This is a genomic window from Streptomyces sp. NPDC058231 (assembly GCF_042882275.1).
In the GTDB taxonomy this organism is placed as follows: Bacteria; Actinomycetota; Actinomycetes; order Streptomycetales; family Streptomycetaceae; genus Streptomyces.
The window spans coordinates 45,591-101,124 of record NZ_JBHVWN010000015.1 but is presented as its reverse complement, the minus strand read 5'-3'; the positions used below and the strand labels follow the sequence as shown (position 1 = coordinate 101,124).

Sequence of the window (55,534 nt, the reverse complement as noted above, 5' to 3'; positions counted from 1 at the left end):
GCCGCATGGCCTTCGTGCGGGTGGCGAACCGCTCCACGAAGTCGTCGGCGACCGACTCGTGGACGTAGAGCCGCTCGATGGAGATGCAGAGCTGTCCGGCGGAGGAGAAGCAGGCGCGGACGGCGCCGGCGGCGGCCTTCTCCACGTCGGCGTCCTCGAGGACCAGCATGGCGTTCTTGCCGCCGAGCTCCAGCGAGACGCCGACCAGGCGGGCGGCGGCGCCCTGGGCGACCTCGCGGCCGGTGCGGGTGGAGCCGGTGAACGAGACGTAGTCGGCGTGCTTGACGACCTCGGGCCCGACGACCGGTCCGTCACCGAGGACGATCTGGAACACCTCGGCGGGCAGCCCGGCCTCGATCAGCAGGTCACGGGCCCAGAGCGCGGTGAGCGCGGTCTCCGTGTCGGGCTTCATCACGAGGGCGTTCCCGGAGACGAACGCGGGCAGCGCATCGCCGACGGAGAGCTCGAACGGGTAGTTCCACGGCGCGATCTGGCCGATGACACCGCGCGGCTGCCGCAGCTCGGTGACCTTGGTCAGCGTCGGTACGACACCGGTGTGCCGCTTCGGCTTCAGGTACGACGTCGCCCTGCGTCCGTAGTGCCGGGCGGAGACGGCGACCGCCTGCACCTCCTCGTGGGCGTGCAGCCGGGCCTTGCCGGTCTCCAGCTGGATGAGGTCGAGGACCTCGGACTGGCGCTCCAGCACGAGGTCGTGGAAGCGGAGGAGGACGGCGGCCCTGGTCCGGACCGGGGTGGCGGCCCAGGCGGGCTGGGCGGCACGGGCCCGCTCGAAGGCGGTCGCGACGTCCTCGGGTGTGGACTCGGGCAGGTCGGCCAGCTTCTCCCCGGTGAACGGGGTGTGGTTCGCGGTACGGCCGGAGCCGACGACACCTCGGGTCAGCTGGGCGATCACCTCGGGTGTCACCACATCGGCAGCCGTGCGCACACCCGCGGGGGCGGTGGCCACGGGGTTGGTACCGAGGGGGGCGGCAGAGGCCTGCGAATCCGTCGAGTCCGTCATGAGGGCGAGGGTATGTCCAGCCAACCGCTTTGGGTACCCGTCGGTAATAGGTTTTCACACTCCCCACAAACGAGCCAGTGATCACTGGCAACAAAGCCCCTGATCAGGGAGCTACTGCGGTTCGTGGCCGGTGGAATCCCGGCAGTCTCAGTCGGTGCCGGCCGGTGCGCGCCAACTGCGCAGCATCGTGTCGAACCGGTCCCGGGTGGTGTCCCAGTCGTCGGCCGGACCCGTCATGTACAGCGCGTACTCCGGGCCGCCCTCCTCCTCGTAGTACATCTGGTCGATCGCGTGGCGCGGGCCCGGGTGGTCCTTCGACTCGGTCCAGGTGAACTCCCAGAGGGAACCCGGCCGATCGCGGTAGTAGTTGGAGTGCAGGGTCTTGCGCTCGTACCCGGGCAGCCGCTGGATGAGGCGCGTCTCCATGTTCAGCATGTGCATGTACGAGTTCTCGAAGTCGGGCTCCGGGTCGACGCTGATCCGGATGTAGTGGTTGCCGTCGTCCGGGGTGTAGTCGACGTTCTGGCCGTCCGCCCGGCGCTTCCATCCGTCGGGGACGACCAGGCTGAACCCCTCGGGGTCGTCCTCCCGGTGCCAGCCGTCGGGTACCGCATCGGCGGGCGGCCGGGGCTTCGCCTCCTTCGACGGACTGCGCGGCGTGGTGCCGGTCACGTGGGTCCCGCCCCTCGGCGTGCCGTCGGCCGCGGAGCTCCCGCCGTACTTCATCGCGGCCAGTCCGGCGCCACCGCCGACCAGTGCGGCGAGGGCGACGACCAGGATCGCCGTACGCCATCGGCCGCGACTGCGCCGGGTCACCGCCGTCGTCCCGGGGCCGAACTGCGGTTCCGGCGCCACTGTTTCCGATCCGGTGCCGGCCGGTCCGTCCGGCCCCATGGAGCGCAGGACTTCCTCGGGCACCCGCTGCGTCGGTACGAACGCCTGCGCCGCCAGGGGCTCGCGTCCCTCCATCGCGTCCAGCAGCATGCGTTCCGTCTCGGCCGCCGACGGCCGGTCCGCCGGGTCCTTGCGGAGCAGCGCGGTGATCACCGGGGCGAGCGCCCCGGCCCGGGCAGGCGGCTCCGGTTCCTCGGTGACCACGGCCTGCATGGTGGAGATCGGGGACGTACGGCGGAAGGGCGAGCGCCCCTCGACCGCGGCGTAGAGCGTGGCGCCGAGGGACCAGAGGTCGGATGCGGGGCCGGGGTCGCCGCCGCGTACCCGCTCGGGCGCCAGATAGTCGATGGACCCGACCAGTTCACCGGTCCTGGTGATGGTCGAGTCGCCCTCTATCGCGGCGATCCCGAAGTCGGTGAGCAGCACCTGACCGTCACGGGCGAGGAGTACGTTGCCGGGCTTCACGTCCCGGTGCAGTACACCGGCGCTGTGCGCGGCGCGCAGGGCGCTCAGGACATGGAGGCCGATCCTGGCCGCCTCGCGCGGCGCGACGTCGCCGCTCTCCTTGGCGGCGTCGGCGAGTGAGGGCCCGTCGACGTACTGCATGACGATCCAGGGCCGGTTGTCGTACTCGACCACGTCGTGGACGGTGACCACGCCGGGATGGGTGATGCGGGCCGCCGCCCGGGCCTCCTTCTGGGTACGGGCATGGAGAACCACCCGATCGGCCTCCGCGACGTACAGCCCGGCGGTCAACTCCTTGACGGCGACCGTGCGATGCAGCACCTCGTCGTGGGCCCGCCACACCTTGCCCATGCCGCCGCGCCCGAGGACCTCACCGAGCCGGTACCTTCCGGCCAGCACCAGCCCCGCGGCCGTTCCCTGTGATCGCTCCACGTGTCCCCCGCCCCGTTTCCTTCGACTGCCAGGTTACGGAGGCGAGGTGCGGCGACGGAACCTCGCATCGCCCACGAGACCGCACTGTCACCTTTCGGGATGCGGCGCGAACCCGGCGTGAACGCAGGGGCATCCTCGCAAGAACGCGGTGCGGCCCGACGGGCGGGCTGCCGTTTCCCGTCGGTGGCTCAGGAGTTCACCCGGTAGGAGGCGATGGCCTGTTCGTAGACGGCGGTCACCTTGTCCCGCTCGTTCTCCGGGCCGATCACCTGGATGACGTGGTAGCGACCCTCGACGATCATCGCGAGGTTGCGGACGTACACCTCCCGTCCGGTGCCGTCCTGCCAGGTGAACTGGCCCTCCGCCATGGCCTGACGGCCGACGTCGATCCGACGCAGCCCGGTCGCCGAGGACCAGCTGGAGTCGCGGAAGGGCTGCAACTCGCGTTCCTTGTCGCTCTGATAGGCGAGCGGGTCACCGCCGTCGGCCTTCACCGTGTCGCGGCCCGGCACGATCAGCAGGCTGAAGCCGTCGCTGCCGTAACGTATCTGACGGTCGGTGCCGGAGGCGCTGCGCTGCCAGCCCTTGAGCACGCCGACCTCGAAGCCCTCGTCGTCCTTGCGCAGGGTGTAGCCGGGGGCGAGCGCGACGGCCGAGCGGCTGGTCTGCGGCTGCTCCGCGCCGGACGACCCCGACGGCGTGGCCCGGGAGGGCGACGGCGACTTCCCATCGGAGCGGCCGGGTGCGCCGCTGTCCGCGCCGGCCGGGGCCGAACTCACCGCGCCGGAGGGGGATCCGGATCCTGCGTCGCTGCCGGTCTTCGGCATGAACATCACGGCGTACCCGACGGCGGCGGCCAGGGCCAGCAGGATCAGCACGAGCAGCAGCCGTCCGAGCCGCCGGGGGGCGCGCCCCTCACCCTGTCGGGGCGGGGTGCGCAGCGCCTTGGGGCCCTTGGGTTCGCGGGGCGGCCGCGGCCGCTCGTACCGCTCCTGCCGGTCTCTCGTCTGGCGGTGGCGGCCGTGCGCCGGGGAGCCGCCCGCCCTGCCCCGGCGCTTGCGGACCAGCTCGCCCCGGCGGCGGACGACGGGGAGCCGGGTGGCGTCGACGGCCGGCAGCGTCACGACGTCGACTCCGGCCTCCGGCTCGGGCGCCGACCGCACCAGGGAACGCAGCCAGCCGCGCAGCTCCTCGAAGTCGGGCCGCTCGGTGGGGTCCTGGCGCAGCAACGACTCGACGACGGGACGCAGCGGGCCGCACTCCTCGGCGAAGGCGGGCGGCTCGCCGCACACCATCTGGACGAGCTCGGCCGCGTTCTCCTCGGGGTACGGGGCGTGGCCCTGGACGGCGCGGTAGAGCAGGGCGCCGAGCGCCCAGAGGTCGGTGGACGGGCCGATGGGCGGCGCCAGCTGCCAGTTCTCGTGCACCGGGCCGGCCTGCTCTGGCGCCCAGCGCTCGGTGACGGCGCCTACGACGGCGATCCGGGCCTGCCGGGCGCGCTCGGCGGCGAGGGGGGTGGCGGGCCCCCGGTAGGCGGGGGCCTCCCGACCGCCGGCGACGACCTCGTCCCAGCGGCTGGAGGAGGGTCGCTGGTGTTCCTGCTGCTGGGGCGCGTGGTCGCCCTGTCGCCGGGCGTCGGCGCGCAGGGCGTCCTCGCCCGAGCCCCCGGCCGGGACGGGGCGCCCGAAGTCGGCGCCGTCGCCCCAGGAACCGATCAGATGCATCCGTCGGTCCGGCGGCCCCTGGCCGTGGTGACCGCCGTGGCCGTGACCGCCGTCGCTGTCGTACGGGGCGTCGTAGTCGTCGTCCTCGTCGCCCTCGTCGTCGTACGGGTCCGTCGCGGTGGGGCCCCAGCCGCCCGTCAGCTGCGGCCGGGCCGTGTCGGGCGGTCCCGGGCGCTGGACGGGGAGGTTGCCGGTACCGTCCGCTTCCTCCGGCTCGCCCTGTCCGGCCTGTCGCTGGTCCTCGTTGACGCGCGCGGCGGCGCGGGCACCGGCCCGGTAGGCGGCGATGGCTCCGGCGCGAGCGGCCCGCAGCTGTGCGGCGCTGCCGGCCGCGGGGGCGGGCAGGTCCGGGCGCAGCGGCGGGGGCACGGCCTCCAGTTCTCCGGCCGGCCCGCGCGAGGCCGGCAGCCCGGTGGAGCCGGGGGGTCCGGAGGGCTGCGCGGGTTCGAGGGGCTGCGCGGCCGGCGGCGACGCCGCGGGCGGAACGTACGGTCCGGTCGGGCCGGACTCGACCGCGGGCCGCCCGTACCCGGTCCCGTCGTCGGGCTGCGGCACCGGTACGTACCCGCAGAGCGCTTCCTCCGCCGCCCCGGTCGCCAGGCCGGTCAGCATGACGCGCCCGTCGTCGCAGATCAGCACCGTACGGACGGTGATGTTCCGGTGGGTCCAGCCGTGCGCGTGCAGCACGCGCAGGGCCGTCAGCACATCGGAGCCGATCTCGGCCGCCCGGTACGGATTCAGCGGCCGCTCGGCGAGCAGCGCGGCCAGCGGGCGGGCCGCGACCAGCTCGCTCACGATCCAGAGCGACCCGGCCTCGGCGAACACGTCGAAGACCTGGTCGAGCCGCGGATGGTCGGGCACCTGGGCGGCCGCCTGGGCCGCCTCGATCGCCCGCCGGACCGCCGGGTCCGTGGACCGGCGCACCGTACGGCCGGTGACCCGCCGCGCAGCCGGGGACGGGCCGTCCCCGTCGAGCACCTCGGCGTCCACGACCTCCGGCAGCGGCACCTGCCGCACCAGGACTTCCTGCCCGCTGTACGTGTCGAAGGCCCGGGTCTCGACCAGCTCGTACGCGTCGGACGGAGGCAGCGGCAGGCGGTAGCGGTCGGCAAGCACCCGACCCGCGTAGTCGTCCACGACGCCTCCCCAGAGCGCGCTGTCCCCCGGCCACAGAGACCGCATCAACCGTCAATTGCGGTCACATATTGTGCAATTCACCAACGGCTGTGGCTGCGTACGGTTCTCAAGCTCTCACAATACGTGGCAAGTGTTGGCCGCGCGGCAGGGTCGGCGCAACCCGCCGCTCAGTCCTTGGGCCTGAAGGTGGCGAACGCCGTCTCGCGCAGCGTCCGGCACTCCTTGCCGTTCCACTCGCTGACCTTGCAGCTGATCATGATCGAGTAACCGTGCGTGGCGTCGACCTTGAACCCACGGTTCAGCACCCGGCTCCGCTGACCGTTCTCGTTGCGCTCGAACTGCCAGTCGGCGACGGTCGGATAGCCGTTGTACTCGACCGCCTTGATGCCGAGGTGCTTGTAGCCGTTGCTGGAGGCCGCGACGTAGCCCTTGGCCGCGTTCCAGGCCGCGGCGGCGTCGTCCTTGGGGGAACCGTTGTAGTCGACCTGGACGCGCGGGTAGCCGTTGTCGACGTTGTAGATGCCGCCCGAGTTGGTGCCCGCGATGTGGTTCCGCCGGAAGTCGGCGGGCATCGCCATCATGAAGTGGAACCGCTTGTCGGTGACCATCTTGTAGCCGGCGGGCAAGGTGTCCTTGCCGCCCGATCCCTCGGCCCCGGACCCGTCCGACCCCTTGTCCGAGTCGTCGCCCTTGCCCTTGTCCTGGTCCTGACCGCCGCTCTGCTCCGCTCCCTGGCCCTGGTCCTGACCCTGGCTCCGGCCCTGGTCCTTGCCGGAGCCGTCGGCCTTGCCGGAGCCGCCGCCCGTGGCGGCGCCGGCCGAGGCGGACGACGCACCCTTCCCGGACGCGCTGCCCTTGTCGCTCTCGTCACCACCGCCGAGCGAGATCGCCAGGATGGTGCCGAGCAGGGCGAGCACGACGACCGCCGCGATGATCACCAGCGTGCGGCGCGGCACCACGTCCGTGAGGGACGCACGGGCCGGCGTCCTCGACGGGCCGCCTGCACCACGCTGCGGCGGTACGCCCCCTGCGGCGGAACCCACCGTGGCCGCGGGCCGGTCCGGGGCCGTGGCCGTGGCAGCGGCGGCCTCGCCCGCAGCGGGCGTCGCCTTCGCGTTCCGTACGGAGCGCAGCGCTCCGCGCAGGCGGTCCCGCGTTCCCTCCCCAGGTTCCCCGGACTTGGCCGCGCCCCTGGCACGGGGGGCGGCGACGGTGGGCAGCGCCATGACCTGGGTGGAGTCCGCGGGCGGAGGCACCGCGGGGGCGGGCTTGTCGGCGGCGTGGATCACGTCGTTGAGCAGGGCGCGGGCGCCCGCGTCGTCGAGCCGCTGCTCGGGGTCCCTGGCCAGCAGGCCGTAGATGACCTCCTCCAGCGGCCCCGCGTTCTTCGGCGGGTCGAGCGGCTCCGTCATGACCGCGGTCAGGGTGGCGATCGCCGACCCCTTGTCGTACGGCGGGGTGCCCTCGACGCTCGCGTAGAGCAGTCCGCCGAGCGACCAGAGGTCGGCGGGCGGCCCCGGCTTGTGCCCGCGGGCGCGCTCCGGCGAGATGTACGAGGGCGCGCCGACGAGCATGCCCGTCGAGGTGACGGACGGGTCGCCCTCCACCTGGGCGATACCGAAGTCGGTCAGCACGACCCGGCCGTCCTCGGAGATCAGTACGTTGGACGGCTTCACGTCGCGGTGCAGAATGCCCTCGCGGTGCGCCGATCGCAGCACGTCGAGGACGGCCAGCCCGACCTCGGCCGCGCGCTTCGGCGTCAGCACGCCGTCCTCACGCACCGCCTCGGCGAGCGACTTGCCCTCGATGAGTTCCATCACGATCCACGGCCGGTCGTCCTCGTCGACGACGTCGTAGACCGTCACCGCACCGTTGTTGCGGATCCTGGCGATCGCCTTCGCCTCGCGCAGGGTGCGCGTGATGAGCCGGCGCTTCTCGTCCTCGTCGATGGCCGACGGGAACCGCAGCTCCTTGACCGCGACCGTGCGGCCCAGCGTCTCGTCGACGGCACGCCAGACCGTGCCCATACCGCCCCGGCCCAGCACCTCCCCGAGCCGGTACCTACCCGCAAGGAGACGTCCGTCCTCGTCCCGTTGGGGCTCCCGTGCCTGCTCCGCCTCCGACATGCGTCCCCTCTGCGATCAACCCGCCCTGGCAGAGCGTTCATTGTCCCTCACCCCGGGACCGGTCATGGTGCCGGGTCCGGGGTCCGTCATGATGTGGCCGGAGGAAGGATTCCCTGCCATGCCGATTCTCAGGGCGCTGCTCGCCACCCCGTTGGTGATTATGCTGCTCGGCCTCGGAACAGCGAGCCTGCCCAGCGAACCACACCTCACGCCCGCAGCCGCCTACCTCCCCCGGCTCGTCGCCGAGGGCGGTGCACCCGACGCGGCCCTGCTGGCCCAGGGATCCCCCTCCGTCCGCCACCCCACGTACCGTTCGACGGGCGCGGGCATCGGACTCGCGGACCGGTTCCGGGCGGGCAGCATCACCAAGACGTTCGTCGCCACGGTCGTCCTCCAACTCGCCCAGGAGCACCGGCTGCAGCTGTCGGACACCGTGGAGCACCATCTGGGCGGGCTGATCCGCGGTCAGGGCAACGACGGCCGCCGCATCACCCTGCGCGCGCTGCTCACCCACACCAGCGGCCTCTACGACTACACCGCGGCCACCGGCGCGCGCCCCGCCTCCGCCGCCGCCGCGATCCGTACGGCGGTGGCGCACCGCCCCACGAACACCCCTGGCAGCTACTCCTATTCCAACACCAATTACGTCCTGCTCGGTCTGATCGTTCAACGCGTCACCGGACACAGCTACGCCACCGAGATCAGGCGTCGCATCATCGAACCGCTGCGCCTGACCGGCACCTCGCTCCCCGGCGCCCGCACCACGCTGCCCGCCCCGCACGGGCGCGGCTACACGCGCGCTCCGGCCGGCGGCGGCCTCCGCGACGTCACCGCCCTCGACCCGCGCACCGCGGGCGCCGCGGGCGAGCTGATCTCCACGCTGGCCGATCTCAACCGGTTCTACGCGGCCCTGCTGGGCGGACGCCTGCTGCCCCCCGCCCAGCTGCGCACGCTGCTGAGCACGGGTACCGCACACGGGGTCTACGGCATGGGCATCTATCCGCAGAAACTCTCCTGCGGTACGACCGTCTGGGGCCACAACGGTCATATCGAGGGGAGTTACGTCCGTACCGCCGCCACCCGCGACGGCGTCCACGTCCTGACGTTCCGTGTCGACACGGACAGCCTGACCGACCCGGCACTCGAACCGGCGCTGCTCGATGCCGAGTTCTGCCCTCGCGGACACACCGCCGCCGCACCTGGCGGGCGGTCCGGGCACCGATCGGGCCGCACCTGACCGGATCCGGCCGGACTCGGCCCGCCGCGGGTGCCGATCCGGGGCCGGCCCGTTTCCGGCCCGCCAGGATCAGATCGGCACGATGTCCGGCGCCCCGAGCCGTGCCGCGTCCGCCGTCAGGTCGTCCGGCTGACGCTGCGACTCCCGTTCCGCCTGCACCCGCTTCTCGTAGTGCTCCACCTCCCGTTCGATCTGGTCCTCGTCCCACCCGAGCACCGGCGCCATCAGCTCCGCGCAGATCCGCGCGGAGCGTGTGCCCCGGTCGAAGGTCTCTATGGAGATCCGGGTCCGCCGGGTCAGTACGTCATCGAGGTGACGGGCCCCCTCGTGGGAGGCGGCGTAGACGATCTCGGCCTTCAGATAGTCGTCCGCCGACGGCAGCGGCGCACCCAGCGAGGGGTCGTCGACGATCAGCTCCAGGAGCTCCTCGGCCATGGATCCGAAGCGGTTCAGCAGATGCTCCACCCGGGCGACGTGCAGGCCGGTACGGGCCGCCGTCCTCGCCCGCGCGTTCCACAGGGCGAGGTAGCCCTCCGCGCCCAGCAGCGGGACCTCCTCCGTGACGCAGTCCGCCACCCGCTGGTCGAGCCCGTGCACCGCCTCGTCGACGGCGTCCTTCGCCATCACCCGGTACGTCGTGTACTTGCCGCCCGCCACGACCACCAGCCCCGGCACCGGGTGCGCCACCGTGTGCTCGCGCGAGAGCTTGCTGGTCGCGTCCGACTCGCCGGCCAGCAACGGCCGCAGTCCGGCATAGACACCCTCGACGTCGTCCCTGCTCAGAGGCGTGGCCAGGACCGAGTTGACGTGTTCCAGGAGATAGTCGATATCGGCGCTGGAGGCCGCCGGGTGCGCCTTGTCCAGGTCCCAGTCGGTGTCGGTCGTCCCGATGATCCAGTGCCTGCCCCAGGGGATCACGAACAGCACGGACTTCTCGGTCCGCAGGATGAGCCCGGTCGAGGAGTGGATGCGGTCCTTCGGCACGACCAGATGGATGCCCTTGGACGCCCGGACGTGGAACTGCCCGCGCTCACCTATCAGCGACTGGGTGTCGTCCGTCCACACCCCGGTCGCGTTGACCACCTGTTTGGCCCTGACCTCGTACTCCCCGCCCGCCTCGACGTCCTCCACCCGGGCGCCGACCACCCGCTCGCCCTCCCGCAGGAAGCCGATCACCCGCGCCCGGTTCGCCACCTGCGCGCCGTATCCGGCGGCCGTGCGCACCAGCGTCGCCACGAAACGGGCGTCGTCCATCTGGGCGTCGTAGTACTGCAACGCCCCGACCAGCGCGTCCTTCTTCAGCGCGGGCGCGACCTGCAGAGCCTTGCGGCGGGAGAGATGCCGGTGGACGGGCAGCCCTCGGCCGTGCCCCGACGACACCGACATCGCGTCGTACAGTGCGACGCCCGAACCGGCATAGAGCCGCTCCCACCCCTTGTGCTGCAACGGATAGAGGAACGGCACCGGCTTCACCAGATGCGGGGCCAGCCGCTCCAGCAGCAGTCCGCGCTCCTTCAGCGCCTCCCGCACGAGTGCGAAGTCGAGCATCTCCAGATAGCGCAGCCCGCCGTGGATCAGCTTGCTCGACCTGCTCGACGTGCCGGACGCCCAGTCGCGCGCCTCGACCAGTCCGGTCGAGAGCCCTCTTGTCGCCGCATCCAGCGCCGTCCCGGCGCCGACCACGCCCGCCCCCACGACCAGCACGTCCAGTTCGCGCTCGGCCATCGCGGCGAGCGCCTCGACGCGCTCCGCGGGTCCCAGTGTCGCTGTCCTCACTGCTGCCTCCCGGTAGATCGGGGTGGGTCCGGCACGGGGATGCGGCCCGGCCGAGAGGCCGGGCGCCCGCGCCCACCTCTCGATTCTGTCCGCGGTCCGCGACTTCAGCCACCGCCTGTGGACAACACCCGGGCGACCGAAGTCGCACAATGCGACATATAGGTCATATTTACGCCTAGTCTGACATTGCACTGCCGCCAGCGGTTGCGCTTTCTGTCGTCATGGTCTTAGGGAAGGACGGCCCATCCACATGCCCGCAGACCTCGCCGTCATCGGACTCGGTCACCTCGGCCTGCCCCTCGCCCAGGCCGCCGTGGCCGCGGGCATCAACACCGTCGGCTACGACACCGACCCCCGCCCGTTCGCCGAGCTCTCCGCCGGCCGCACCCCCGTCGAAGGCACGCTCACCGCCTCGGAGATCCGCCGGATGCTCGCGGGGGGCTTCCGGCCCACCATCGACCCGGCCGAGCTCGGCCGGGTCCGTACCGCGGTGATCTGCGCGCCCACACCCCTCGGCGCCGACCGGGCCCTGGACCTCACCGCGGTGGGGGAAGCGGCCCGCGCCCTCGCCGCCCGGCTGCGCCCGCACACCACGGTCCTGCTGGAGTCGGCCGTGCCGCCCGGCACGACGGAGGGCTTCGTCCGCCCCCTCCTGGAGGAGGGTTCGGGGCTGCGCGCCGGACGCGACTTCCACCTCGCCTGCTCGCCCAGCCGGCTCGACCCCGGTAACCGCGCCCACGTCTACGCCAACATCCCCAAGGTCATCGGCGGCCTCACCTCCGCCTGCACCGAATCGGCCGCCGCGTTCTACGGACGGCTCACCGACAAGGTCGTACGCGCCCGCGGACCGCGCGAGGCCGAGATGACGAAGGTACTGGAGACCAACTTCCGGCACGTCAACATCGCCCTGGTCAACGAGATGGCGGTGCTCTGCCACGAACTCGGCGTCGACCTGTGGGACGTCATCAGGTGCGCCGAGACAAAGCCGTTCGGCTTCGAGCCGTTCCGCCCGGGCCCCGGCGTCGGCGGCCACGGCGCCCCGGTGGACCCCGGCTTCCTGCCGTACAACAGCCGTACCCCGGTCCACCCCCTGCGGATGGTCTCGCTGGCCCAGGACATCAACGACCGGATGCCGAGTTACGTGATCCAGCGCTGCGCCACTCTCCTGAACGAACACGGCAAGTCCGTCCGCGGCGCGCGGGTCCTGCTCCTCGGCGTCACCTACAAACCGGATCTCGCCGACCAGGAGGCGTCCCCGGCCCGGGAGATCGCGATGCGGCTGATGGACATGGGCGCCCAGATCGGTTACCACGACCCGCACGTCCTGGACTGGCGCGTACGCGAACTCCCCGTCCCGCGCGCGGACTCCCTGTACGAAGCGGCGTCGAGCGCGGACCTCACGCTGCTGCTGCAGCACCACCGTACGTACGACCTCCAGGGTCTCGCGGTGAAGGCCCAGCTCCTCCTGGACACCCGCGGCGCCACCCCGGCCGGAGCCGCGCACCGGCTGTGAGGCCTGTCCCCCCGGAGGCCAGTCCCCCCAAAAGGATTCCGGTGGGAGTTGTCGCAGGCGACTGCTAGCCTGCGGCGTCACTTCTCGCACAGTCGTGCGTATGCATCCCAGGGGGGATCCCACCATGAGCCAGCCCGTGCCGCCGTCGAACCAGCCACCGCAGCCGTACGACGCCCAGCCCGGCGGCAACCCGTTCGCGGACCAGCAGCCCGGGCAGCCGACGGCGCAGCCCGGGCAGCCCGGCGTGCCGACCGGAAACCCGTTCGCCGGTCAGCAGCCCGGCCAGTTCGGCCAGCCCGGTCAGCCCGGTCAGCCGGGGCAGTTCGGCGGCTCGCCGTTCGCGCCGGCCGCTCCCGCCCGCAACAACGTCGTTCTGGGTGCGGTCAGCGCCGTGGTCACGGCAATCGTCGCGGCGGTCCTCTACGGGGTCATCACCGGCGCGATCGAGCGCGAGTTCGGCTACATCGCCATCGGTGTCGGCTTCCTGATCGGCTTCGCCGCGGGCAAGGTCGGCGGCAGCAACCCGGTCCTGCCGGTCGTCAGCGCGGTCCTGTCGCTCGGTGCGGTCTACCTCGGCCAGATCATCGGCATGGCCGTGATCGTGGCCGACCAGTCCGGCGCCTCGTTCACGGACATCTTCTTCGACAAGTTCGGTCTGCTGACCGACGCCTGGAGCGAGGCCGCGGACTTCAAGACGTACCTGTTCCTCGCCATCGGCGCCTTCGCCGCCTTCGGCGGTACCAAGAAGGCGAGCGACTGACCGCACACATACGGGAGGGCCCGGGCCGCATGCGCATCGCAAGCGGCCCGGGCCCTCCCTCATGTCCGGGGACGATCAGCGGCGGTGCTGCGAGTCCGCCACCGTCACCTCGACGCGCTGGAACTCCTTGAGGTCGCTGTACCCCGTGGTCGCCATCGCCCGGCGGAGCGCGCCGAAGATGTTCATCGAACCGTCGGGGGTGTGCGAGGGGCCGGTGAGGACCTCCTCCGTCGTCCCGACGGAGCCCAGGTCGACCAGCTTGCCGCGCGGCACGTCCTCGTGGACGGCCTCCATGCCCCAGTGGCGGCCGCGGCCGGGCGCGTCCGTCGCGCGGGCCAGCGGGGAGCCCATCATCACGGCGTCCGCACCGCAGGCGATGGCCTTCGGGAGGTCACCGGACCAGCCGACGCCGCCGTCCGCGATCACGTGCACGTACCGGCCGCCGGACTCGTCCATGTAGTCGCGGCGCGCCCCGGCCACATCGGCGACCGCGGTCGCCATCGGGACCTGGATGCCGAAGACGTTGCGCGTGGTGTGCGCGGCGCCGCCGCCGAAGCCGACCAGGACACCGGCCGCGCCGGTCCGCATCAGGTGCAGGGCCGCGGTGTACGTGGCGCAGCCGCCGACGATGACCGGGACGTCCAGCTCGTAGATGAACTGCTTCAGGTTGAGCGGCTCGGCCGCGCCCGAGACGTGCTCGGCGGAGACCGTGGTGCCGCGGATGACGAAGATGTCCACACCCGCGTCGACGACGGCCTTCGAGAACTGGGCGGTGCGCTGCGGCGAGAGTGCGGCGGCGGTGACGACACCGGAATCGCGCACCTCCTTGATGCGCTGCCCGATCAGCTCCTCCTGGATCGGGGCCGCGTAGATCTCCTGGAGGCGGCGGGTCGCCGACTCGACCGGCATCTCGGCGATCTCGTCGAGCAGCGGCTGCGGGTCGGCGTGCCGGGTCCACAGGCCCTCGAGGTTCAGGACGCCGAGGCCGCCCAGCTCACCGATCCGGATCGCGGTCTGCGGGGAGACCACGGAGTCCATGGGGGCGGCCAGGAACGGCAGCTCGAACCGGTAGGCGTCGATCTGCCAGGCGATCGAGACCTCCTTCGGGTCGCGGGTGCGACGGCTCGGAACGACGGCGATGTCGTCGAATGCGTACGCCCGGCGGCCGCGCTTGCCGCGCCCGATCTCGATCTCAGTCACGATGGTGTGGCCTTTCCCTCTACGTCTGCGTTTCCCAGTATCCCCGACACACGGGTGAGGGGCGGTCCCGGTGTGCCCGGACCGCCCCTCACCTGTGCTGATGCGTTACTTCCTGCTGTAGTTCGGCGCTTCGACCGTCATCTGGATGTCGTGCGGGTGGCTCTCCTTGAGGCCCGCCGAGGTGATCCGGACGAACCGGCCGTTGGCCTGGAGCTCCGGAACGGTGCGGCCGCCGACGTAGAACATCGACTGGCGCAGACCGCCGGTGAGCTGGTGGACCACCGCGGAGAGCGGGCCGCGGTACGGGACCTGGCCCTCGATGCCCTCGGGGACCAGCTTCTCGTCGGAGGCGACGCCCTCCTGGAAGTAACGGTCCTTCGAGAACGACTTGCGGTCGCCACGGGTCTGCATCGCGGCGAGCGAACCCATGCCGCGGTACGACTTGAACTGCTTGCCGTTGATGAAGAGCAGCTCGCCCGGGGACTCCTCGCAGCCCGCGAGCAGCGAGCCGAGCATCACGGTGTCCGCACCGGCGACGAGTGCCTTGGCGATGTCGCCGGAGTACTGCAGACCGCCGTCCCCGATGACCGGGACGCCGGCCGCCTTGGCGGCGAGCGAGGCCTCGTAGATCGCCGTGACCTGCGGGACGCCGATACCGGCGACCACGCGGGTGGTGCAGATGGAACCCGGGCCGACACCGACCTTGATGCCGTCGACACCGGCGTCGATGAGCGCCTGGGCACCGTCACGGGTGGCGATGTTGCCGCCGATGACGTCGACGCCGGACGCGTTCGACTTGATCTTGGCGACCATGTCGGAGACGAGGCGGGAGTGGCCGTGCGCGGTGTCGACGACGATGAAGTCGACGCCCGCCTCCACGAGGGCCTGGGCCCGCTCGAAGGCATCGCCCGCGACGCCGACGGCGGCGCCGACCAGCAGCCGGCCTTCCTTGTCCTTCGCCGCGTTCGGGTACTTCTCCGCCTTGACGAAGTCCTTGACCGTGATCAGGCCCTTGAGGACCCCGGCGTCGTCGACCAGCGGAAGCTTCTCGATCTTGTGTCGGCGCAGCAGCTCCATGGCGTCGACGCCGGAGATGCCGACCTTGCCGGTGACGAGCGGCATCGGCGTCATGACCTCGCGCACCTGGCGCGTGCGGTCCGACTCGAAAGCCATGTCGCGGTTGGTGACGATGCCGAGCAGCTTGCCCGCGGCGTCGGTGACCGGCACGCCGCTGATCCGGAACTTGGCGCACAGCTCGTCGGCGTCGCGGAGCGTCGCGTCCGGGTGCACCGTGATCGGGTCGGTCACCATGCCGGACTCGGAGCGCTTCACCAGGTCGACCTGGTTGGCCTGGTCGGCGATGGAGAGATTGCGGTGCAGCACACCGGCGCCGCCCTGCCGGGCCATGGCGATCGCCATCCGGGCCTCGGTGACCTTGTCCATCGCGGCCGAGAGCAGCGGGATGTTCACCCGCACATTCTTGGAGATGTACGAAGAGGTATCGATCTGGTCGGGCGCCATGTCGGACGCGCCGGGCAGCAGCAGCACGTCGTCGTATGTCAGCCCGAGCGTCGCGAATTTCTCGGGCACTCCGTCGACGTTTGCAGTCATGACACCTTCCCCAAATGGCCTTGATCGGTGCGGATGTCCATGCTAACGGGCTCCAGGGGTGTCTCATTCCACGAGCAAGATCACCCAGAGGTTCTGTAGCTTCGTACGGAACTCCGCAGCGGGGCGCAGCCGGTGCTGTGACTACTGCTCGGCGAGGGCCCGCAGCCTGCTCAGCGCACGGTGCTGGGCGACCCGGACCGCACCCGGCGACATGCCGAGCATCTGTCCGGTCTCCTCGGCGGTCAGGCCGACCGCGACCCGCAGAACCAGCAGCTCGCGCTGGTTCTCCGGCAGATTGGCGAGGAGCTTCTTGGCCCAGGCGGCATCGCTGCTGAGCAGCGCGCGCTCCTCCGGCCCGAGCGAGTCGTCCGGCCGCTCCGGCATCTCGTCGGAGGGTACGGCCGTCGATCCCGGGTGCCGCATCGCGGCCCGCTGGAGATCGGCGACCTTGTGGCCGGCGATGGCGAAGACGAAGGCTTCGAAGGGTCTGCCGGTGTCCTTGTAGCGCGGCAACGCCATCAGCACCGCGACACAGACCTCCTGCGCCAGGTCCTCCACGAAGTGGCGGGCATCACCGGGCAGCCGGTTCAACCGGGACCTGCAGTAGCGCAGCGCGAGGGGGTGGACATGGGCCAGCAGATCATGAGTGGCCTGCGCGTCGCCGTCGACGGCACGGTGCACCAGGGCAGCGATCACCGTCGTCTCGTCGTCGCGCATCGAACCATGGTGCCTCGGTGCCGCTTCATCTGCGGCACCTCGTCCGTAGTTGTGCACCGAAGCGTTATGAGCGGGTGCGCCGGAAGTCATGTCCTGCGCCCTCCCCTTCCGCTCGACCGAATCGTTCCCGAGGAACTCCACATCTCAAGGATGCGTCATCGGCCGGGAAGCGTCACATACCGAGGCTGCCGGACGCCCGATCGGCGGTCTTCCGCACCCCTCGCCCCGTCCGCCGGAGTGCGGACGGGGAAGCGGCCGGCTACCGGTCATGGCCGGTCATCAGCGGACCAGACCCCAGCGGAAGCCGAGCGCCACGGCGTGCGCCCGGTCCGAGGCGCCGAGCTTCTTGAACAGCCGCCGGGCGTGGGTCTTCACCGTGTCCTCGGAGAGGAAGAGCTCGCGCCCGATCTCCGCGTTGGAGCGGCCGTGGCTCATCCCTTCCAGCACCTGGATCTCACGCGCGGTGAGCGTCGGCGCCGCACCCATCTCGGCGGACCGCAGCCGACGCGGGGCGAGCCGCCACGTCGGATCGGCCAGCGCCTGGGTGACGGTCGCCCGCAGCTCCGCGCGGGAAGCGTCCTTGTGCAGATATCCGCGGGCCCCGGCGGCGACCGCGAGCGCGACACCGTCCAGGTCCTCGGCGACGGTCAGCATGATGATCCGGGCCCCGGGGTCGGCGGAGAGCAGTCGCCGGACCGTCTCCACACCCCCCAGACCGGGCATGCGTACGTCCATCAGAATCAGATCCGAACGGTCGGCCCCCCAGCGGCGGAGGACTTCCTCGCCGTTGGCCGCCGTCGTCACACGCTCGACGCCGGGCACGGTCGCGACCGCGCGGCGGAGCGCCTCTCGGGCAAGCGGGGAGTCGTCGCAGACGAGGACGGATGTCATGACCGTCCTCCGCAGCTGATGCGCGTCACCTTGAGCCTCCAGGCTGAATACAAGTCGTCACCTGTGCGGTTGACGCTCTCGGACATCTGCCCGATCGCTTTTTCTGCCAACCGCCTCCGCACTCTCAACGATGGTCACTCGAAAGAGTTACGGGTCCGACGGCCGGGTTCGGCACTCTACGTGAGGGGTCGCACACGGAGGAGAGCGGCGCGGATCGTCAAGACCTCAACCGAATTTTCACTTGAACGCACGCCCGATTTTGTGGGTTTTCTTCCCTTTTGCTGGTGTCTGTGGCTAGATTCGCAATCAGTCATATTTACATCTACTAGCACCGTAGATGTACGGTCATGGGCACGGTCACACGACGGACGACAACGACGTTTCCGACTCAGCACGGTTTCGAGGGGACAAGCAATGGCAGATTTCTCCCGCCTTCCCGGACCCAACGCCGATCTGTGGGACTGGCAGCTGCTGGCGGCCTGCCGTGGGGTCGACAGCTCGCTGTTCTTCCATCCGGAGGGTGAGCGCGGAGCCGCGCGAAGCGCCCGCGAGAACTCGGCGAAGGAGGTCTGTATGCGATGCCCGGTACGCGCCGAGTGCGCAGCGCACGCCCTGGCGGTACGTGAGCCCTACGGGGTGTGGGGCGGACTGACCGAGGACGAACGCGAGGAGCTCATGGGCCGGGCCCGCAACCGCCTGATCGCGGCGGTGAGCCCTTCGGGGATGCCCGCCTCGTCCGGGCACGGTTGATCCAACGGACCGCACACGACAACCGAAGAAACGTTCCTGCGCCCCATGCCCCGGAGAACCGGGCCGTCGGCGTGCGACGGCACCGCGCCCTAGCGGGTGGCCGCCAGGGACAGCTGGTCCAGAGTGGCCGCCACTGCGGGGACCTGGGCCAGGTCGGGCAGGGTCAGCGCAACGATCTCGCGCTCGATCGCCGGCTCCACCGCGACGGTGCCGGCCCCCTTGGGGCGCACCGACTCGATCGCCAGCTCCGGCAGCACGGCGACTCCCAGACCGGCGCCGACCAGACCGATCACCGCGGGATAGTCGTCGGTGGCGAAGTCGATCCGGGGCGTGAAGCCGGACTCCTCGCAGACCTCCACCAGCTGCCGTCGGCAGCGCGGGCAGCCCGCGATCCAGGACTCGTCGGCCAGTTCGGCGATCCCCACCGCATCCGCACCGGCCAGCCGGTGCCCGTCGGGGACCAGGCCGATCAGCCGGTCGGTGAGCAGCGGGCGTACGACCAGGTCCTCCCACTCGGCGCCCGATGAGCCGTAGCGGAACGCCAGCGCGATGTCGCAGTCACCCTCCCGGAGCATCTCGACCGAGCGCGGCGGCTCGGCCTCGACCAGGGAGACCCGGGTGCCCGGATGGGCGGCCCGCAGGGCGGCGAGGGCGCCGGGGACCAGCGTGGAGCTGCCGCTGGGGAACGAGACGAGCCGGACCCGGCCGGCCCGCAGCCCGGCGATCGCCGCGACCTCCTCCTCGGCGGCGGTCAGCCCGGCGAGGATGCCGGAGGCGTGGCGCACCAGCGCCTCACCCGCCTGGGTGAGGCGCATCTCGCGGCCCGTGCGGATGAGCAGGGTGGTGCCCACCGATGACTCCAGCGCCTTCATCTGCTGGCTGACCGCGGGCTGGGTGCAGCCCAGTTCGCGCGCGGCCGCCGAGAACGAGCCGGTGGCGGCCACGGCGCGCAGGACACGGAGATGACGGGCTTCGATCACCCCTCAACCATAAGAGGCGCTTGGATCGAATGCGAATTATTCGCGTGTGACTTTGGGGGCCGACTCGCTAGCGTTCTCCCAGCGATGCCGAGGGAGCCGATGGAGCCGTGGAGCCGATGACACCGAAGACACCGAAGACGATCCTGACCGTGAATGTCGGGCGGGCCAGGGCCGTCGACTACACCGACGCCCCCGGTGGCGCGACCGGGATCGACAAGCGGCCGGCCGACGGCCCGGTGCGGGTCACGGACCCCGGCCCCAAGGGCACCGGCGGCAGCGGGCTGGCCGGGGACGCGGTGTGCGACCTGCGTCATCACGGCGGTTCGGACCAGGCGGTGTACGCGGTCGCCCGCGAGGACCTCGACGTCTGGGAGCGCTCGCTCGGCCGCTCGCTGGCCAACGGCGCGTTCGGCGAGAATCTGACGACCGCCGGACTGGACGTGAGCGACGCGAGGATCGGCGAGCGCTGGCGAATCGGCTCCGACCTGGTGCTGGAGGTGACGTCGGGGCGCATCCCGTGCCGTACGTTCGCCGGTCACCTCGGCGAGCGGCGCTGGGTGAGGCGGTTCACGGAGGAGGCCGCTCCGGGTGCCTACCTGCGGGTGATCGAGCCGGGTGAGATCCGCGCCGGGGACCCGGTCGAGATCGTGCGCCGACCGGACCACGGCGTCACCGTGCGGATGCAGTTCCTGGCGGTGACGGTGCGACGGGAGCTGCTGCCGGAGTTGCTCGCGGCCCGGGACGACCTCCACCCCGAGACGCTGCGCTCGGCCCTGAAGTACGTGGGTTCACAGGCACCGGGCGAGTGATCCGTCCGGCGCGCGGGGCACTAACGTGCCGCGTATGACGACTGCACTGATCACAGGCGCAACCGCGGGGATCGGGGCCGCCTTCGCGCGGCGTCTCGCGGCCGACGGGCACAACCTGGTGCTGGTGGCACGGAACACCGAGCGACTCCGGGAGCAGGCCACCGAACTCCACGACCGGCACGGCATCGAGGCCGAGGTACTGACCGCCGACCTCTCCGAGGACGACGGAATCGCCTCGGTCGAGGCACGGCTGACGGACCGTCCGCACCCCGTCGACCTGCTGATCAACAACGCCGGGTTCGGCAACAAGGGCCGGTATCTGGACGTGTCGATGGCCGATGAGCTGAAGATGCTGAAGGTGCACTGCGAGGCGGTGCTGCGGCTGACCTCGGCGGCCGCGGCCGGCATGAAGGAGCGCGGCCGGGGCGGAGTCGTCAACGTCGCCTCGGTGGCGGCGTTCGTCCCGCGCGGCACCTACGGCGCGTCCAAGGCGTGGGTCGTGCAGTTCACCCAGGGCGCGGCGAAGGACCTGGCCGGATCGGGGGTGCGGCTGATGGCGCTGTGCCCCGGCTTCGTACGGACCGAGTTCCACGAGCGTGCCGGGATGGGGACCGGCAACATTCCGGGCTGGATGTGGCTCGACGCGGACAGACTGGTCGCCGCGGCGCTGGCGGATCTGGCGCACGGGAAGTCGGTGTCGATCCCGGACGCGCGGTACAAGGCGCTGATGGGGCTGGTGAAGGTGGCGCCCCGCGGCCTGCTCGGAGGGGTCACCTCCAAGACAGGCCGCAAGTACGGGCCTCAGTAGTAGGGGACCGCTCCGGTACGGACCGGGCGGTGCGGAACGCGGCGGGCGGGCCTGACGGCCCGCCGGTCATCGGACGCCGTGGCCCGCGTAAGCGCCGATGTTGGGGGCACCGGGCCTCAGCCTGTTGCCGAACCAGTCCCTGCCGCCGTTGTTCTCGACGACGGCTCCGGCGGCGAGGGCCGGCGAGCCCGCGCCGAGCCTGAAGTCGTCCCGCAGCTGCGGGTCCTCGGTGACGCCGCCGGGGTTCGGACGGGTCATGTCGATGCCGTAGAAGGCGTTGTGGTCGAACGAGAGCCCGGCGGTCGGGTTCTTGAAGGCGTAGCCGCCGGTGCCCTCGCTCACGAAGACGTTGTTCCGCACGGACAGTTCGTGCCGGGTGGTGGCGGGGCTTCCGGCGTCGTCCTGCCCTGGGCCTGTACGCGTGGAACACCAACACCCACGGTGAACCGGGCTTCTACCCGCTCGTCGTCACCGGCTCGCTCCTCGCCGTGATCCCCCTGGTCGTCGCCTTCGTCTCCCTGCAGCGGCACTGGAAGGCGGGTCTGACCGCCGGAAGCGTCAAGTGACCGCCGTGTGCCCCCTGAGCCGACCGCCCTCCGAGGAGTCCGAGTCCCGCCATGTCCCACGCCACTGACAACCGGCCGGAAGCCCTGCTGGCCATGGATCCCGGCATCGCCGACCAGCTCCTCGCCGACCGTCACCGCGCCCGGCTCGCCGCCCTCACCCGTACCGATCCGCACTTCGTCGCGCACGACCTGGCCGACCCGTCGCCGGCGGCGGCCGTCGCGCTCGCCGGGGCCGAGGTGCTGTTCACCGGATGGGGCGCGACCCCGCTGACCGCCGAGGTGCACGCGGCCGGTTCCGTGAAGCACCACATCACGGAGGCCTGCTGGGAACGCGGGATCGCCGTCACCTCGGCGGCCGGGGCCAACGCGCTGCCGGTCGCCGAATTCACCCTGGCCGCGATCCTCTTCGCCAACAAGCGTGTCCTGTACGCCGCCCACCTCTACCGCGGGCTGCGTACCCGGCACGACTGGCTCCGGGAGCTCGCCGGCTCCGGCAACCACCGCCGTACGGTCGGCATCGTCGGCGCGTCCCGCATCGGCCGGCGCGTGATCGAGCTGCTGCGCCCCTTCGACCTGGACGTCCTGCTGTACGACCCGTACGTCGACGCCGTGGAGGCGGCCCTGCTGGGCGTACGGCCGGTGGAGCTGGACGAGCTGTGCGCCGGGAGCTCCGTCGTCTCCGTCCACGCGCCGCAGCTGCCGGAGACGCACCATCTGATCGGCGCGGCCCAGCTGTCGGCCATGGCGACGGGCACCACCCTGATCAACACCGCGCGCGGGTCCCTGATCGACGAGGACGCGCTGCTCCCCGAGCTGAGGAGCGGGCGGCTGCACGCGGTCCTGGATGTGACAGAGCCCGAACTCCCGCCCCCGCTCTCGCCGTTGTACGACCTGCCGAATGTGCTGCTGACCCCGCACGTCGCGGGCTCGCTCGGCAATGAGCTGCACCGGATGGCCGACCACGCGCTCGACGAGCTGGAGCGCTTCGCGGCGGGTCTGCCCTTCGCGGACCCGGTGCACGCCGGATCCCTGCGGCGCCAGGCCTGAACCCGGGACGCGGAAGGCCCCCGTTCCCACCGCTGAGCAGCGGTGGGAACGGGGGCCTTCGGCGGTGGTGCGGCCTGCGTCAGTGCGAGTGGCCGTGGCCGCCGTGGCCGGCCTCGGCCTCGTCCTCGGCCGGCTTCTCGACGACCAGGGTCTCGGTCGTCAGCAGCAGCGACGCGATGGACGCGGCGTTCTCCAGCGCGGAGCGGGTGACCTTGACCGGGTCGATGACGCCGGCCTTCACCAGGTCGCCGTACTCGCCGGTCGCGGCGTTGAAGCCCTGGCCCTTGTCGAGCTCGGCGACCTTCGAGGTGATGACGTAACCCTCGAGACCGGCGTTCTCGGCGATCCAGCGCAGCGGCTCGACGGCGGCGCGGCGCACGACCGCGACACCGGTGGCCTCGTCGCCGGTCTTGTCGAGGTTGCCCTCGAGGACCTTGACGGCGTGGACCAGAGCGGAGCCACCACCGGAGACGATGCCCTCCTCGACCGCGGCGCGGGTCGCGGAGATGGCGTCCTCCAGACGGTGCTTCTTCTCCTTGAGCTCCACCTCGGTGGCGGCGCCGACGCGGATCACGCACACGCCGCCGGCCAGCTTCGCCAGGCGCTCCTGGAGCTTCTCGCGGTCCCAGTCGGAGTCCGTGGAGTCGATCTCGGCCTTGATCTGGTTGACCCGGCCCTTGACGTCGCCGGGCTCGCCGCCGCCGTCCACGATCGTCGTGTCGTCCTTGGAGACGGTGACGCGACGGGCGGAGCCCAGCACGTCCAGACCGGCCTGGTCGAGCTTGAGGCCGACCTCCTCGGCGATGACGGTCGCACCGGTGAGGGTGGCGATGTCGCCGAGCATGGCCTTGCGGCGGTCACCGAAGCCCGGGGCCTTCACCGCGACGGCGTTGAAGGTGCCACGGATCTTGTTGACGACCAGGGTCGACAGGGCCTCGCCCTCGACGTCCTCGGCGATGATCAGCAGCGGCTTGGAGCCACCGGCCTGGATGACCTTCTCCAGGAGCGGGAGCAGCTCCTGGATCGAGCCGATCTTGCCCTGGTGGATCAGGATGTACGGGTCGTCGAGGACGGCCTCCATACGCTCCTGGTCGGTCACCATGTACGGGGACAGGTAACCCTTGTCGAAGGCCATGCCCTCGGTGAACTCGAGGTCCAGACCGAAGGTGTTGGACTCCTCGACGGTGATGACACCGTCCTTGCCGACCTTGTCCATCGCGTCCGCGATGAGCTCGCCGACCTGCGAGTCCTGCGCGGAGAGCGCGGCCACGGCGGCGATGTCGGACTTGTCGTCGATCGGCCGGGCGGTCGCGAGGAGCTCCTCGGACACGGCCTTGACCGCGGCGTCGATGCCCTTCTTCAGGGCGGCCGGGGAAGCACCCGCGGCGACGTTGCGCAGGCCCTCGCGGACGAGTGCCTGGGCGAGCACGGTGGCGGTGGTGGTGCCGTCACCCGCCACGTCGTTGGTCTTGGTCGCCACCTCCTTCACCAGCTGGGCACCGAGGTTCTCGTACGGGTCGTCGAGCTCGACCTCACGCGCGATGGTGACACCGTCGTTGGTGATGGTGGGGGCGCCGAACTTCTTGTCGATGACGACGTTGCGGCCCTTGGGGCCGATCGTCACCTTCACCGTGTCGGCAAGCTTGTTGACGCCGCGCTCAAGGGCACGACGGGCGTCTTCGTCGAACTTCAGAATCTTCGCCATGGGAGCTGAACTGTCCTCTCGAACGAACTGCGCCCCCGACCACCCGGCTTGTTATCTCGCTGGGGGCCAGGGGCGCAGAACGGAAGCAAACGTGGGTGAATTACTTCTCGATGATCGCGAGCACGTCGCGAGCCGAGAGGACGAGGTACTCCTCGCCGTTGTACTTCACCTCGGTGCCGCCGTACTTGCTGTACAGCACGATGTCGCCGGTGTTGACGTCGAGCGGCAGGCGCTCGCCGTTCTCGAAGCGGCCCGGGCCCACGGCCAGGACGACGCCCTCCTGGGGCTTCTCCTTGGCGGTGTCCGGAATGACCAGGCCAGAGGCCGTGGTCTGCTCGGCGTCGAGCGGCTGGACCACAATGCGGTCCTCAAGCGGCTTGATGGCAACCTTGGAGCTGGTGGTCGTCACGATCCGGCCTCCCCCTTCGGAGATCTCGGGGTTAACTGCGGGGTTAACTGTCTGGGGTGGCGATCAGGTGGGTCCGTCGTCGCGGGTGCCGGACCTGGCGATCGCACAGTACTGCTGGCACTCTCCATCGGGGAGTGCCAGAGCTGACACTATGACCGCGATTAGCACTCGGTCAAGCGGAGTGCCAATTCAGTCCGGTCGTGGCGCCGGGCCGCCGGGCGGCCTCGATCGGGACGACGTGAGGGGAACACGCGGACCGGAGGCGCCGCCGCGCACGACGCCGGGAAGACACGGTCCGGGAACGCCGAGTCACCTCCGCCCGCACCCCGGCCCGGTGCCCGTCCCGTCGGACGGTTCCGGCCGGTACGGCCGCAGACGACTCGGCGGCGACGACACCGGGGAGCGCCCGGACCGCGGCGGACGGCGGTGCGGGCCGCAGCGGACGGCCGTCGGGTCGACCCGCCCCCGGTCCTCCCGCACCCCCGCCGACGGCTCCGGTTCCGCGCCCGCCGCCGGTTCCGGTGCCCGGTGCGGCCGGTGCACCTTCTGCGCGGCCTTCCGCCCCAGCCGTTCGATCGGGTCGACCGACTGCGCACACCCCGCGACGGGGGCCAGCAGCACCCCTGCCGCCAGCAGGCCGGCCAGCAGCCGGCGCGCCCTGTTCATACGCGGTCCTCCGGCCGGGCCGCGGCGCATCCGCCGCCCGCGATCACCTTCACGGCGGCGCGGACCAGGCCGGCCCTGGAGCCGTCCCGGCCCCGGACCACGCGGCCGGGGCCGTGTCGCAGGGCGCCCGGCCCGCGCACCTTCACACCCGTACTCCCTTTTGTCGTACAAGCTGCATGGTTGCGCATACTGCCAGCGCCCGTTCGAACGCTCCGTCCGACACCTCCGCCGGGTCCGCCCGGTCCCCCGACTGGCTCACAATGGGCCGGTGAACGCCTTCGACCCGAGTGACCCCACCGACCCGCTCGCCGCCCTCCTGGCCCTGCGCACCCCCGAGGGCGCGGCGCTCCTCGCGGAACTGCGCTCGTACGACCCCGCCCAGGAGCTCGCCACCGCGACCCGGCTGCGCCGCGGCCACCCGGCCCCGCTGGTGTCGGCGGCGCTCGGACAGGCGCGGCTGCGGCAGCGGGCGGTGGCGAAGTTCGGCGCGGACGACGCGTACCGGATGTTCTTCACCCCGAACGGGGTCGAGCAGGCGACCCGTACCTCGGTCGCCACGCAGCGCGCCCGGCGGTTCGCCGAAGCGGGCGTGCGCTCGGTCGCCGACCTCTGCTGCGGGATCGGCGGTGACGCCCTCGCCCTCGCCCGCGCGGGGATCTCGGTCCTCGCCGTGGACCGTGATCCGCTGACCGCCGAGGTGGCCCGGGCCAACGCCGCCGCGCTCGGCCTCGACGATCTGATCGAGGTGCGCTGCGCCGATGTCACCGAGATCGACACGTCCGGGTACGACGCCGTCTTCGTCGACCCGGCCCGGCGCGGCGGACGCGGCCGGATCTTCGACCCCGAGGCGTACTCCCCGCCGCTGTCCTGGGCGACCGGCGCCGCGCTGGCGGCCCCCCACGCCGCGCTGAAGATCGCCCCCGGCATCCCGCACGAGGCGATCCCCGCGCAGGCGGAGGCCGAGTGGATCTCGGACGGCGGCGACGTGAAGGAGGCGGTGCTCTGGTTCGGGGAGGGGTTCACGGCGGGCTCGTACCGTGCCACGCTGCTCCCGGCCGGCGCGACCCTGTCGGCGCCGGGCGTGCTGCCCGCCCCGCCCGTCGGACCGGTGGGCCGCTATCTGTACGAGCCGGACGGGGCCGTGATCCGCGCCCATCTGGTCGCCGACATCGTGGACCGGTGCGCGGGCCGGCTGGTCGACGAGACGATCGCCTACGTCACCAGCGACGAACCGTACGACTCCCCGTACACCTCCGCGTACGAGATCACCGACGTGCTGCCCTTCCACATGAAGCGGCTGAAGGCGCTGCTGCGGGAGCGGAAGGTCGGTGTGCTGACCGTCAAGAAGCGGGGCTCCGCCGTCGAACCGGAGGAGCTGCGACGGAAGATGAAGCTGCAGGGCCCGAACGCGGCGACGGTGTTCCTGACCCGGGTCGCGGGAGCGCCGACCATGCTGGTCGGCCACCCCGTGCGGCCCGGGACGCCTTAGGCCGACCGGCAATTGCCGGTCGGTCTCAGGACCTCCGGGGGGAGGCCGTCAGGCCAGGTCGGTCAAATCGTCGGCGTACACCTGCGAGAGCGGCTGCGGCCCCACGTACTGCTGGCAGTTGCACTGCCCGGCTTCGAAACGGACCGGCTTCTTGCTCTCGTCCCAGGCCGTCGGCACCTCGACGCGCTCATGGCACTTGCCCCGCTTGTCATGTTTGGCGAGGTGGTGCGTGCAGCCGCAGACCGGCTCCGGCGGCCGGTGCGCCGCCTCGACGGCCAGCCGTTCCTGCCTGCCCGCTTCCAGGAGTTCCAGCTTGCGTGCGTGCCGGTTGCGCAGCGCCGTACGGACGTTGTCGACCGCCCATCCGAAGCCGCCGGTCCAGAAGATGATCAGTAGCCACCAGTACCACTCCATGTGACACCCTCCCCCTGTGCGGTCACCGCTACGCGGCCAGGATAGGCGCGGGGTCAGCGGTGTGCGCCACCTCCGGCGGAGAACGGCGGCCGACCGGGGGCGGGCGCCCCGGCCAGCACCCGCAGCGCCCAACGGCGGTGGGCGAAAGCCTTGGTGACACCGATCAGGCCGAGCAGCCACGCGATCAGGCCGAGTCCCATACCGAGGGCGATCGTGCCGTAGGTGTCCTCGCCCGCCTCGGCGCCCGCCGGTACGGCCACGCAGAGGTACAGCCCGGCCGCGCACAGCGCGATCGACGACAGCATCCAGACGAGGCCGATGCCGGGCGCCCGCAGACGCGCGTCGCCGGCCGGATCACGGTCCAACGTGCCCCAGGCGTCCAGCAGTCGGCGGATCCGCCGGTCGCGGCGCAGACCGACGACGACGAAGGCCACCGGCGGCACGGCGCAGCAGACGCCCAGTGCGGCGAGCACGACACCGACGGCGGCGCCGAAGATGTCGTACGACTCCTCGAACGTGATGAGCGCCGTCCCCACCAGTGACCAGCCGAGCGCGCACAGGGCGCCCCACAGCCACAGCAGGCCCAGCCGCCCCGGCGCCACGTGCATCTTCACCAACTCGCCCAGGACGAAGGCCCGGTCGGCGAGCAGGGCGCCGCGGTCCGGCCAGGAACGCAGCTCCACGGGCGGCGGGGGTGGTGGCAGTGCGCGGTGAGCCATGGGCCAGACCCTACCGACCGGACACCGGCACGGTTCGGCGTGCCTTGCGTTCGTGCGTGCTCCAGCTCGTAACGTCCAGATGCACGCATCGGACCGAGGGAGAACCTTGTGCAGTACACACTTTTCGGCCGGACCGGCCTGCGGGTGAGCGAGCTCAGCCTCGGCGCCATGACCATCGGCGACGACTGGGGCTGGGGGGCGACGAAGGGGACGAGTGCCCGGATCGTCGACGCCTACGCGGACGCGGGCGGCAACTTCATCGACACCGCCAACAACTACACCAACGGCAGTTCGGAGACGATCCTCGGCGAGCTGCTGGAGGGGCGCCGGGACGGTTTCGTACTCGCCACGAAGTACAGCTGCGCCACCCGGTCCGGCGATGTGAACGCGGCGGGCAACCACCGGAAGAACCTGGTCCAGTCGGTCGAGGCGAGTCTCGCCCGGCTGCGCACCGACCGCATCGACGTCCTGTGGGTGCACGCGCGCGACAACTTCACCCCGGTGGAGGAGGTCATGCGCGCCCTCGACGATCTGGTGCGCGCCGGAAAGGTGCTCTATCTCGGCGTGTCGGACTGGCCGGCCTGGGAGATCGCGCAGGCGAACACCCTGGCCGAGCTGCGGGGCTGGACCTCGTTCGCCGGTTCGCAGCTGCGGTACAGCCTGCTGGAGCGCACCCCGGAGCGCGAACTGCTCCCGCAGGCACGCGCCTTCGACCAGGCGGTGCTCGCGTGGAGCCCGCTCGCCGGCGGCAAGCTCACCGGGAAGTACCTGCGCGGCGAGGCGGGACGGCTGGACTCGCCCGCCTTCGACAGCCGGCTCGGCCACCACGAGGAGGCGACCGTGCGGGCGGTGCTGGACGTCGCCGAGCAGGGCGGATACAGCCCGGCGCAGGTGGCCCTGGCGTGGCTGCGCCGGCAGCCCGGGAACATCGTCCCGATCATCGCCGCCACCAAGGAGAGCCAGCTCGCCGACAACCTCGCCAGTGTCGGCGTCGAACTGGACGCCGACGCGCTGGAACGTCTGGACGCGGCGAGCGAGGTGCCGCTCGGCTTCCCGCACGACTTCCTGAGGGAACCGGAGATCACGAAGAACATCTACGGGGACCGCTGGACGGACATCGCGGACCGGCGGTCGACCTACCGCCGGACGGCGAACGGGATCCGCTGAGGACCCGGGCGGCCGCCCGGATCGCCCGGGAGCCCGTGCGGCGGTGCGGCCGGACGCGGGTGCGGGTCGAGCGGGGCCGGCCGGCGGAGGGACACCGGGGCCGGCCCGCTCCGGCTCAGTCGTACTGCTCGCTGTCCAGGTAGTCGCCGTACGCGTCGGGGTCGTCCGCCGACCGGGTGGCCTCGTCGGCGGTGCCGACCGCGTCCGGGTCGGTCTCCGGCTCGCCGGTGTAGTCGTACAGGTCGGACATGGTGGCTCCTCTCCCGACGGGCACCCGATGCGCCCCGGTCACCCCGTCAACGAGGCTGCCGGATCCGCCGGTGCGCCCGCTGGATCGGAGTGACTCCATGCGGATGACCGGGGCCACCTCAGTGGCGTACAGCCCGATCGGCGGTCGACCGGCCGGGGGCCGGCTCCGCGGCGGACGGGCGGCCTCGGCGTCAGGCGTTGCGCAGCGCCTCGATGTCGAGCTTCCTCATGCCGAGCATGGCCTTCATGGCCCGGGCCGCCTTGGCCGGGTCAGGGTCGGAGAGCGCCTCGGAGAGACCGCGCGGCACGATCTGCCAGGACAGCCCGTACTTGTCCTTGAGCCAGCCGCACTGGCCCTCCTCACCACCCCGGGTGAGCGTCTCCCACAGCTCGTCGACCTCCGCCTGCGACTCGCAGTCGACGGTGAGTGAGACCGCCTCGGTGAAAGGGAACTGCGGGCCGCCGTTGAGCGCCACGTACTCCAGGCCGGCCAGCCGGAACTCCACCGTCATGACCGTGCCCGGCTCACCCGGCGACGCCTCCGGGTAGTGCGTCACGCCCAGGACCTCCGAGTCGCCCTTGAAGACGGAGACATAGAAGTTCGCGGCCTCCTCGGCCTGGCTGTCGAACCACAGGAAGGTCTTGATCTTCTGCATGGCCTGCTCCTCGGCTGTCGGTACGGGTTCGGCTGTGCAAGGTAGACCGGGCGGACCGCGGAAAGTCATCGCGCCGCGCCGGTCCCCTCCTCCGCGCGGGCCAGCAGCAGTGCCCGCTCGCGCGCGTTGCGGGTCAGCCCCGCCGCCCGTACGAACTCCGCCCGCGCCTCCTCCGTACGCCCGAGCCGGGCCAGCAGGTCGCCGCGCACGCTCGGCAGCAGGTGGTATGTGGCCAGCGCCTGGCTCGCGGCCAGGGCGTCGACCAGGGCGAGCCCCGCCTCCGGGCCCTCGGCCATCGAGACGGCGACCGCCCGGTTCAGCTCCACCACCGGCGACGGGGCAGCCCGGGCCAGCAGACCGTAGAGCGTGGCGATCACCTTCCAGTCGGTCTCCTCGTACGTCACCGCGTGGGCGTGGCACGCGGCGATCGCGGCCTGCAGGGCGTACGGGCCGGGGGCGCCGCCCACCGCGTTCGCCCGCTCCAGCGCCGCGAACCCGCGCCGGATCAGCAGCCGGTCCCAGCGGGACCGGTTCTGGTCGGCGAGCAGGACGGGCGCCCCGTCCGGGCCGGTCCTGGCGGCGGTGCGGGACGCCTGGAGCTCCAGCAGGGCGGCCAGCCCGTGCACCTCGGGTTCCCCGTCCATCAGCCCGGCCAGCACCCGGGCCAGCCGGAGCGCGTCCTCGCAGAGCTGGGGGCGCAGCCAGTCGTCGCCCGCGGTGGCCGAGTAGCCCTCGTTGAAGATCAGGTAGATGACTTCGAGCACGGAGCCGAGCCGGGCCGCGCGTGCGGGGCCGTACGGCACCTCGAAGGGGACACCCGCCCGGCCCAGGGCGCGTTTCGCGCGGACGATGCGCTGGGCGACGGTCGGCTCGGACGCCAGGAAGGCCCGGGCGATCTCGTCGGTGGTGAGACCGCCGAGCAGTCGCAGCGTGAGCGCGATCCGGGCCTCGGTCGACAGCACGGGGTGGCAGGCGGTGAAGATCAGCCGCAGCAGGTCGTCGTCGATCTCGTCGCCGCCGGCGAGATCCGCGGGCTCCGCCGGCGGCACGTCCTCCAGGGTCCGTCCGACCTCGGCCAGCTTGCGCGCGTACGTCTCCCTGCGGCGTACGAGGTCGATCGCGCGGTGCCTGGCGGTGGCCATGAGCCAGGCGCCCGGTCTGTCCGGGACACCCGACTCCGGCCACTGTTCCAGCGCGGCGACCAGGGCGTCCTGTGCGAGTTCCTCGGCGATGCCCACGTCCCGCACGATGCGGGCGACGCCGGCGATGATCCGCGCGGACTCGATCCTGAACACCGTCTCGATCGCCTGGACCGCGCCTGCTTCCGTCACGGCCACCCATCAGAGCAGCCGTGCGGGAGCGGAGCAAGCAACGCTCCGGCGGGCCTCAGCCCTCGGCGATCTCGCGGACCTCGGAGGTGACCGTCCAGTTCTTGGGGTGGATCTCCAGGAACCGCTTGGTCCACTCCAGCGCCTCGGCCATGTCCTTGCACTGGGTGATGGCGTAGCCGCCCACGACTTCCTTCGTCTCGGTGAAGGGCCCGTCGGTGTAGCTCAGCCTGCCGTCCTCCCAGGTGACCCTGGTCCCCTGGGAGGTGGGGGCGAGCCCGGCGGTCTCCAGCATGACCCCGGCCTTGGTGATCTCCTCGAACAACGCGCCCATGCGCGCCTCGAAGCCGGGGTCGGGGGCCTCGGACGGCAGGTTCTGCTCGTCGATGCGGATCATCGACAGGAAGCGCGGCATGGTGACTCCTCGGTACGGGAGGGCGGGGGCTTTCCCTGCCTCTCACCCTTGCGTCGAACGGGAGACGCCGCAATCGACACGTCGGCCGGAAGAAGTCGAGAGAATTTTTGGGAGGCGGCGTTCCCGGGCTACCGCAGCGATGCCCAGAGCCTGCTCGCGGCCGGTTCCAGCGCCACCACCCGGTTGGGGTCGGACGGGGCCGCGACGACGGGCATGGTGATCGTCTCCAGCCCGTCCGCGGGGACGCCGCGCAGGCTCTGCGCCAGGCTCCGCAGCTCGGAGAGGGAGTCGAGTCCGGTGTCCGTGGTGAGGCTGCCGGTGACCGCGTCCGCCACCTCGTACAGGCCGGCCGCGCCGGTCAGCAGATCGGTCTCCTCGACCTCCTTCAGCAGCGCCTTGACGAGCTGCTGCTGGAGCTTGATCCGGCCGAGGTCGCTGCCGTCACCGATGCCGTGGCGGGTGCGGGCGAACGCCAGGGCCTGGGTGCCGTCGAGGCGATGCGTGCCGGCGGCGAGGTGGAGGTGGCTCCGGTCGTCGTCGATGTCCTGGGCCGTCGTGACGGTCACTCCGCCCAGCGCGTCGACGAGGCGGGCGAAGCCGGAGAAGTCGATCTCGATGTAGTGGTCCATCCGGACACCGGTGAGCTGTTCCACCGTCTTGACGGCGCAGACCGGACCGCCGACCGAGTAGGCGCTGTTGAACATGGCGTTGTACGCGGCCGGCAGGGTTCCGCCCGACGGGGCCGGGCAGGAGGGGCGGGTCACCAGGGTGTCGCGCGGGATGCTGACGACGGTGGCCTTCGTGCGGTCGCTGTTCAGATGGACGACCATCGCCGTGTCGGAGCGCGCTCCGGAGCTGTCACCGCCGCCGAGCGCGGAGTTCGCCGCGCCGCTGCGCGAGTCCGAGCCGAGGACCAGGATGTTCAGCGCCCCGGCCGGCGACGGGGAGACGGAGGGCGAGGCGGACGCGGAGGGCGATGCGGACGGGGAGGGCGTCGCGGCCGGAACGGTGACGGGCGCCCTGGCCGGACGGTCGTCGCCCAGTGCGCCGTCGATGTCCACACTGCGGATGTTCTGGTTCAGGTGCCAGTACGCCCACCCGGCTCCCGCCGTGGCGAGCACCAGGGTGCTGCCGATCACCGCGACGGCCGTCTTGAGCCGGCGCGGCCTGCGTCTCTTCTCTCCGTTCACGTCGAGGAACGTAAGTCCGAATTATTGCGCCGGGAACCCTTGTTCGGTTTTCTTTCGGAAAATCTTAGGATCTGTTGAGTTTTCTCATGCCGGGCCGGCGGACCCGCCCGCCACCTCGAACCGCCAGCGGTGCGCGGCCCGGGTGATCAGCTCGGGTGCGGGCTCCGGCAGTTCGGGCAGGTCCGCGCCGTACCCCGCCTCCCACCAGGTGATGACCAGCACCCGGTCCTGGGGGGCGCGCAGCAGCTCGTACCGCAGCGGCTCGCGGGCCAGTTCGGCCGCGCGCGCCCGCGCCCACTCCAGCAGTTCGGTGCCCCGGCCGGCCACGGCCCGGGCTTCCCACATGAGAGCGACCGTCATGAGTAGAGGTTGTCCTTGCTGATCTCGTGCACATGGTCGTGGGAGTGCGCGCCCGGCACGTGCGGGTCCGTCACCGGCAGCGACGAGTCCGCGGAGAGTTCCAGATCGGACGCGGGGCGGTTGCGCGCCACCATCTCGGCGCCCAGCGCCGCGACCATCGCGCCGTTGTCCGTGCACAGCCCCGGGCGCGGCACCCGCAGCCGGATCCCCGCCCGCTCGCACCGCTCCTGGGCGAGTGCCCTCAGCCGCGAGTTGGCCGCGACCCCGCCGCCGATCATCAGGTGGTCGACGCCCTCGTCCTTACAGGCCCGTACGGCCTTCCGGGTGAGCACGTCGACGACGGCCTCCTGGAAGGACGCCGCCACGTCCCGCACCGGCACCTCCTCGCCCGCGGCCCGCTTCGCCTCGATCCAGCGGGCGACGGACGTCTTCAGACCGGAGAAGGAGAAGTCGTACGCGGCGTCGCGGGAGCCGCTCAGTCCGCGCGGGAACGCGATCGCCTTCGGGTCGCCCTCCCTCGCCAGCCGGTCGATCACCGGGCCGCCGGGGAAGCCGAGGTCCAGCACCCGGGCGATCTTGTCGAACGCCTCGCCCGCCGCGTCGTCGATGGTCGCGCCCAGCGGCCGTACATCGGCGGTGATGTCCGGCGCGAGCAGCAGCGAGGAGTGGCCGCCGCTGACCAGCAGCGCCATCGTCGGCTCGGGCAGCGGGCCGTGCTCCAACTGGTCGACGCAGATGTGCGACGCGAGGTGGTTGACCCCGTAGAGCGGCTTGTTCAGGGCGTACGCGTAGGCCTTCGCCGCCGAGACGCCGACGAGCAGCGCGCCGGCGAGTCCGGGACCGGCGGTGACGGCGATGCCGTCCAGGTCGCGGGCGCTGACGCCTGCTTCCTTCAAAGCGCGCTCGATGGTGGGGACCATCGCTTCCAGGTGCGCGCGGGAGGCGATCTCCGGGACGACGCCGCCGAAGCGGGCGTGGGTGTCGACGCTGGACGCGACGGCGTCCGCGAGCAGCGTCGTGCCGCGGACGATGCCGACTCCGGTCTCGTCGCAGGAGGTCTCGATGCCGAGTACGAGCGGTTCGTCAGCCATCAGTCCGTCTCTGTTTCTGGTACGTGCTCAGGTGCGGGCTCTTGTACGTGGAGACGCATGACGAGTGCGTCGATGTTGCCCGGCTGGTAGTAGCCGCGGCGGAAGCCGATCGGTTCGAAGCCGAAGCGTTCGTAGAGCTTCTGCGCGCGGGTGTTGTCGACCCGGACCTCGAGGAGCACTTCCGCGCATTCGAAGGCCGTGGCGTGCTTCAGCAGGTCGGTCAGGAGTTCCGAGCCGAGTCCGCCGCCCCAGTGGTCGCGCGTGACGCCGATCGTCTGGACGTCGGCGAGGTCGCCGGCGGCGGCGAGGCCCGCGTACCCGACGACGCGGCCGGTCTCCGGGGACTCGGCGACGACGTAGCGGCGGGTGGCCCGGGGGCCCCGGGCGTGCGCCAGTTCGGACCAGAACATGCCGGCCGACCAGGCGTCCTCCGGGAACAGCTCGTGTTCGAGCCGCAGCACCGGATCGATGTCCCACCAGCGCATCTCACGCAGTACGGCAGTCGGGCTCGTCACTTCGGGGTGACCACCTTGTAGTTCTTCGGGACCTGGGCGTCGGGCCTGCGCAGGTACAGCGGCTGCGGCGGCAGCAGTTCCGCCCCCGCGGCGAGCCGCTCGGCGGCCACGGCGGCCAGCGCGCCGGCGCCGACGTGCTCGGGGCCGCGGCCGTCCGGGAACGCCTCGGGGTAGAGCACGGCCCCCGCCCCGACCACCGGGAGCCCGGCGAGCTGTCCGGCGATGTCTGCGGGCCGGTCGACGGCGGGTTCACCGACGCGGGTACGGGGGTCCTCGTACCGGGCCCAGTAGACCTCCTTGCGGCGGGCGTCGGTGGCCACGGCGAACGGGCCCTCCAGGCCGTCCCGCCCGGCGGCGTACGCGAGGCCGTCCAGCGTGCACACCCCGTGCACCGGCACGGAGAGCGCGGAGCCGAAGGTCGCGGCCGTCACCAGGCCGACCCGGAGCCCGGTGTACGGGCCTGGGCCGACGCCCACGACGACGGCGGTCACGGCGTCGAGCTTCAGTCCGGCCTCGGCGAGGACCCGGTCGACGGCGGGGAGCAGCAGCTCCCCGTGCCTTCGGGCGTCGACCTGACCCGACTCGGCGACGACGGAGTTCCCGTCGTGCAGGGCGACGGTGACGGCGGGGGTGGCGGTATCCATGGCGAGCAAGAGCACGCAAACAGCCTACGGCTCCGCCGGACGCTCCACGGCGCCACCGTACGGCGTCCCGTACCCACCGGTCGCTGCTGCTACCGTCACCGGGTATACGCGGGTACGACGTAAACGCTTGTACGACTTACGAACATCAGCGAAAGGGGCGCGCACGGTGGCAAGGGGCAGCTCGGGAATCGTGGCCGGGCTCACCGCGGCGGCGATCGTCGCAGTCGGTTTCCTGGCCTACCAGGCGTCGGCGAACGCCCCCGACTCCGTCGCCGCCCCCACGGCGACCGCGTCCAGCAGCGCCCCCGCCGACAGCCACGCCAGGCCCAAGGACAAGAAGCACCCGTTCGCGGTGCCGGCCGACTCCGGCACCGGGGCGCGGGTCGTGTACGCACTGGGCGACCGGCGTGTGTGGCTGGTCGACGCGAAGGGCAGGGCGACCCGGACCTTCGCCGTCATGCCGAGCGCGCTGAACCCGCGGCCCGGGAAGTACAAGGTGACCTCGCGCTCGGGCTCGATCAGGGGCTCCGACGGCGTGCAGATCGAGCACGTGGTGCGGTTCGCGATGGCCGACGGGAATGTGCCGGTGGGATTCAGCGCGGCGCAGGACGGCTCCATGAAGAGCCCGGACCCGACACTGAAGACCGGCGGGGTCCGGATGGGCCGGAAGGACGGCAACGCGATGTGGACGTTCGCGACCGTCGGCGCCGTGGTGGTCGTCGTCCCGTAGGGACGACCGCACGCGGCTGCCGCTATGCGGCGTCGCGCTGCGCGGGCGGCCGCTGCTCCGGCCGCCCCTCGCGTCCCTGAGGTCCCTGCGACGCCTGGGAGTCTTGCTGCTCGCCGCTGGGCGGTGTGGACACCGCGGTGGCGGCGGCGCAGGCCGCCAGCAGATCCTTCATCGACACCGCGGACGTCACTGGCGGCTGCGGCTTCGCTTCACGCTCGGGCGTCGGCATGGATGCCTCCTGGGCTCCGGTGGAAGGCGTGGTTAGGCACACCTAACCAGCTCTCGGTACCCATGTGACCACGCCCGGCCCGCCGCGCGCAACAATATGCCGACAGCCTGTCGGAAAACTGATCCGCCCGGCCTCAGTGAGCCGATTCCAGCTCCGTCCGCAGCGCCGACCAGCGCTCCCCGATCCCGACCAGGGTCACCGAACGCCGCTCGTCGTCCGTGTCGCCGACCGCACGGTGGATCTGCACGTGCAGCCGGTCGTCCGAGAGCTCCTCGACCTTGCCGTCGCCCCACTCCACGACCACCACCGAATCCGGCAGCGACACGTCGAGGTCGAGGTCCTCCATCTCGTCCAGGCCACCGCCCAGGCGGTACGCGTCGACGTGGACGAGCGCGGGACCGCCGCACAGCGACGGGTGGACGCGGGCGATCACGAAGGTGGGCGAGGTGACGGCGCCGCGCACCCCGAGACCTTCGCCGAGACCGCGGGTCAGCGTCGTCTTCCCCGCGCCGAGCTCACCGCTGAGCATCACGAGGTCGCCGGGGCGCAGCAGGCCGGCCAGGCGGCGGCCCAGGTCCTGCATCCGTTCGGGGGACGTGACGTCGAGCCGGGTGGTGACCGGGCCGTCCTCCACCGGGGCGGCCGGGGCACCCCCGGCCGAGGTGCTGGTGAGCGGGGTCTGCGTGACCGGCGGGCGCGTGGCCTCAGTCGCCGGGCGGCTGTGCGGTGCTTCCATGCCCGCCAACGTTAGCCGTTGCCGCCACGGCTCCGATCCGCACCAGCAGGTCCGCAAGCCGGTCGGTGACCGTCTGCGGGTGCTCCAGCATCACCAGATGCCCGGCGTCCGGGACGATGACCAGCTCCGCGTCCGGCAGCTCGTCGGCGATCACCTCGCTGTGCGAGCTGGGTGTCACCAGGTCCTTGTCGCCCGCCAGGATCAGCACCGGCATATCGCGGAACGCGGGCAGCGCCGCGCTCTTGTCGTGCTCGGTGAAGGCCGGGTAGAACTCCGCCACCACGTCGATCGGCGTGGACTCGATGAGCCGCTCGGCGAACCGCTCGACCGCCGGGTCCACGTCCCGGGAACCGAACGAGTACCGCTTGATGAGCCCGGCGAAGAGGTCGGCGGTCGCCCGCCGGCCCCGCTCCACCAGCTCCGGCTGCGAGCCGAGCGCCTTCAGCACCCCGGGGAGCACCCGCCGCACGGCGTTCACGCCCGCGACCGGCAGCCCGAAACTGACCTCGCCGAGTTTCCCGCTCGACGTCCCGACGAACGCGACGGCGGCGACCCGGTCCCGGACCAGCTGCGGGTACAGGTCGGCGAGCGCCATGATCGTCATGCCGCCCATCGAGTGGCCGACGAGGATCAGCCGGCCCTCGGGGGCGGCCGCGTCGATGACCGCCTTCAGGTCGCGGCCGAGCTGGTCGATGCCGACCGTCACACCCTGCGCCGCGGCCCGGCCGCGCTCGGACCGGCCGTGGCTGCGCTGGTCCCAGTGCACCGTGCGCACCAGCCCGCGCAGCGCCGCCCGCTGGAAGTGCCAGGAGTCCTGGCTGAGGCAGTAGCCGTGGCTGAAGACGACGGTGACGGGCCCGGGGGCCTTGCGGCCGAAGAGCCGCCGGCGGCGCGGTCCCGACCCGGCGGGCCCGGCACCGGCACCCGCCGCGGTGCCCGCGCCCGTACCGCCGTCGGGTTCGACCTCGTCCGTCTCGTAGTACAGCTCGGTGCCGTCGTCGGCGACGGCCCGGCCGGGCATACCGCGCAACGCGCCGTACGGCCCCGAGGCGTCCAGCGCCAGCCTGGCCCTGCGGCGCATGCCCCGGCCGACGGTCATCCGCTCGACCGCGACACCGGCCGCGGCACCGGCGGCGATCACGCCTATGGCGGCTCCGGCGAGGCCCGCCCGGCGCCAGCCGACCGCCGTGGCGGCCGTCGCCACCGCGTCCCCCGCGCTGCTCTCGCTCACCGTGCCGCGCTCCTCGTCGGTCGTGGTCCGTCAGGTCAGGACGTGCAGAACAGAGCTGATCAGACCGGACCGGCCGGCGTCTCGTTCAGATAGACGCGCGGTACCCGACCGCTGATGCGGGTGACGATCTCGTACGCGATCGTGCCGGCCGCCTCCGCCCAGTCCTCCGCGGTCGGCTCGCCGCGGTCGCCGGGGCCGAACAGCACCGCCTCGCTCCCCGCCTCGACGACGTCCCCGCCGAGATCGACGACGAACTGGTCCATCGCCACCCGCCCCGCGATCCGCCGCCAGGCACCGCCCACCAGGACCGGGCCGCGTCCGGAGGCGTGGCGCGGGATGCCGTCCGCGTAGCCGAGCGGCACCAGGCCGAGTGTCGTCTCCGCGGATGTCGCGTAGTGGTGCCCGTAGCTGACGCCGTGCCCGGCCGGCACCTGCTTGACCAGGGCGATGGACGCGGCGAGCGTCATCACCGGGCGCAGTCCGAAGTCGGCCGGGGTGCCCAGCTCCGGGCCGGGCGAGATGCCGTACACGGCGATCCCGGTCCGTACGAGGTCGAAGTGCGACTCGGGGACCGTCAGCGTCGCCGGGGAGTTGGCGATGTGCCGCACCTCGGGTTCGACGCCCGCCTTCTCCGCGTACGCCACCATGTCCCGGTACACCGCCAGCTGCGCGGCGATCGACGGATGGCCCGGCTCGTCGGCGCAGGCGAAGTGGGACCACAGACCGGTGATCCGCACCGTGCCCTCGACCTCGGCGGCGCGGGCGGCGGCGACCAGCTCGGGCCAGTCGGCGGGCTGGCAGCCGTTGCGCCCGAGTCCGGTGTCCGCCTTGAGCTGGACACGGGCCGGCCGCCCGGCCTCCCGGGCGGCGGCGGCGACCTCGCGCAGCGCCCACATGCCGCTCACCGACACGTCGATGTCCGCCTCGATCGCCTCGCGCCAGGGGCCGCCCGGTGTCCACAGCCAGCACATCATCGCGCCGCCGATCCCGGCAGCGCGCAGGGCGAGCGCCTCCTGCGGCGTCGCGGTGCCGAGCCAGGTGGCCCCCGCTTCGAGCGCGGCCCGGGCGCACGGCACCGCCCCGTGCCCGTAGGCGTCGGACTTGACGACGGCCATGAGTTGCGCGCCGGCCGCCCGGGCACGCAGCGCACGCACGTTGGCGCGCAGGGCGGCGAGGTCGATCTCGGCCCGGGCTCTCAAGGACGCTGTCTCGTTCATCGCGCCCAGTCTCTCAGAGGCGTACGACAGGGTCCTCGGGTACCGGGGGTGACCGGCCGTGTCATCGGTGGCGGCGCCCGCCGGGGCGCCGCAGATGTCACCGATGGTGCAGCTCATGTTCCACATGGTCGACGAGGACCGGGACATGACTGTGCGAAACGTCCTTCACCGCCGTGACGAGGGTCACCTGTCCCCCCGCACGGACCAGATCGACCAGCTCGCGCACGGCGGCGGTGTGCGGGGGGTCGACGAGCTCGGCCCGGTAGCGGTCCACGAACTCGTCGTAGCGGACGTCGGTGCGGTCCTCGTGGTACCAGGAGCGGAGTTCGTTCGACGGGGTGAGGTCCTTGAGCCACCGGTCGATGCCGGCCCGGTCCTTGGCGACACCGCGGGGCCAGAGCCGGTCGACGAGGACGCGGGTCCCGTCGTCGTCCTCCCTGGCGTCGTACACCCGGCGTACGCGTAAGGAGTCGCTGCCCACCGTCGACCACTCCTCCCCGGCTCTCATCTGCGGTTCCGTCTCTGCTGCCCAGGATCGCTCAGGCCCGTACGTCCCGCCACGCCGCCGGCACCGCGTCAGCGACGTCCTGGGCGGCGACCGGGCCGCCGCCCGAGGCGTGACGGGCCGCGAGGCCGTGCAGGTAGGCGCCGACCGAGGCGGCGTCGCGCGGGGCGAGACCCGCGGCCAGCAGGGAGCCGGTCAGCCCGGAGAGGACGTCGCCGCTGCCCGCCGTGGCCAGCCATGCGGTGCCGGTCGGGTTGACCCGTACGGGAGTGCCCTCGGTGCCGGCGGCGACCAGGGTCGTCGATCCCTTGAGCAGCACGGTGGCCCGGTAGCGGGCGGCCAGTTCCCGTACGGCGGCGAGCCGCCCCGCCTCGACCTCCTCGCGTGCCACGCCGAGCAGCGCGGCGGCCTCCCCGGCGTGCGGGGTGAGCACCGTCGGCGCGGTGCGCGAACGCACCGTGGAGACGTCGAGCAGCCGCAGCCCGTCGGCGTCCACCAGCACCGGGACGGCGGCGGCCAGCACGTCCGCGACGGCCGAGACGGCCTCCGTGCCGTCCCCCAGCCCGGGTCCGACGACCCAGGCCTGCACCCTTCCCGCCTTCGACGGCGGGCCCGCGTGCACCAGCGTCTCGGGGTACCGGGCGATCACCGCGGCGGCGCCCGGGCCGACGTACCGCACCGCCCCCGCGCCGCCCCGCAGCGCCCCGGCGACGGCGAGGACCGCCGCCCCCGGGTAGCGCGCGGACCCGGCGACGACACCGACGACACCGCGGCGGTACTTGTCGCTCTCGCCGCCGGGTACGGGGAGCAGCGCGGCGACGTCCGCGTACTGAAGCGCCTCCAGATCGGGCACGTCGGGCAGCTCGTCACCGAGCCCGATGTCGACGAGGTGCAGCGCGCCCGCCCGGTCGGCGGCCGGGTCGACGAGCAGTCCCGGTTTGTACGCACCGAAGGTGACGGTGGCGTCCGCCCGCACGGCGTCGCCGAGCACCTCGCCGGTGTCCGCCTCGACGCCGCTGGGCAGATCGACGGCGACGACCGGCGCCCCGGTCGCTTCGAAGGCCCGCACCAGCGCGGCCGCCTCCGGGCGCAGCCCGCCGCGGCCGCCGATGCCGGTGATGCCGTCGACCACGAGGTCGACGCGGCCGGCCGGGAAGGCGTCGGCCGACCCGGCGTCCGCCACCCGTCCGCCCGCCGCGCGGAGCGCCGCGACCCCGCCCGGGTGGGCGCGGTCCGGCGAGGTGAGCAGCGCGCGGACGCCCGCGCCGCGCCGGGCCAGCCGGGCCCCCGCGTACAGCGCGTCGCCGCCGTTGTCGCCGCTGCCGACGAGCAGGACGACCCGGGACCCGTACACCCGGCCGCCCCGCCGCAGCAGATCGCCGCAGGCCGCGGCGAGCCCGGCGGCGGCCCGCTGCATCAGGGCGCCGTCGGGCAGCCGCGCCATCAGGGCGCGCTCGGCGGCCCGTACGGTCTCCACGCTGTACGCAGTTCGCATACGGTCAACCCTCCGCGATCACCACGGCGGACGCCACCCCCGCGTCATGGCTCAGCGAGACGTGCCAGTGCCGTACGCCCAGCTCGGCCGCGCGGGCGGCGACGGTGCCGCCGACGCGCAGCATGGGCCGGCCGCTCTCCTCGACATAGACCTCGGCGTCCGTCCAGAGCAGCCCGCCCGGCGCACCGAGCGCCTTCGCGAGGGCCTCCTTGGCGGCGAACCTGGCGGCCAGCGAGGCGGTGCCGCGCCGCTCGCCGCTGGGCAGCAGCAACTCCTGGTCCAGGAAGAGCCGCTGAGCCAGGTGCGGCGTGCGCTCCAGCGCCGCGCCGAACCGCTCGATCTCCGCCACATCGATCCCGACCCCGATGATCACGCGCTCACTCGATCCTTCTTCGACTCATTCGACGGTCACGGACTTCGCCAGATTGCGCGGCTGGTCCACCTCGTTGCCGCGGGCGGTGGCCAGTTCGCAGGCGAAGACCTGCAACGGGACCGTCGCCACCAGCGGCTGAAGCAGCGTAGGCACTGCGGGGACCCAGATCAGGTGGTCGGCGTACGGAACGACCGCCTCGTCGCCCTCCTCGGCGATGACGATGGTGCGGGCGCCGCGGGCCCGGATCTCCTGGATGTTCGACACGATCTTCTCGTGGAGCACCGAACGCCCGCGCGGCGACGGCACGACCACGACGACCGGGAGGTCCTCCTCGATGAGGGCGATGGGTCCGTGCTTGAGCTCGCCGGCGGCGAACCCCTCGGCGTGCATGTACGCGAGCTCCTTGAGCTTCAAGGCGCCTTCGAGGGCGACCGGGTAGCCCACATGGCGCCCCAGGAAGAGCACGGTGTTCTTGTGCGCGAGCGACCGGGCCAGCGCGCGTACCGGCTCCATGGTCCGCAGGACCAGCTCGACCTGCCCGGGGATCTCGGAGAGCTGCCGGACGACGGTGCGGATCTCGTCGCCCCACTTCGTGCCGCGGGTCTGGGCGAGGTACAGGGCGACGAGGTAGCAGGCGACGAGCTGGGTCAGGAAGGCCTTGGTCGAGGCGACGGCGACCTCCGGTCCGGCGTGCGTGTACAGCACGGCGTCGGACTCACGCGGAATGGTCGACCCGTTCGTGTTGCAGATGGCGAGGACCTTCGCCCCCTGTTCGCGGGCGTGCCGCAGCGCCATCAGCGTGTCCATCGTCTCGCCGGACTGGGAGATGGCGATGACCAGGGTGCGCTGGTCGAGGATCGGGTCGCGGTAGCGGAACTCGCTGGCCAGCTCGGTCTCGCAGGGCAGCCGGGTCCAGTGCTCGATGGCGTACTTGGCGATCATCCCGGCGTGGAACGCGGTCCCGCAGGCGACGATGACGACCTTGTCGGTCTCCCGGAGCACGCTCGGCGGGATGCGTACCTCGTCCAGGCGGAGCGTGCCCGTCCGGTCGATCCGCCCGAGGAGGGTGTCGGCCACGGCCTTCGGCTGCTCGGCGATCTCCTTGAGCATGAAGTAGTCGTAGCCGCCCTTCTCGGCGGCGGACGCGTCCCAGTCCACGTGGTACTTGTGGACCTCGGCGGGCCGCCCGTCGAAGTCGGTGACCGTGACGGACTCCCGGCGCAGCTCGACGACCTGGTCCTGCCCCAGTTCGATCGCGGACCGGGTGTGCGCGATGAACGCGGCCACGTCGGAGGCGAGGAACGCCTCGCCCTCCCCGACCCCGACCACGAGCGGCGAGTTGCGCCGGGCCCCGACGACCACGTCCGGCTCGTCGGCGTGCACGGCGACCAGGGTGAACGCCCCTTCGAGCTGCCTGCACACCAGCCGCATCGCCTCCGCCGGGTCGCCGCACGAGGAGTACGCCTCGGCCAGCAGATGGGCGACGACCTCGGTGTCGGTCTCGGACGCCAGGTCGTGTCCGCGCTCGGCGAGTTCGGCGCGCAGCAGGGCGAAGTTCTCGATGATGCCGTTGTGCACGACGGCGACGCGGCCCGCGTTGTCCAGGTGCGGGTGGGCGTTGGCGTCGGTGGGCCCGCCGTGGGTGGCCCAGCGGGTGTGGCCGATCCCGGTGGTACCGGCCGGAAGGGGGCGCTCGACCAGTGCCTTCTCCAGGTTGACGAGCTTCCCGGCCTTCTTCACGGAAGCCAGCCCGCCGTCCGCGAGAACGGCGACGCCCGCGGAGTCGTAACCCCGGTATTCGAGGCGCTTCAGTCCTGCGACGACGACATCAAGCGCGGATTGCCCACCGACGTACCCGACGATTCCACACATACCGATCCCGATCCTTTCGTGGCCCGCCCTCCCCTCACTTCACTCGGCATCGTCGCAGAAGGGGGGCGGACCGCCCGGGATCACTCGTCGGCGCAGTCGCCGTAATCCTCCGCGAGCCGCAGCCGCGGACCCGCTTCGCGCTCCGGCGGCAACCCGCCCGGAGCGGTACGCGGACCCGGCGCCGGGCCGCGAAGTCCGGCCGGGCGTACGGGATCGCGGGACTCAGCCCGCCATCGCCCGCCGGGCCTCGGCCACCACGCCGGGGTCGGTGACGAAGTGGGTGTCCTGCTCGGCCGACGCGCCCCCGGCGCCGAGCGGCACCCAGCCGCCGCCGCGCCGGGGCGACGCCCTGGTCTTGGCGGAGAGATGGACGGCTGCCGCGCCGGCGGCGATCAGGGCCGGGATGTCGGCGGGACGTACCCCGCCGCCGGCCATCACCTGCACCCCGGGTGCGGCGGCGGCCATCGCGGCGATCGTCCCCAGCCCGTCCGCCGCGGCGGGGGCGCCGCCCGAGGTGAGCACCCGGGTGAGGCCGAGCGGGGGCAGCAGCGCGGCGGTGGCCACCGGGTCGGCCGACTGGTCGACGGCACGGTGCAGGGTGATGTCCACCGGCCGGCCCGGGGCCCGGGCCGCGTCGACGAGCCGGGCGACCGCCTCGGTGTCCAGGGCTCCGTCGGCGGTCAGCGCGCCGATCACCACCCCGGAGGCGCCCGAGGCGATGACGGACCGCACCTCGGCGGCCATCAGCGCGATCTCCTCCGCGTCATGGACGAAGTCGCCGGGCCGGCACCTGACCAGCACCTGCACCGGCAGCCCCTCCCCGGCGACCACTTCCACCAGCGCTGCCGACGGGGTCAGACCGCCCAGCTCCAGGGCGGTGCAGAGCTCGACCCGGTCGGCGCCGTTCTCCCGGGCGGCACGGGCGCCGGCCGGCGAGGTGACGGCGATCTCCAGGGCGGGGCGCACGGTCACTCGTCGTCCCCGGTCAGCGGCTGGTCGGAGGCGGGGATGATGCGGGCCGAAAGGTCCGGGTCGGCCATCTCGCGGTCGAACGGGAACATCGGGCGGCGGATGCGGTGGTGGCCCAGGCGCACCAGGTTCTGGTCCACACCGCCGGGGGTGAGCGCCATCTTCCAGCCGACCGACATGTCGAAGAGCTCGGGCTCCAGGTAGCCGATCTTCACGATCACGATGTCGGCGCCGCGCGGGTCGAGGTCCAGGTCGGTGAAGTCGTGCTCGTGGTGGTAGGGCTTGCGCAGCTTGGTGAGGATCGCGTACACGCTGCCGACCCGGACGACGACCTCGGTCTCGGCGTCGCGGTCGCCGTGCCGGACGGCGTGCACCACACCGGTCAGGGTGACCGGGCCCGCGTGCCGGTCGTCCACCTCGGCGCCGGCGGTGACCGTGACGGTGGCGCCGACACCGGCGGCGACAGCGGTCTCGACGGCGGCCGGTCCGGGCACCGAGGCGTAGATGACGGTCGGGCCGTCGTCCTCCCTGAACTCCGGGCGGGCCAGCAGCCGGGTCAGGCCCCAGGTCACGTCGCCTGCCCCGCCGGCGGTCGGATTGTCCCCGGTGTCGCTGATGAAGTACGGGCGCCGGTCGGAGGCGAGGGCCTCGTCCAGGATGCCGTCGAAGGTGCCGGTCGGGGCGACGAAGTCGAAGTCGTCGCGGGCCTTCCAGAAGCCCTCGGCCAGACGCTCGGCACCGGCCGAGACGGCTGCCCGGTCGGTGCCGGTGACCATCACCACGGCGCGGTTGCGCGGCTCGTCCGCCCAGGCGTAACCGACCCATATCGCGGCGTCGATCACTCCGTCCACGGCCTCGACCTCGTCCACCGCCGCGTACACGCTCCTGGCCGGCTCGATCCGGGTGGAGGTCTGCTCGCCGGCCAGCAGCACCGGCACCGGCACCCAGGCCTTGACCGGACGGGGCGCACCGGATGCCAGCAGGTCCACCAGGTTGCGGACGGCCCGCTCCTTGGTCTCCATGTGGTCCTCGTGCGGGGCCATCCGGTAGCAGGTGATCAGGTCGCTGCCGTGGGCGAGTTCGCGGGAGACGTTGCCGTGCAGGTCCATCGAGGTGGAGATGATCACGTCGGGGCCGACGGTGGCGCGGATGCGCTCCAGCAGCACCGCCTCGGCGTCGTCGACGCCCTCCACGGTCATCGCGCCGTGGATGTCGTACCAGAGGCCGTCCGGCCGGGGCAGCGCGGCGAGCCGTTCGATCAGCTCGTCGGTCAGCTCGGCCCAGGCGGCGGCGGTGACGGTGCCGCCCGGCAGCGACTTGCCGACCAGGGCGCCGTGCCAGTCGGCCGCCTCGCGCAGTTCCTCACCGGGGGCCAGGAAGGGGTAGCGGTCCAGCACCTCGGCGCCGCGCGAGGGGTGGAAGGCGGGGGCCTGGGTGCGGGCGGGAGAGAAGGTGGACGACTCGATGCCGAGGCCGGCGACGGCTATGACCGGGCGGGCTGCGGCGGTGCGGGATTGCGACATGGCTCCTCGTAGGGGTGGGGCGTCAGACGTGACGGGGCGCGGGGGCGCGGAACCGGTCGGCGGCGCCGACCTCGCTCAACGCCCGGGCCAGGGCGCGCTGCAGGGCGAACTGCCCGGCGCCGACCAGTCCGGCGTCGGCGCCCAGGCTGGCCCGCTCGATGGTGAGGTGTTCGGTGACCAACGGGTGGCAGCTCTCGTAGAGCTGGCTGCGCACGGCGGCCACGAACGGTTCCAGGGTGGAGAGGATGCCGCCGAGGTAGACGGCGTCCGGATTGAAGAAGTTGACGTTGGCGGCGAGCACCTGGCCGAGGTAGTCCCCGGCCCTGCGGACCGCGCGGGTGGCCTCCGGGTCGGCGTCCATGGCCAGCCGGGCCACGTCCTCGGGGCTGCTGACGTCGGCCCCGCGCTCGCGCAGGATGCGGACCAGGGCGGCGCCGGACGCCACGGTCTCCAGGCAGCCGGTGTTGCCGCAGGAACAGGGGATGTCGGCGCCGGCGTCGATCCGGATATGGGTGATGTCACCGGCCGCGCCGGTGGCGCCCCGGTAGAGCCGCCCGTCGGCGATCACACCGGCGCCGATCGCGGAGCCGATCTTCACCATGATCGTCTGACGGTGTTCGGCGGGCCGCACGGTGTGCTCGCCGACCGCCATGCAGTTGGCGTCGTTGTCCACGGCGGCCGGGACGCCGAAGCGTTCCTCCAGCCACGCGGTGACCGGGAAACGGTTCCAGCCCGGCATCCGCGACGGCAGGACGACCGACCCCGACGCGATGTCCACCGGCCCGGGCAGCGAGAGCCCGACCCCGCGCAGCCGGCCGCGCCCGTGCTGCTCGGCCAGCTCCTCCAGGGTCTCGGCGAGCCGGGGCAGAGCCGCCTCGGGGCCGTCCGCGATCACGAAGGGGACGGTCGAGACATCGGTCAGACCGCCGCCGGGCAGCACCACACCTATCCGGGCGTGCCGGCCGCCGAGGTCGGCGGCGACGGCGAACTCGTCGTTGCTTCCCAGTCTCAGCACTTTGCGGGGGCGGCCGCCGGTGGAGGACTGGGTGCCCTCCTCGGCGATCAGCCCGCGCTCCACCAGATGGGCCACGGTGAGAGAGATGGTGGAGGCGGCGGCCCCCAGCAGTCCGGCGAGTTCGGCGCGTGACGAGGCCTGGCCCGATGCGACGAGTTCCAGGACCCGCGCGGCGAGGGCGGGGGTGCCTTTCGCGGCCCTGCGGTCCCATGCACTTATTTCAGTCATGTACGAAGTAACTTCCGCAACGGTGTAGGTGGCGAAGACAATACGCCCGCGCTCGGCGCGGGGGAACAGCTCCGCGAAGGAAGTGGACCCGAACCAAAGCCTCTTCAAACTACCCAAATACACCCAACAGAGCAGGGTGATCGGGGCTGGATGGCTTTTGTCGGAGGCGCAGTAACTTACTTTTTACTAATTCTTGTTTGTTTCTTCGGCGTGTCCGGCGTTAGCTGTCGTCAACGCAGTGCCGGTCCCGGGCATACGGGTCCTTTCACTCTGAGGAGAGTCATGTTCCTTGCTCAATCGGCGAACAGCCGCCGCTGGGCCCTTGTCGCGGGTGCCGCCGTCACCGCGGGTGTCATGCTGACCGGTTGTTCCGGAGGCGGCACCTCGTCGTCGTCCGCCTCCGGCTCGTCGGACACCATCAACTACGCACTGCCGGCCAACTTCACGCCGAACTGGATCCTCCCGGTCGGCACCGCCGCGCACCTGAACACCAACAACTCCTCCATATCCCAGTCCCTCTGGGAGCCGCTGATCGCGTACGACGGCTCCACCGGCAAGGTCGGCTGGAACAAGGACAACTCGCTGGCCACCGCCGCCGACTTCGCCGCGGACAGCAAGAGCGTCTCGATCACGCTCGGCGACCGGCACTGGAGCGACGGCAAGCCGATCACCTCGCGCGACGTGGAGTTCTGGTTCAACCTGGTCAAGGCCAACAAGGCCGACTGGGCCAGCTACAGCCCGGGCAAGGCGCCGGACAACTGGACCTCGCTGAAGGCCGTCGACGACACGCACTTCACCATCACCTTCGACCGGGCCTACAACCAGCAGTGGATGCTCGCCAACGAGTTGAGCATGATCCGCCCGATGCCGCAGCACGTCTGGGACAAGACCAGCGACTCGGGCACCGTGTCGGACCTCGACCGCACCGCGGCCGACGCCAAGAAGGTCTGGGCGTACCTCAACGACGCCGCCAAGAAGATCTCCGGTTACGCCACCGATCCGCTCTGGAAGACGGTCAGCGGCCCGTACACCATCAAGTCGTTCACCACGGCCGGCAAGGTCCAGCTGACGGCCAACGCCAAGTACGACGGCGGCGGCAAGGCCAACATCAAGAACGTGAACCTGCTTCCGTTCACCACCACGGACGCCGAGGAGAACGCGCTCCGGGCAGGCACGGTCGACTACGGCTACATCAACGCGACCAACCTCAGCCAGGAATCGTCCTTCGCCGCCAAGGGCTACGCGCTGAAGCCGTGGTCGGGCTGGGCCATCACGTACATGCCCTACAACTTCAACAACCCCGCCATGGGCGCGGTGTTCAAGCAGCTCTACGCCCGCCAGGCGATCCAGATGTCGGTGGACCAGACCACCCTCTCCAAGGTGGTCTTCAACGGCACCGCGGTCTCGACCTACGGACCGATCCCGCAGGGCCAGAGCTCGTCCTTCGTCTCGTCGGAGCAGAAGAACAACCCGTACCCGTTCTCCACCGCCAAGGCGAAGCAGCTGCTGACCGGCCACGGCTGGACGGAGCAGGACGGCACCATGGTGTGCACCGCCCCCGGCACCGGTGACAACCAGTGCGGCGACGGCGTGGACAAGGGCACCAAGTTCCGGATGCAGGTGCTCTCGCAGTCCGGCTCGACCGTGACCGACAACATGATGAGCGCCCTGCAGTCGTCGTTCGCCAAGACCGGCATCGACTTCAGCATCAAGACCGCCCCGGTCAACTCGGTCCTCTCGCAGGCCGGCCAGTGCAAGGCCGACCAGGCCGGTTGCAAGTGGCAGCTGTCGTTCTTCGGCACCGCGGGCAGCTGGTACTTCCCGGCCTACCCGAGCGGTGACTCGCTCTTCGCCACCGGCGGCGGCTCCAACTTCGGCAGCTACTCCAACTCCGCCGTGGACAAGCTCGTCACCCAGACCACCACGTCCTCCTCCGACGAGGCGGTGCAGAAGTACAGCGCCGCCCTGGCCAAGGACCTCCCGGTCGTGTGGCTGCCGGAGCCCGACTACCAGGTCTCCGTGGTCAAGAAGGGCCTGAGCGGCTTCGCCCAGGACTCGCTCGCCAACTTCCACCCCGCCATGTGGAAGTGGACCACCAAGTAAGCCCAGCCGGTGACCACACGTACCACTGAGCCGAAGCGACCGGAAAACACATGAGCACTTCCTCGTACCTGATCAGGCGGGTCCTTCAAGCCGTCGTGGTGATCGTCATCGTGACGATCGTGGTATTCGGTCTGCTGCACGCCCTGCCCGGGGGTCCCGCTCGCGGGATCCTCGGCCCGCAGGCCACGGCGCAGCAGATCGCGTCCTTCAACCACGAGCAGGGCCTCGACAAGCCACTTCCCGTGCAGTACTTCTACTACCTGAACCAGCTGCTGCACGGCGACCTCGGGACCTCGTACACCCTCAATGAGCCGGTCTCCCAGCTCATCACCGAGCGGCTGGCCAAGACCCTGCTCCTCACCGCCCTGTCGGCGATCGTCGGCCTCGTGCTGGCCATCCCGCTGGGCATGTGGCAGGCCGTCCGGCGCAACAAGCCGGTCGACTACGTCATCACCACGCTGAGCTTCATCGCCTACTCCACGCCCGTGTACTTCCTCGGGCTGATCCTGGTGCTGGTGTTCAGCCAGGCGCTGCCGTGGTTCCCGTCCCAGGCTCCGCAGGGGGACACGCTCGCCCAGGTGTTCTCCGAACCGCAGGCTCTGGTGCTGCCGGTGGTCGCCGGTGCCGCCTCGATGATCGCGGTGTTCAGCCGCTACATGCGGGCGGCCACCCTGGAGAACCTCTCCGAGGACTACGTCAGGACGGCGCGGGCCGGCGGTTCCCGCTCCCGCGCCATCCTGTGGCGGCACGTGTTCCGCAACTCGCTGACGCCGGTGGTCGCCATGCTCGGCTACTACGTGCCGGTGCTGTTCGGCGGCGCCCTGGTGGTCGAGCAGCTCTTCAACTACCCCGGTATGGGACTGCTCTTCTGGACCGCCGCGCAGTCCTCCGACTACCCGGTGCTGCTGGGCTGCGTGCTCGTCATCGCGACCGCCACGGTGGTCGGCACGCTGCTCGCCGACGTCGTCCAGCGGATCATCGACCCCCGAGTGAAGGCAGGCCGGGCATGAGCGCCGTCATCCAGCCGGGCCAGGTGCCCGGCACGGTCACCGACGCCGCCACGGCGTCCGGCTCCCGGCTCGCCGTACGGCGCTTCCTGCGCAACCGGCTCGCCGTGGTCGGACTCGGCGTCGTGGTCTTCTTCTTCCTGCTCTGCTTCGCCGGTCCGCTGGTGTACTCCACCGACCAGACCCACACGATGCTCCAGCAGGTCAACCTCGCGCCCAGCGGCTCGCACTGGCTCGGCACCGACGCGGTCGGCCACGACGAGCTGGGCCGGCTGATGTACGGCGGCAAGGTGTCGCTGATCGTCGGCCTCGCCGCGGGCATCCTGGCCACCGTGATCGGCACCCTGTGGGGCGCCGTCGCCGGCTACGCGGGCGGCTGGGTCGACGCGTTCATGATGCGGATCGTGGACGCGGGGATCGCCATCCCGGCGCTCTTCATCCTGCTGGTGGTCTCCGCCATCACCACCCCGGGACTGAGCGGACTGATCGTCATCCTGGGCTTCGTCTCCTGGCTGGTGCCGTCCCGGCTGATCAGGGCCGAGACGCTGACCCTGAAGAACCGCGACTACGTCCTGACCCTGCGGGCCATCGGCGGTACGCACGCCCGGGCGATCACCCGGCACATCCTGCCGAACTCGGTCTCGACCATCATCGTCGCGGCCACCTTCCAGATCGCCGACGCCATCCTGCTGGTCGCCTACGTCTCCTACCTGGGCCTGGGCGTCCAGCCGCCGGCCACCGACTGGGGCGGCATGCTCTCGGCCGGACTCACCGCCGCCTATTCCGGCTACTGGTGGCTCATCCTGCCGCCGGGCCTGGCCATCATCCTGGTGGTGTGGGCGTTCAACGCGATCGGGGACGGACTCCGCGACGCATTCGACGTGAGGGGACGCGGATGACCGCCACCCAGGGCCCCGCCGCCCCGCAGGCCGGGCCGATTCTCGAACTCGACGACCTCGGTGTCGTCTTCACCACCGAGACCGGCGAGGTGCCGGCCGTCCGGGGTGTCTCCCTGCACGTCCGCCCGGGCGAGACCCTCGCCCTGGTCGGCGAGTCGGGCTCCGGCAAGTCCACCATCGCGCTGGCCGCGATGGGCCTGCTGGCCGGCAACGCCCGCGCCACCGGAAGCGCCACCATCGCCGGCCACCAGATGGTCGGTGCCCGTGAGACCGACCTGGCGGCGCTGCGCGGCCGGACCGTCTCCATGGTGTTCCAGGAGCCGGCCACCGCGCTCGACCCGCTGACCCGGATCGGCAGGCAGATCGCCGAGGTGATCCGCAACCACCGCAAGGTGTCCGCCAAGGAAGCGGCCGCCGAGGCCGTCGAACTCCTCCGCAAGGTCGGCATCCCGGAGCCGGAGCGGCGGGCCACCGCCTACCCCTTCCAGCTCTCCGGCGGACAGCGCCAGCGGGTGGTCATCGCCATGGCCATCGCCAACGAACCGTCGCTGCTGATCGCCGACGAGCCGACCACCGCGCTGGACGTCACGGTGCAGGCCGAGATCCTCGACCTGCTGCGCCGGCTCGCCGTCGAGACCGGCACCGGCGTCCTGCTGGTCACCCACAACATGGGCGTGGTCGCGGACTTCGCCGACCGGGTCGCCGTGATGTACCACGGCGAGATCGTGGAGACCGGGCCGGTCGAGGACGTGCTGCTCCGCCCGTCCCACGAATACACCGAGCGGCTGCTGGCCGCGGTGCCGCGGCTGTCGGTCGCCGAGGCGGGCGGGCCGGCCGCGCCGGCCGTCGCCGCCCGCCCGGACACCGAGCCGGTGGTCGAACTCCGCGACATCTCCGTGGTGTTCGGCCACGGTAAGGGCGCCGTGCGAGCCCTGGACGGGGTCTCGCTCGCCGTCCACGCCGGGGAGACCCTGGGCCTGGTCGGCGAGTCGGGCTCCGGGAAGTCGACCGCGTCCCGGGTCGCGCTCGGTCTGATCCCGCCGAGTTCCGGCACCGTCTCGCTGTTCGGCACCGACCTGGGCCGTACCCGGTCCCGGGCCCGCCGGGCGCTGCGGGCCGGTATCGGCGTGGTCCTGCAGGACCCGGTGGCCTCGCTGGACGCCCGGATGACGGTCGGCGAATGCATCGCCGAGCCGCTCAGGGTGCACCGCCGCGAGCTCTCCGCCAAGGACCGCCAGAGCAAGGTCGCCGACGTCCTCGACCGGGTCCGGCTGCCGCGTGAACTCGCCCGGCGTGCCCCACGGGAACTGTCCGGCGGTCAGCGTCAGCGGGTCAGCCTGGCCCGAGCCCTGGTCCTGGAGCCGCGGCTGCTGGTCGCGGACGAGCCCACCAGCGCACTCGACGTGAGCGTGCAGGAGGCGGTGCTCGAAGTGATCTCCGAGCTCCAGCACGAGCTGGGCTTCGCCTGCCTCTTCGTCTCCCACGACCTGGCCGTCGTACAGCACTTCGCGCAGCGCGTCGTCGTGATGCGGGCCGGCCGGATCGAGGAGCAGGGCCCCACAGGCGCGACCCTGCTGCACCCGGAGACCGACTACACCCGCCGGCTGCTGGCCGCCGTGCCGGTACCCGACCCGGTGATCCAGCGCGGCCGCAGAGCCGAACGTCTGGCCACCCTCGCGGCCGGCCGGGCGGAGGTCCAGGTATGAGCTTCCGTGACCGTACGCTCTTCGCCGGAGTGGACATCGGCGGCACCACGACCCAGGTGGTCGTCTGCGCCGAGGACCTGACCGTGCTGGACCGCGCCGAGGTGGCGACCCCGGCGGCCGACGGCGGCCGGGCCATGATCGGCGCCGCCCTGGGAGCGCTGGCCCCGCTGCTGGAGCGCACCCCCGGCCGGCTCGCCGGTTGCGGGGTCGGCGCGGCCGGCGTGGTGGACTCCGCCACCGGCCGCATCCTGGTGGCCAGCGACTCCTTCACCGGCTGGGCCGGCTTCGCGGTGACGGACGCCGTGCAGGAGGCGCTGGGTGTCCCGGCGTTCCTGGACAACGACGTCAACGCCTTCCTCTACGGGGAGGCGTCCGGCGGCGCCGTGCGCGGCGAGTCGGACGTCCTCGGGATGACGCTGGGCACCGGGGTCGGCGGTGCGCTGTGGACCGGCGGCGCACTGTTCGCCGGGCCGCACGGCGCGGCCGGCGAGATCGGGCACATTCCCGGCTTCGGTGATCTGCTCTGCTCGTGCGGCGGCCGGGGCCACCTGGAGACCTTGGCCTCCGGCCGTTCCATCGGCGCCCGTTACGCGGACCGCACCGGCCGCCGGCTGACCGCCCGCGAGGTCGCGCAGGCCGCCGGCCACGGTGACCAGGACGCCCTCGCGGTGTACGAGGCCGCCGGTGCCGGGATCGCCCAGGCGATCGTGATGACGGCGGGCGTCGTGGACATCACCACGGTGGTGATCGGTGGCGGGGTCAGCCGTGCCTGGCCGCTGCTGGAACCCCTCATCCTGACGTCGCTGGCCGCCGACCCGCCGGTCAGCGGCCACCCGGTCCGGCTGGTCAGGGCAGCCCTGGCCGGCGACGCGGTGCCGGTCGGCGCCGCGGCCCGGGCCCGGCAGGAGCTGACGGCGAAGGTCGCGGCCTGAGCGGACCGCCGCGGGCGCCAGGAGCCCGCTCCGACACCACGAGCCTGCGTGCCGTGGCGTCGGAGCGGGCTCTTCGCCGTTCCTCCGGGGGCCCCGTGAACCCTTTCGCCCCCTGCGGGTAACAAGGGGTGACACGTTCACCGAACGAACCCGAGGAGCCACTGTGGCCGGACCCCCGGCTGGACCCCTGCCCGAGCCACCGGCCGGCCCCGCACCCGGCCCCGCACCCGGCGCCCCGACCGGACGGCCCTGCGACGCGCACGACGACGACGCCGGGATCGTCACCCAGTCGCTGGAACAGCCCGAGATCTTCGCCGGGCTCTACGACCGCCACGCTCCCGACATCCACCGGTACGTCGCCCGCCGCCTCGGGGAGGGCGCGGCGGACGACATCACGGCGGAGACGTTCCTCATCGCCTTCCGTTCCAGGCGCCGCTACGACGCCGCCCGCCGCAACGCGCGGCCCTGGCTGTACGGCATCGCGGCGAACCTCATCGGCAAGCAGCGGCGCGGCGAGGAGCGGAGCCTGCGCGCCCTGGCCCGCACCGGGGTGGACACCGTCGCCGCCTCCTGGAGCGACCGGTCCGACACCCGGATAGCCGCCCGGGCGCCGCTGGCCGGAGCGCTCGCCGCACTCTCCCCCGGCGACCGGCACGTGCTGCTGCTCGTCGCCTGGGCCGACCTCGGGTACGAGGAGGTCGCGCAGGCGCTGCGCATCCCGGTCGGCACCGTACGGTCCCGCCTCAACCGCGCCCGCCGCAAGGTCCGTGAGGCGCTCGACACCGACCCCGCATTCACGTCCGACGTCATGGAGGCGAGCCCGTCATGGACGACATGACCCAGCTGCGCGAGATGCGCGCCGACGCTCCCGTTCCCGACCGTGCCGCGCTCGCTCCCGGCAGGCAGCGGCTCACCGATGCCGTGGCGGGCGGCCGCCGCGGCCTCCGGCTGCGCGCCGACTGGCGGGTCGCCTCGATCGGCGCGGCCGCGGCGATCACCGCCGCTGCCCTGCTGACCACACAGATCGGCGGCGGGCCCGGCTCGTCCCACGGTGCCACCGCGGCGAGCCCCCTGAGCCTGCACAGCCCGGCCGAGGTCCTGAACCGGGCGGCGGACGCGCTGGAGAAGCAGGAGGCCCCGGCCGAACCGCGCCCCGACCAGTGGATCTACACCAGGACGAAGATCGCCGCGGGGGGGGCCCACGGGGGGGGCGGCCCGAGGGGGGAGGTATACTACGAACCCCCATACAGCGTGCCGGACCAACACAAACCCCCGGCGAACAA

General features: G+C 72.0%; 53 protein-coding genes and 2 pseudogenes (1 of these 55 running past the window's edge). 18 read left to right on the top strand and 37 right to left on the bottom strand.

Annotated features, from left to right (window positions below):
- The 4 genes from ACFVXE_RS13890 to ACFVXE_RS13875 form a co-directional block, all read right to left on the bottom strand.
- Window positions 1–1,021, bottom strand: partial view of a succinic semialdehyde dehydrogenase gene (locus tag ACFVXE_RS13890; RefSeq protein ID WP_389671350.1) — the 5' portion only. 605 nt of this gene lie to the left of the window's left edge; 1,021 of the gene's 1,626 nt are visible here — the first part of the coding sequence; it begins with the start codon at window positions 1,019–1,021; its stop codon lies beyond the left edge, outside the window.
- Window positions 1,022–1,168: 147 nt separating this feature from the next.
- Complete coding sequence (locus tag ACFVXE_RS13885) at window positions 1,169–2,812, bottom strand: serine/threonine-protein kinase (RefSeq protein ID WP_389671349.1); 1,644 nt, start codon at window positions 2,810–2,812, stop codon at window positions 1,169–1,171.
- Between the two features lie 188 nt (window positions 2,813–3,000).
- On the bottom strand, window positions 3,001–5,673 hold the full coding sequence (locus ACFVXE_RS13880; RefSeq protein WP_389671348.1) for a protein kinase: 2,673 nt from the start codon (window positions 5,671–5,673) through the stop codon (window positions 3,001–3,003).
- Window positions 5,674–5,840: 167 nt separating this feature from the next.
- Window positions 5,841–7,799 (bottom strand): serine/threonine-protein kinase, encoded by a 1,959-nt coding sequence (locus ACFVXE_RS13875; RefSeq protein WP_389671347.1) that lies wholly within the window; start codon window positions 7,797–7,799, stop codon window positions 5,841–5,843.
- Between the two features lie 118 nt (window positions 7,800–7,917).
- Between ACFVXE_RS13875 and ACFVXE_RS13870 the strand changes: the two genes are divergently transcribed.
- On the top strand, window positions 7,918–9,036 hold the full coding sequence (locus ACFVXE_RS13870; RefSeq protein ID WP_389671346.1) for a serine hydrolase domain-containing protein: 1,119 nt from the start codon (window positions 7,918–7,920) through the stop codon (window positions 9,034–9,036).
- A 69-nt stretch (window positions 9,037–9,105) separates the two neighbouring features.
- Here the strand turns inward: ACFVXE_RS13870 and ACFVXE_RS13865 are convergent, their stop codons facing one another.
- Window positions 9,106–10,812 carry a glycerol-3-phosphate dehydrogenase/oxidase gene (locus tag ACFVXE_RS13865; RefSeq protein WP_389671345.1) on the bottom strand — a complete coding sequence of 569 codons (1,707 nt, stop codon included), beginning with the start codon at window positions 10,810–10,812 and terminating at the stop codon, window positions 9,106–9,108.
- A 250-nt stretch (window positions 10,813–11,062) separates the two neighbouring features.
- Between ACFVXE_RS13865 and ACFVXE_RS13860 the strand changes: the two genes are divergently transcribed.
- Together ACFVXE_RS13860 and ACFVXE_RS13855 are read left to right on the top strand one after the other, a co-directional pair.
- Window positions 11,063–12,325 (top strand): nucleotide sugar dehydrogenase, encoded by a 1,263-nt coding sequence (locus ACFVXE_RS13860; RefSeq protein WP_389671344.1) that lies wholly within the window; start codon window positions 11,063–11,065, stop codon window positions 12,323–12,325.
- A 124-nt stretch (window positions 12,326–12,449) separates the two neighbouring features.
- Window positions 12,450–13,085, top strand: coding sequence for a hypothetical protein (locus tag ACFVXE_RS13855; protein ID WP_389671343.1), 636 nt, complete (start codon window positions 12,450–12,452; stop codon window positions 13,083–13,085).
- Window positions 13,086–13,160: 75 nt separating this feature from the next.
- On the opposite strand, the gene ACFVXE_RS13850 is transcribed toward ACFVXE_RS13855, so the two are convergent.
- From ACFVXE_RS13850 to ACFVXE_RS13835, 4 genes are all read right to left on the bottom strand, one after another.
- Entirely contained in the window at window positions 13,161–14,285 is a 1,125-nt protein-coding gene (locus tag ACFVXE_RS13850; RefSeq protein ID WP_030914322.1) for a GuaB3 family IMP dehydrogenase-related protein, read from the bottom strand.
- 105 nt (window positions 14,286–14,390) lie between these two features.
- Window positions 14,391–15,896 (bottom strand): IMP dehydrogenase, encoded by a 1,506-nt coding sequence (gene guaB / locus ACFVXE_RS13845; RefSeq protein WP_389671342.1) that lies wholly within the window; start codon window positions 15,894–15,896, stop codon window positions 14,391–14,393.
- A gap of 141 nt (window positions 15,897–16,037) precedes the next feature.
- Window positions 16,038–16,613 (bottom strand): sigma-70 family RNA polymerase sigma factor, encoded by a 576-nt coding sequence (locus tag ACFVXE_RS13840; RefSeq protein ID WP_389671341.1) that lies wholly within the window; start codon window positions 16,611–16,613, stop codon window positions 16,038–16,040.
- A gap of 279 nt (window positions 16,614–16,892) precedes the next feature.
- A complete protein-coding gene (locus ACFVXE_RS13835) occupies window positions 16,893–17,504 on the bottom strand; it encodes a response regulator transcription factor (protein WP_003948568.1) in 612 nt (203 codons plus the stop codon).
- 414 nt (window positions 17,505–17,918) lie between these two features.
- Here ACFVXE_RS13835 and ACFVXE_RS13830 point away from each other — a divergent pair, with 414 nt between their 5' ends.
- Window positions 17,919–18,254, top strand: coding sequence for a WhiB family transcriptional regulator (locus ACFVXE_RS13830; RefSeq protein WP_389671340.1), 336 nt, complete (start codon window positions 17,919–17,921; stop codon window positions 18,252–18,254).
- A gap of 89 nt (window positions 18,255–18,343) precedes the next feature.
- Here ACFVXE_RS13830 and ACFVXE_RS13825 read toward each other — a convergent pair whose 3' ends face one another.
- A complete protein-coding gene (locus tag ACFVXE_RS13825; RefSeq protein WP_389671339.1) occupies window positions 18,344–19,234 on the bottom strand; it encodes a LysR family transcriptional regulator in 891 nt (296 codons plus the stop codon).
- A 116-nt stretch (window positions 19,235–19,350) separates the two neighbouring features.
- On the opposite strand from ACFVXE_RS13825, the gene ACFVXE_RS13820 reads away from it, so the two are divergent.
- Together ACFVXE_RS13820 and ACFVXE_RS13815 are read left to right on the top strand one after the other, a co-directional pair.
- Window positions 19,351–20,043 (top strand): MOSC domain-containing protein, encoded by a 693-nt coding sequence (locus tag ACFVXE_RS13820; protein WP_389671338.1) that lies wholly within the window; start codon window positions 19,351–19,353, stop codon window positions 20,041–20,043.
- 34 nt (window positions 20,044–20,077) lie between these two features.
- Window positions 20,078–20,851 carry an SDR family NAD(P)-dependent oxidoreductase gene (locus ACFVXE_RS13815; protein WP_389671337.1) on the top strand — a complete coding sequence of 258 codons (774 nt, stop codon included), beginning with the start codon at window positions 20,078–20,080 and terminating at the stop codon, window positions 20,849–20,851.
- A 66-nt stretch (window positions 20,852–20,917) separates the two neighbouring features.
- Here ACFVXE_RS13815 and ACFVXE_RS13810 read toward each other — a convergent pair whose 3' ends face one another.
- Window positions 20,918–21,211, bottom strand: a complete 294-nt coding sequence (locus ACFVXE_RS13810) for a hypothetical protein (protein WP_389671336.1) — start codon at window positions 21,209–21,211, stop codon at window positions 20,918–20,920.
- A 44-nt stretch (window positions 21,212–21,255) separates the two neighbouring features.
- On the opposite strand from ACFVXE_RS13810, the pseudogene ACFVXE_RS13805 reads away from it, so the two are divergent.
- Window positions 21,256–21,417, top strand: a pseudogene (locus ACFVXE_RS13805) (carbohydrate ABC transporter permease); the annotation flags it as partial.
- Between the two features lie 51 nt (window positions 21,418–21,468).
- Window positions 21,469–22,464 (top strand): hydroxyacid dehydrogenase, encoded by a 996-nt coding sequence (locus ACFVXE_RS13800; RefSeq protein ID WP_389671335.1) that lies wholly within the window; start codon window positions 21,469–21,471, stop codon window positions 22,462–22,464.
- A gap of 79 nt (window positions 22,465–22,543) precedes the next feature.
- On the opposite strand, the gene groL is transcribed toward ACFVXE_RS13800, so the two are convergent.
- The 4 genes from groL to ACFVXE_RS13780 form a co-directional block, all read right to left on the bottom strand.
- Window positions 22,544–24,169: a chaperonin GroEL gene (groL, locus tag ACFVXE_RS13795; RefSeq protein WP_356124256.1), complete on the bottom strand. Its 1,626-nt coding sequence runs from the start codon at window positions 24,167–24,169 to the stop codon at window positions 22,544–22,546.
- A gap of 100 nt (window positions 24,170–24,269) precedes the next feature.
- On the bottom strand, window positions 24,270–24,578 hold the full coding sequence (gene groES / locus ACFVXE_RS13790; RefSeq protein ID WP_037688098.1) for a co-chaperone GroES: 309 nt from the start codon (window positions 24,576–24,578) through the stop codon (window positions 24,270–24,272).
- 309 nt (window positions 24,579–24,887) lie between these two features.
- Window positions 24,888–25,244 carry a hypothetical protein gene (locus ACFVXE_RS13785; RefSeq protein ID WP_389671334.1) on the bottom strand — a complete coding sequence of 119 codons (357 nt, stop codon included), beginning with the start codon at window positions 25,242–25,244 and terminating at the stop codon, window positions 24,888–24,890.
- Complete coding sequence (locus tag ACFVXE_RS13780) at window positions 25,241–25,390, bottom strand: hypothetical protein (RefSeq protein WP_389671333.1); 150 nt, start codon at window positions 25,388–25,390, stop codon at window positions 25,241–25,243. The genes ACFVXE_RS13785 and ACFVXE_RS13780 overlap by 4 nt, the downstream gene beginning before the upstream one ends.
- 122 nt (window positions 25,391–25,512) lie before the next feature.
- Here ACFVXE_RS13780 and ACFVXE_RS13775 point away from each other — a divergent pair, with 122 nt between their 5' ends.
- Complete coding sequence (locus ACFVXE_RS13775; RefSeq protein WP_389671332.1) at window positions 25,513–26,733, top strand: methyltransferase domain-containing protein; 1,221 nt, start codon at window positions 25,513–25,515, stop codon at window positions 26,731–26,733.
- Between the two features lie 48 nt (window positions 26,734–26,781).
- Here ACFVXE_RS13775 and ACFVXE_RS13770 read toward each other — a convergent pair whose 3' ends face one another.
- Window positions 26,782–27,147 carry a hypothetical protein gene (locus ACFVXE_RS13770; protein WP_389671331.1) on the bottom strand — a complete coding sequence of 122 codons (366 nt, stop codon included), beginning with the start codon at window positions 27,145–27,147 and terminating at the stop codon, window positions 26,782–26,784.
- Window positions 27,148–27,200: 53 nt separating this feature from the next.
- Entirely contained in the window at window positions 27,201–27,866 is a 666-nt protein-coding gene (locus tag ACFVXE_RS13765) for a hypothetical protein (RefSeq protein ID WP_389671330.1), read from the bottom strand.
- Window positions 27,867–27,974: 108 nt separating this feature from the next.
- Between ACFVXE_RS13765 and ACFVXE_RS13760 the strand changes: the two genes are divergently transcribed.
- Complete coding sequence (locus ACFVXE_RS13760) at window positions 27,975–29,033, top strand: aldo/keto reductase (RefSeq protein ID WP_389671329.1); 1,059 nt, start codon at window positions 27,975–27,977, stop codon at window positions 29,031–29,033.
- A 115-nt stretch (window positions 29,034–29,148) separates the two neighbouring features.
- Here ACFVXE_RS13760 and ACFVXE_RS13755 read toward each other — a convergent pair whose 3' ends face one another.
- The 9 genes from ACFVXE_RS13755 to tsaB form a co-directional block, all read right to left on the bottom strand.
- The gene (locus tag ACFVXE_RS13755) at window positions 29,149–29,283 is read right to left on the bottom strand and encodes a hypothetical protein (protein ID WP_389671328.1); all 135 of its coding nucleotides are present in this window, start codon (window positions 29,281–29,283) and stop codon (window positions 29,149–29,151) included.
- Between the two features lie 190 nt (window positions 29,284–29,473).
- The gene (locus tag ACFVXE_RS13750; RefSeq protein WP_389671327.1) at window positions 29,474–29,938 is read right to left on the bottom strand and encodes a VOC family protein; all 465 of its coding nucleotides are present in this window, start codon (window positions 29,936–29,938) and stop codon (window positions 29,474–29,476) included.
- A 65-nt stretch (window positions 29,939–30,003) separates the two neighbouring features.
- On the bottom strand, window positions 30,004–31,275 hold the full coding sequence (locus tag ACFVXE_RS13745) for an RNA polymerase sigma factor (RefSeq protein ID WP_389671326.1): 1,272 nt from the start codon (window positions 31,273–31,275) through the stop codon (window positions 30,004–30,006).
- A 49-nt stretch (window positions 31,276–31,324) separates the two neighbouring features.
- A complete protein-coding gene (locus tag ACFVXE_RS13740) occupies window positions 31,325–31,681 on the bottom strand; it encodes a YciI family protein (RefSeq protein ID WP_389671325.1) in 357 nt (118 codons plus the stop codon).
- 128 nt (window positions 31,682–31,809) lie between these two features.
- Entirely contained in the window at window positions 31,810–32,871 is a 1,062-nt protein-coding gene (locus tag ACFVXE_RS13735; RefSeq protein ID WP_389671324.1) for an LCP family protein, read from the bottom strand.
- An 84-nt stretch (window positions 32,872–32,955) separates the two neighbouring features.
- Window positions 32,956–33,231 carry a hypothetical protein gene (locus ACFVXE_RS13730; protein ID WP_389671323.1) on the bottom strand — a complete coding sequence of 92 codons (276 nt, stop codon included), beginning with the start codon at window positions 33,229–33,231 and terminating at the stop codon, window positions 32,956–32,958.
- The gene (gene tsaD / locus ACFVXE_RS13725) at window positions 33,228–34,322 is read right to left on the bottom strand and encodes a tRNA (adenosine(37)-N6)-threonylcarbamoyltransferase complex transferase subunit TsaD (protein WP_389671322.1); all 1,095 of its coding nucleotides are present in this window, start codon (window positions 34,320–34,322) and stop codon (window positions 33,228–33,230) included. The genes ACFVXE_RS13730 and tsaD overlap by 4 nt, the downstream gene beginning before the upstream one ends.
- The gene (rimI, locus tag ACFVXE_RS13720) at window positions 34,322–34,837 is read right to left on the bottom strand and encodes a ribosomal protein S18-alanine N-acetyltransferase (protein WP_389671321.1); all 516 of its coding nucleotides are present in this window, start codon (window positions 34,835–34,837) and stop codon (window positions 34,322–34,324) included. Before rimI ends, tsaD begins: the two co-directional genes overlap by 1 nt.
- Window positions 34,834–35,481, bottom strand: coding sequence for a tRNA (adenosine(37)-N6)-threonylcarbamoyltransferase complex dimerization subunit type 1 TsaB (gene tsaB, locus ACFVXE_RS13715; RefSeq protein ID WP_389671383.1), 648 nt, complete (start codon window positions 35,479–35,481; stop codon window positions 34,834–34,836). The genes rimI and tsaB overlap by 4 nt, the downstream gene beginning before the upstream one ends.
- A 166-nt stretch (window positions 35,482–35,647) precedes the next feature.
- Between tsaB and ACFVXE_RS13710 the strand changes: the two genes are divergently transcribed.
- A complete protein-coding gene (locus ACFVXE_RS13710; protein ID WP_389671320.1) occupies window positions 35,648–36,211 on the top strand; it encodes a hypothetical protein in 564 nt (187 codons plus the stop codon).
- A 22-nt stretch (window positions 36,212–36,233) separates the two neighbouring features.
- Here the strand turns inward: ACFVXE_RS13710 and ACFVXE_RS13705 are convergent, their stop codons facing one another.
- The 11 genes from ACFVXE_RS13705 to ACFVXE_RS13655 form a co-directional block, all read right to left on the bottom strand.
- The gene (locus tag ACFVXE_RS13705) at window positions 36,234–36,440 is read right to left on the bottom strand and encodes a hypothetical protein (RefSeq protein ID WP_389671319.1); all 207 of its coding nucleotides are present in this window, start codon (window positions 36,438–36,440) and stop codon (window positions 36,234–36,236) included.
- A gap of 133 nt (window positions 36,441–36,573) precedes the next feature.
- Window positions 36,574–37,176 carry a tRNA (adenosine(37)-N6)-threonylcarbamoyltransferase complex ATPase subunit type 1 TsaE gene (tsaE, locus tag ACFVXE_RS13700; RefSeq protein ID WP_389671318.1) on the bottom strand — a complete coding sequence of 201 codons (603 nt, stop codon included), beginning with the start codon at window positions 37,174–37,176 and terminating at the stop codon, window positions 36,574–36,576.
- Entirely contained in the window at window positions 37,145–38,407 is a 1,263-nt protein-coding gene (locus ACFVXE_RS13695) for an alpha/beta fold hydrolase (RefSeq protein ID WP_389671317.1), read from the bottom strand. Before ACFVXE_RS13695 ends, tsaE begins: the two co-directional genes overlap by 32 nt.
- A 59-nt stretch (window positions 38,408–38,466) precedes the next feature.
- Window positions 38,467–39,624, bottom strand: coding sequence for an alanine racemase (alr, locus tag ACFVXE_RS13690; RefSeq protein ID WP_389671382.1), 1,158 nt, complete (start codon window positions 39,622–39,624; stop codon window positions 38,467–38,469).
- A gap of 97 nt (window positions 39,625–39,721) precedes the next feature.
- Window positions 39,722–40,132, bottom strand: coding sequence for a DUF488 domain-containing protein (locus ACFVXE_RS13685; RefSeq protein ID WP_389671316.1), 411 nt, complete (start codon window positions 40,130–40,132; stop codon window positions 39,722–39,724).
- 31 nt (window positions 40,133–40,163) lie between these two features.
- Entirely contained in the window at window positions 40,164–41,624 is a 1,461-nt protein-coding gene (locus ACFVXE_RS13680) for an NAD(P)H-hydrate dehydratase (RefSeq protein ID WP_389671315.1), read from the bottom strand.
- 4 nt (window positions 41,625–41,628) lie between these two features.
- The gene (locus tag ACFVXE_RS13675; protein ID WP_389671314.1) at window positions 41,629–41,997 is read right to left on the bottom strand and encodes a holo-ACP synthase; all 369 of its coding nucleotides are present in this window, start codon (window positions 41,995–41,997) and stop codon (window positions 41,629–41,631) included.
- A 24-nt stretch (window positions 41,998–42,021) separates the two neighbouring features.
- Entirely contained in the window at window positions 42,022–43,869 is a 1,848-nt protein-coding gene (gene glmS, locus ACFVXE_RS13670; protein WP_389671313.1) for a glutamine--fructose-6-phosphate transaminase (isomerizing), read from the bottom strand.
- Between the two features lie 222 nt (window positions 43,870–44,091).
- The gene (locus tag ACFVXE_RS13665; RefSeq protein WP_389671312.1) at window positions 44,092–44,841 is read right to left on the bottom strand and encodes a copper homeostasis protein CutC; all 750 of its coding nucleotides are present in this window, start codon (window positions 44,839–44,841) and stop codon (window positions 44,092–44,094) included.
- Entirely contained in the window at window positions 44,838–46,361 is a 1,524-nt protein-coding gene (locus ACFVXE_RS13660) for a M81 family metallopeptidase (RefSeq protein ID WP_389671311.1), read from the bottom strand. Before ACFVXE_RS13660 ends, ACFVXE_RS13665 begins: the two co-directional genes overlap by 4 nt.
- A 22-nt stretch (window positions 46,362–46,383) precedes the next feature.
- Window positions 46,384–47,604, bottom strand: a complete 1,221-nt coding sequence (locus ACFVXE_RS13655) for an ROK family protein (protein WP_389671310.1) — start codon at window positions 47,602–47,604, stop codon at window positions 46,384–46,386.
- 282 nt (window positions 47,605–47,886) lie between these two features.
- Between ACFVXE_RS13655 and ACFVXE_RS13650 the strand changes: the two genes are divergently transcribed.
- From ACFVXE_RS13650 to ACFVXE_RS13620, 7 genes and pseudogenes are all read left to right on the top strand, one after another.
- Window positions 47,887–49,707 carry a peptide ABC transporter substrate-binding protein gene (locus ACFVXE_RS13650; protein WP_389671309.1) on the top strand — a complete coding sequence of 607 codons (1,821 nt, stop codon included), beginning with the start codon at window positions 47,887–47,889 and terminating at the stop codon, window positions 49,705–49,707.
- Window positions 49,708–49,757: 50 nt separating this feature from the next.
- Window positions 49,758–50,717 (top strand): ABC transporter permease, encoded by a 960-nt coding sequence (locus tag ACFVXE_RS13645; protein WP_389671308.1) that lies wholly within the window; start codon window positions 49,758–49,760, stop codon window positions 50,715–50,717.
- The gene (locus ACFVXE_RS13640; protein WP_389671307.1) at window positions 50,714–51,613 is read left to right on the top strand and encodes an ABC transporter permease; all 900 of its coding nucleotides are present in this window, start codon (window positions 50,714–50,716) and stop codon (window positions 51,611–51,613) included. The genes ACFVXE_RS13645 and ACFVXE_RS13640 overlap by 4 nt, the downstream gene beginning before the upstream one ends.
- Window positions 51,610–53,319, top strand: coding sequence for a dipeptide ABC transporter ATP-binding protein (locus tag ACFVXE_RS13635; protein ID WP_389671306.1), 1,710 nt, complete (start codon window positions 51,610–51,612; stop codon window positions 53,317–53,319). Before ACFVXE_RS13640 ends, ACFVXE_RS13635 begins: the two co-directional genes overlap by 4 nt.
- Window positions 53,316–54,251, top strand: a complete 936-nt coding sequence (locus ACFVXE_RS13630) for an ROK family protein (protein ID WP_389671305.1) — start codon at window positions 53,316–53,318, stop codon at window positions 54,249–54,251. The genes ACFVXE_RS13635 and ACFVXE_RS13630 overlap by 4 nt, the downstream gene beginning before the upstream one ends.
- Window positions 54,252–54,438: 187 nt before the next feature.
- Complete coding sequence (locus ACFVXE_RS13625) at window positions 54,439–55,089, top strand: RNA polymerase sigma factor (protein WP_389671381.1); 651 nt, start codon at window positions 54,439–54,441, stop codon at window positions 55,087–55,089.
- Window positions 55,077–55,534: pseudogene (locus tag ACFVXE_RS13620) on the top strand (hypothetical protein); the annotation flags it as partial. The gene ACFVXE_RS13625 and the pseudogene ACFVXE_RS13620, both read left to right, overlap by 13 nt.

What these genes read in the sequence shown, in the direction of transcription:
- ACFVXE_RS13875 (WP_389671347.1), bottom strand. Translation starts at nt 7,799, where the DNA reads ATGTCGGAGGCGGAGCAGGCACGGGAGCCCCAACGGGACGAGGACGGA.
- ACFVXE_RS13870 (WP_389671346.1), top strand. Translation starts at nt 7,918, where the DNA reads ATGCCGATTCTCAGGGCGCTGCTCGCCACCCCGTTGGTGATTATGCTG.
- ACFVXE_RS13860 (WP_389671344.1), top strand. Translation starts at nt 11,063, where the DNA reads ATGCCCGCAGACCTCGCCGTCATCGGACTCGGTCACCTCGGCCTGCCC.
- ACFVXE_RS13855 (WP_389671343.1), top strand. Translation starts at nt 12,450, where the DNA reads ATGAGCCAGCCCGTGCCGCCGTCGAACCAGCCACCGCAGCCGTACGAC.
- guaB (WP_389671342.1), bottom strand. Translation starts at nt 15,896, where the DNA reads ATGACTGCAAACGTCGACGGAGTGCCCGAGAAATTCGCGACGCTCGGG.
- ACFVXE_RS13840 (WP_389671341.1), bottom strand. Translation starts at nt 16,613, where the DNA reads ATGCGCGACGACGAGACGACGGTGATCGCTGCCCTGGTGCACCGTGCC.
- ACFVXE_RS13835 (WP_003948568.1), bottom strand. Translation starts at nt 17,504, where the DNA reads ATGACATCCGTCCTCGTCTGCGACGACTCCCCGCTTGCCCGAGAGGCG.
- ACFVXE_RS13830 (WP_389671340.1), top strand. Translation starts at nt 17,919, where the DNA reads ATGGCAGATTTCTCCCGCCTTCCCGGACCCAACGCCGATCTGTGGGAC.
- ACFVXE_RS13820 (WP_389671338.1), top strand. Translation starts at nt 19,351, where the DNA reads ATGACACCGAAGACACCGAAGACGATCCTGACCGTGAATGTCGGGCGG.
- ACFVXE_RS13815 (WP_389671337.1), top strand. Translation starts at nt 20,078, where the DNA reads ATGACGACTGCACTGATCACAGGCGCAACCGCGGGGATCGGGGCCGCC.
- ACFVXE_RS13800 (WP_389671335.1), top strand. Translation starts at nt 21,469, where the DNA reads ATGTCCCACGCCACTGACAACCGGCCGGAAGCCCTGCTGGCCATGGAT.
- groL (WP_356124256.1), bottom strand. Translation starts at nt 24,169, where the DNA reads ATGGCGAAGATTCTGAAGTTCGACGAAGACGCCCGTCGTGCCCTTGAG.
- ACFVXE_RS13785 (WP_389671334.1), bottom strand. Translation starts at nt 25,244, where the DNA reads ATGAACAGGGCGCGCCGGCTGCTGGCCGGCCTGCTGGCGGCAGGGGTG.
- ACFVXE_RS13770 (WP_389671331.1), bottom strand. Translation starts at nt 27,147, where the DNA reads ATGGAGTGGTACTGGTGGCTACTGATCATCTTCTGGACCGGCGGCTTC.
- ACFVXE_RS13765 (WP_389671330.1), bottom strand. Translation starts at nt 27,866, where the DNA reads ATGGCTCACCGCGCACTGCCACCACCCCCGCCGCCCGTGGAGCTGCGT.
- ACFVXE_RS13755 (WP_389671328.1), bottom strand. Translation starts at nt 29,283, where the DNA reads ATGTCCGACCTGTACGACTACACCGGCGAGCCGGAGACCGACCCGGAC.
- ACFVXE_RS13750 (WP_389671327.1), bottom strand. Translation starts at nt 29,938, where the DNA reads ATGCAGAAGATCAAGACCTTCCTGTGGTTCGACAGCCAGGCCGAGGAG.
- ACFVXE_RS13740 (WP_389671325.1), bottom strand. Translation starts at nt 31,681, where the DNA reads ATGCCGCGCTTCCTGTCGATGATCCGCATCGACGAGCAGAACCTGCCG.
- ACFVXE_RS13730 (WP_389671323.1), bottom strand. Translation starts at nt 33,231, where the DNA reads ATGACGGTCGCTCTCATGTGGGAAGCCCGGGCCGTGGCCGGCCGGGGC.
- tsaD (WP_389671322.1), bottom strand. Translation starts at nt 34,322, where the DNA reads ATGGCTGACGAACCGCTCGTACTCGGCATCGAGACCTCCTGCGACGAG.
- tsaB (WP_389671383.1), bottom strand. Translation starts at nt 35,481, where the DNA reads ATGGATACCGCCACCCCCGCCGTCACCGTCGCCCTGCACGACGGGAAC.
- ACFVXE_RS13705 (WP_389671319.1), bottom strand. Translation starts at nt 36,440, where the DNA reads ATGCCGACGCCCGAGCGTGAAGCGAAGCCGCAGCCGCCAGTGACGTCC.
- tsaE (WP_389671318.1), bottom strand. Translation starts at nt 37,176, where the DNA reads ATGGAAGCACCGCACAGCCGCCCGGCGACTGAGGCCACGCGCCCGCCG.
- alr (WP_389671382.1), bottom strand. Translation starts at nt 39,624, where the DNA reads ATGAACGAGACAGCGTCCTTGAGAGCCCGGGCCGAGATCGACCTCGCC.
- ACFVXE_RS13685 (WP_389671316.1), bottom strand. Translation starts at nt 40,132, where the DNA reads ATGAGAGCCGGGGAGGAGTGGTCGACGGTGGGCAGCGACTCCTTACGC.
- ACFVXE_RS13680 (WP_389671315.1), bottom strand. Translation starts at nt 41,624, where the DNA reads ATGCGAACTGCGTACAGCGTGGAGACCGTACGGGCCGCCGAGCGCGCC.
- glmS (WP_389671313.1), bottom strand. Translation starts at nt 43,869, where the DNA reads ATGTGTGGAATCGTCGGGTACGTCGGTGGGCAATCCGCGCTTGATGTC.
- ACFVXE_RS13660 (WP_389671311.1), bottom strand. Translation starts at nt 46,361, where the DNA reads ATGTCGCAATCCCGCACCGCCGCAGCCCGCCCGGTCATAGCCGTCGCC.
- ACFVXE_RS13655 (WP_389671310.1), bottom strand. Translation starts at nt 47,604, where the DNA reads ATGACTGAAATAAGTGCATGGGACCGCAGGGCCGCGAAAGGCACCCCC.
- ACFVXE_RS13650 (WP_389671309.1), top strand. Translation starts at nt 47,887, where the DNA reads ATGTTCCTTGCTCAATCGGCGAACAGCCGCCGCTGGGCCCTTGTCGCG.
- ACFVXE_RS13645 (WP_389671308.1), top strand. Translation starts at nt 49,758, where the DNA reads ATGAGCACTTCCTCGTACCTGATCAGGCGGGTCCTTCAAGCCGTCGTG.
- ACFVXE_RS13640 (WP_389671307.1), top strand. Translation starts at nt 50,714, where the DNA reads ATGAGCGCCGTCATCCAGCCGGGCCAGGTGCCCGGCACGGTCACCGAC.
- ACFVXE_RS13635 (WP_389671306.1), top strand. Translation starts at nt 51,610, where the DNA reads ATGACCGCCACCCAGGGCCCCGCCGCCCCGCAGGCCGGGCCGATTCTC.
- ACFVXE_RS13630 (WP_389671305.1), top strand. Translation starts at nt 53,316, where the DNA reads ATGAGCTTCCGTGACCGTACGCTCTTCGCCGGAGTGGACATCGGCGGC.